Here is a 57,671-nt window from a genome sequence, read left to right as displayed (position 1 = left end):
TCAGCAAGCTGACATTTTCAAAGCCTGCTTTTGCCAGAAGGTTAGCACTCTCTTGTGCTGTCTGACCTGTTTTGCATACCACAATGATTGGGCTAGATTTGTGGTTTTCAAGGCTGCCAAAGTTACCAGCTTTGATATCAGAAGGTAAAATGTGAACTGCATCGGTAATATGACCTTTGCGAAACTCATCTTTACTACGAATATCAACCACAACACCATTTTCACGGTTCATAAGTTGTGTCGTTTGTGACGCAGTGATCTCTTTGTAGGCTGCTGTCGTTGATTTAACGATATTCATAATAACGGCAACCAGTAGACCAACCCATACTAGAGAGAGAATCATGTTCTCTTGAAAAAATGCGATGTATTCTTGCATGTCCTGTGTTCTTCAATAATAGAGCGGCTTAAGAATAAGCGGCTCTGGACTAAAATTCAGACTGGGAGTATAGCGAGGATAAGAACTTAAGGCGAGAACACCTTAATCAAGCTCGTTAACTAGTTAGTCATTCTCTCTACGAAATGCATAATGAACAAGAACAATAGCTACACCTAACATTCCTCCGAGCATTGTCGCGAGGATACATATCAATGCTCTTTTAGGACCAACTTTTTCTTCAGGTACCACTGGAGGATCGATAACTTTAAATGCATACTCATCTTTCACTTCCGCCAACATCAAAGTTTTGGTTTGCTCTTCAATAAGCTGATAAAATACGTTTTGCATATCAACTACTTTAGTTCTGTCCAATTGTTGCTCAAGATACTCTATATTACGGTTGGTATCAGTTAAAGATTCTTCTTTCATCCATAGGTTGAGCTCTTTCACTAGCCATTGCGTCCACTGCTGCGCTACATATGGGGATAAATGAGTAATGCTTACAGTTACAATACCAGTACCTGTGTCAGATACACTTAACATGCCTTTAAACGCTTTATAAGCCTGCCAAGCCGTTGGCTCTAGAGATTTTTCAGGATCTTCTGGATCATTTAGCCAGTGAACACCGTCATAAAGCTCTGAGTTAAGTACTAACTTATTGCTCTGGCTATCCCAAGATTTCGTTGCCATTAAAATAGGTAACAAAGCATATTTATCAATAAATGCATTGATAAATTTCCGAGATTCCAGCGTAGCAAGAGACAAAGATTTATCGTCTGTTTTTCCACCACTGACATTAATTCCAGCCAAAGAGGCTATTCCTCCAAATTTACTCGCCATAGCAGCAAGTCCACCACTTTTTTCATCACTCGCAGCGACCAAAGTTGCAGATGCTTGGTAAGTATTCGGTTGGGATTTAGCATAAAACACTCCGCCTATCGCAAACAAAAAGGTAGTAACAATTATCACCCATTTTCCTCTTCCAAGGGCAAAGAACACTCCCCTTAAATCGATTTCATCATTGGCAATTGGCAAGTCTTGAACTTGAGTAAAATTATCTTTATGAATAACTGGTTTGTTCATAATATCTTCTTGATTATCGAGCCCTCTTAATTTTAGAAGGCTCATAAGCTAGTTAGTCCTTTACGGCACTCCAAGCAACGCCAATTTGGTACAGGATTTGTGTGGCTGAAGTTAATGTACTCAAGCCATCTAGATAATCTGTATCTAAAGGAACGATAATGGTATCACCCGGTTCCAAAGGATTAGATCTGCGACTGAACCAAAATGAATTGTTTGGCAACATGACAGAACCATCAGCACGCACAACATAAATTCGGTCTGTATCTGCTTGTTTTTTAGTACCGCCGGCCGAAGAAATATAATCTTCGATAGTCATTCCTGGGGTAAAGGTATGATTGGAAGAAAATTGCACTTCTCCCATCACACTCACAATTGGCTGCCTAGCAGGGACATATAGTTTGTCACCCTTTTCTACGATAATGTCGGCATCAGAATTTCCAGCTAGTGCTTCAGGTAGATTAATAACTAGACGGCCAATGGCCTCAGTTGATGCGAGCTCATCTGCAATAGTCATAGCTTCAGTTGGGCTAGTGGTATAGGTAGCGCTTGAATTTTGCCGACGTAGTGCTAAGTTACCAATTTCTTGTTTCAATTGGAGATTGAGCAGCTTTAGCCTCTCTTCTTCTTGGCGGCGCAAGCTTTCACGACTAAATACAGCTCCTTGAGCATAAGCAAACTGAGTCAATCCACCCGCACGCTCTATAAGGTCTTGAATCGTTTCACCCCGCTGAAAGGTATACGTCCCCGGAAAAACGACTTCACCCTGTAATTCAACTGAATTACCACGCTGCCAATTAGGCTGAGTTTTAATTACAATGTGATCTTGAGCCTTGATATCTAGGACATCTTCACCACTTAGAATCTCATTTGGAGAAAAAGAGTAGTGTTGAACAACAAAGTCTTGCTTTACCTTTTCTGAACGACTCAACTCAGCACTATACAAAAACGCTTGTTCAGCAAAACCACCAGCTGCTGCAATTAACTTTTCAAAGTTTGTATTTTCAGTTAGAGGGTACACACCAGGATATTTTACCGCTCCGGTCACTTCGATTATTTTAGCCTGCTCGGCAAGGCTTGCTTGAGCTTTCAACCTTTCAATGATTGGTTTTAGTAATGACTCTCGACTAGATAGGCGAAAGTCATCCGCCACAGCAAACTTATCATCGTCAGCAATATCGAGTTTCTTCTGTTGTTCTTTCTCTACAAGGGCTCCTGTTGCCGAGTCCAGTACAACAACACTCTTGGAGTTGAACGAAGGTAATGTCTCATTTTGGATCTTTTTATCTATATCTTGAGATTGCTCATCAGCGTTATTATCAACACCCTCACTGAGCTTATGCATTCGTTTTAAATTTGTAGATTTTTGCTCCCTGTACCAATAATCGACATTGAGGCCATTGTCGAATACAAATAACTGGTCACCTTTTTGAAGAGAGAAATTGTCACTCGAATTGGGAGACTTTAACACTTCACCTAAATTAAATTGCCATACACTAATATCACGGCTGTCAGGCTTTTCTCTAACGAGTAATGCATAAGACAGATCGGCATTTTCCTTAAGATCAACTCTGCTGATCACATCACCGATCTTAAGTCCCTCTATAAATTGATAAGCACCTTGGCGGAATAATTCACCACGAAGTGCGATGGCATTCTCCAGTTTTTCTCCTACTGGTAACAAAGAGACTTCATCACCCGCTTGTAATTTAAAATTTTTCCCATGTGGGGATGACATATCTAATGTCAGCTGCTCAATACCCTTTGCGCTACGCCTTTTCACGCTGACTTTTGATAAATAAGCATTAGGTAAAGCACCACCAGCGATATTAATTAAACTATTTAGACGACTATCTGAATTGAGTTCGTAATGAGCGGGACGAAGTACTTCACCTTTAACAACAATATCAGCTTGCTTCGCAGGCACAAGAATAGTGTCTCCTGCTTGTAAGCGAATATCTCGACTAGAGTTACCATTGACTATCAAGTCATAAGCGTCGAACGTAACGATTGTTTTGCCAAGTCGTTTTACTTTAATGTTGCGTAAACTACCTGTTAACTTTATTCCCCCAGCAGCAATCAGAGCTTGAGACAAGGTAGTCAACCCATTGACATTATAAGCACCAGGCTGCTTAACATCACCAGTAACAAACACCTGCATTGTTCGCATAGCACTTAAAGAAACAATCGCTTCGACACCAATTGACTTACGCTGGATAAGCGATGCTACATAGCTTTTTAACTCACTAAAAGTTTGCCCAGCAACATACTCAGGGCCATAATCAGGGATATTTAATTTTCCCTCTCTATCGATTTTTAACGTTAAATCACTATAAGACTTTCCATACAATTGGATTCTGACTTCATCCCCAGGAGCAATGATATAGTCATAAGGAACAGGTAAATGTTCGACGGGTGTAAAGTCTAGAGAATGACCAGCGAAAACATCATACCCAAAAAAAGGTAGCTCCGTTGCCGTGAGTCTATTCTCTGGTTCACTATTAGATTGAGCACCTTTCTTTAAAGCTTCGGTCGCCCTTTCAGGTTTCTTTATTTCAGATGTCTCCGTGTCTGAACTCGACGAAGGGCTACTAAGAGAATTTATTGCGGAAAGGTCGATACCCATTTGCCGAGCAAGCTGCTCTTGTTGAGCTTTAGGAAGGGATTGAAACTGATTAATTTGCGCTTGAGTTGGCGTTGCAGCATTGACACTCGCACTGAGGAGCATTGGGGCAACCAACACATGTATATTAAACTTCAATGTTGTAGTATCCATTAAACTATATAATCTTCTGTTCTCTGATATTAGCGATACAATTAAAACCTAAACTCATACTTAGAGCCAAATATCATTTCACTGTCACTGGTGTCTTTACTGACATAATCTGCACTAAGCTTGATTCTTCCTTGAAGTGCAGGAAGCTGGTAAGACAGTTGGTATTGCTCCTGCTGATCATTTTTGCCGTTCAATAAATTTTTAGTTGATACAATCACAGAAATCTGATGGTCATTGGCAAGCTGAAGGTAACTACTGAAGGACCAACTATTTTTATTTAAATAACTCGACTGTAGGTAGTCGCTAATTCCATTATCAACAATCAACTGACTTTCCTTTTCAGCCAATGACTGATATTCAACAACTATACGTAATGAACTATTGAATACAGACTTATGCCCACTCCAGCCTATTAGATAAGCACCTAAGCCATTGTTCTTTTGAGCCGAAGCTGCTTCAGCATATAGCCCATGCTGCACATTATGCACTTTTGGCAAAGTAAGCTTTACGTCGACAGCGGATTGCTTTTGATTTTTTGTTACGTGATTTGTATTTGCTTCAAACCAATAATGTTGAGTCAAACCAAGCTCTAACCAAGAATTAAGTTTACTAGAATATCTCATAGAGGCCCTGTAATCATAATCGAGGTCCTCTAACTTTGACGTAACAATGTTTAGATTCCACAATCCTAGTGCCGTATTGTCTCCGATCCAGCTCAGACCCGCATCTAAATCCTTACCAGACGTTGCTAAACTGAGACTGTGATTCCAACCATGTCCCCACCACCTAGGTAACATACTCACATCAAGTAACAAACGGCCAGCGTTCAAGGCAATGTAACTATCTATGAAAGAAAGCTCAGGATCATCAGAGTATTCTAGGTAAGAAGAATTGAACCTAAACGCATAACTGTGAGCTAGATGCTCGTAACTCGCCTCTACAGCCCACTTATCGCGTTTTATATCACCAAACCAATCATTAGCTAGCGTCTTATTACCACCATACATTGCAAAGCGGCGGTTACCACGATTGAGCTTAGCGGTTTGTAGTGCGTAATTAAAGTGAGAAAATTCGGTATTTAAGCCATTAGAAGTATCGGCGAAGCTTTTATCTCCTTCTACTGACGACCAACGTAAAGGAAATGTACTGGTAACACCGTTAAGGATTTCTTCATCACTCAGAGCTACCATAGTCGACCTTAAGAAAGGATCATTTGCTTCGATCCATGGAGAAGAGTAGACATTATTACTAATTAACAAAATAGATGTAAGTGAAATGGATATCCTAAGTCTCTCAATCCTTGGCATGTGTCCTGCTTTATTTTTGTCTTCGTATATAAAACACAAATACTCTTTGTGAATTAGCCAAACTTTAACCCATTGTAAAGATAAAGGCCACTATGGATTAATTGCTCCACGATACTGTGATCACCTTGCATTAAAGATATTTAAATTTTTACAGATATAACAAAGTGAAATAGAATCAAAACTGGAGCAAGCTAATTTGCTCCAACATCGATGTTAATTTGTAAATTTACAAGGAACAATCAATGAAAAAACTTGCTCTAACCATGTTAGTTGCGCTATGTACTTCTGCAGGAGCTTTCGCTGAAGAAAGCACTACCGCGAGCACTGCTGGCAGTTCCGCTGGTGGCTCCGCTGCTGGAGGCACAGCTGCAGGTTCTACAGCCGCAGCATCTACTGCCGCCGCCGGTGTAGCAACAACAACCGCGGTAGCAGTTGGTGCAGCAGTCGCAGTTGCGGCAGTTGCAGTTGCAGCTTCGGATAACGATGGTACAACTGGCACTGATGGTACTAACTAATTAGTGCTTTTAGTTAAAAAACACCCTTAGCAGAGCTAAGGGTGTTTTTTTGCGATATTTATTAGTTCTGAGTTTTCACGATGACATATAAAGTACATACTCTATTTATAGCAACTTTCATCACCTTCTCAACGGGATGTACGCAACGCTTCGCTGATACTAACGCGACTCTAAAAGAAGCCTTTTGGGGCTTTGAGGATGTAAGCTTAAATAAAGAAACAATCGAAAAAATACCCTATGCTAGCAGCTATTTTAAGATTAATGATGGGCCACAAATTTTTATGGTGCTTGCATTCGTTGAAAAAAATCCACAATCTGGAAAAACTCAGCATAAATGGCTCTCCAGTGACAAAGCGATGATTGTTACCGAAGAAGGTCGTATCGTCAGGACTTATAACCTCCCAGAGGCAAACCTAGCTGGCAAAATATCGCCCAATAGCATCATACATTTTAACACTCCTCAGTATCACTGGACTTCCGTATACGATTGGCAACCTGAATACCAATATAATCACCAAGCAAAAATCACCACCGAATCCGTGGCAACAATTCAATTAAACTCTGTGATGTGGTCTCAAAAGGTCAAAATCTGGCAGGAATACATTTCATTTGAAAAACTGGATAAGACCATGCAAAACACTTTTTGGGTGGATAACAATGGAAATGTCCTGAAATCAGCCCAATGGGTCATTCCAAACCGACTTTTCATCGAGCAAGAAATACTCAAGCCATTTAAAGGGTAATCTAGATGACGCGTAGCTTTTTATTTCTTCTTTCTCTAGGTGTTTTCAGTAACGCTATCGCTAATACCGTAAAACTAGAACTTCCCAGTGAGCAATTAGTGATTGACTATACTGCACCTATACGCCTTGAGAGAGCTATTGCTGACACTGTATTACACAGTGAGAATCATGCACCATTTAGCTATCCACTGAATAACGCTCTATTCAACATAGATAAACAAAGAGTCGCCAATAACAAAAAACAGGCCGTACTGAACTTAATTGATAAACTCAAAAAGCAAGAACCGACACTTTATGAAAGTCTGGGGGTTCTGCGCGAACAAGTGAAAACTTGGCCCGTTGGTTATAGAGAAAACGTCTCATTAGATCTCGATTTCGTTCGCCTGACACCTTCAGCCAACCCTATGCTTAACGGTCATTACCAATTCGAATACCCAGATCGGCCAAACACCATTTACCTAGAAGGATTATTTGTCAGCGCTACCAAACCAGAAGCAAGGCCTGATTGGACGGCCAAAGATTACTTATCAACATCTAGGGGGCTTTCTAGCGCCAGTAATAGTTATGCTTGGGTTATCTACCCAGATGGCAATTCCAAACGAGTCGGTTTCGCTTACTGGAATGATGAAAATACACCACTTCCTCCAGGTTCTAGCATCTTTCTTGGGTTTAACAATCCATCCAAAGAACTTTCTCAACTTGAACAGGACATTGTCTCTCTAATTGCCTGGAGAAGAAATTACTAATGAAACTTAATGCAATTACCTCTTTGTTCCTCTCTCTTGGTTTCGTTTCAACAATTCAGGCAAGCGATAATCTCAAAGTCTCTCAAACTGACTTTGGTGGTGTGGGTCTCATGCAAATGCCTTCTGGACGCATGGCGGAAGAAGGGGAATTTAATATAGGTGTTAGCGTCAACGACGACTACCAACAATATACTGCCTCAATCCAGTTAATGAGTTGGTTGGAGTCCACAGTTCGCTATACACGAGTACCAGACTTATTATTTAGTAGCGACCCTTCCTATAGTGGCGATAATTTGTATACCGACAAAGGCATCGATTTCAAAGTCCGCCTTTGGCAAGAAGGTTACTGGCTACCTGAAACATCAATTGGTGTCCGTGATTTTGGTGGGACCGGCCTATTTGACGGTGAATTTGTTGCTGCGACAAAACGCTTTGGCAATTTAGATGTAACTTTAGGCCTTGGCTGGGGCTACTTAGGCCAGCGTGGTAATGTGACCAATCCTTTCTGTAAAGCAAGCGATGAATACTGTACTCGCGACAGTGATTTCAGAGGCACAGGCGGCAGTGTCGATTACGAGCGATGGTTTAAAGGCCCAGCAGCTATATTTGGCGGCCTTGAGTATCAAACTCCTTATGCACCACTTCGCTTGAAGCTTGAGTATGATGGTAATAACTATACACAGGACTACCCTGTACAGTCAGGTAAACCCATGCCTCAACATACTCCATGGAATGTAGGCGTTAACTATCGTTTAGGAGATTGGGGGGACGCAAAAGTCAGCTATCAACGTGGAGATACCATCACTTTTGGCATCAATATCTACACCAACTTTAACGAAATGAAAGCGACATGGCGTGATGAGCCAAAACTGGCTGTCACCAACGTGGATAACAATGATCCAGACTGGCAATCGGCAGCAAAGCAGATTGAATCAAACGCAGGCTTTGAGAAAAACTCCATTACCCTTGATGGCGATACCGTCATAGTCAAAGGCCAACAGAAAAAGTACCGCGACAGAGAAGAAGCTCTCGATCGAACCGCAGCAATTTTGTCTAACAATTCAAACGACCTAATTCGCGTATTTAAAGTCGTTGAACAGCAAGATGGTATGGACCTTAAAGAAACCACCATCGATAAACAGAAATACCTTACTGCGGCTAGTTACTTATCCAGTGAAGCAGAGGTCAAAGACAGCTTTAAGGAATCGGAGCCTAAAAGCATAGCTAAGGCCCCTATAGCAGAAAACAAAGAGCGCTGGGATTATGGCTTAGAACCTGTCCTAAAGCAGAGCATCGGTGGGCCTGAGTCATTCTATTTGTACAGTTTAGGCATCAGCGCAAATTCGAACTATTGGCTAACGGATAACCTTGAGTTTGGCGGTTCAATCATCTTCAACTTGGTAGACAACTACGACAAGTTTAACTATGTAGAAAACTCACCACATGTAAGAAATTACTCAACGCCTAGAGTCCGAACCATGTTCCGTGCCTATGTGCATGATAATCCAGTCAGACTCAACCATCTTCAGCTAACATGGTTTGAACAACCATTTGAAGAAGTTTACACCCAGATGTACGGCGGCTATCTCGAAATGATGTTCGCTGGTGTGGGTGGTGAAGTACTCTATAGGCCAATGAATAAAAACTGGGCGGTAGGCTTCGATGCGAACCTAGTCAGTCAACGCGACCCTGATTCATGGTTTGGTACATACAGTGAAGATTACTTCTTCTATGATGAAGCAACCTGTAATGACCCGACACCTTCTTGCCAAGCATATGTTTTAAGCCAAGGTACAACAGGGCATGTCACGGGTTATTATATGCCAAATTGGGATTTCCTAAGAGACACGCTGTTTAAGGTCAGTGCAGGTAAATTCTTAGGTGGAGACATGGGTGCTCGCTTCGATTTTTCTAAGCAGTTCAAGTCTGGCGTGATTGTCGGTGCTTACGCTACTTTTACCGATTTAACAGCAGAAGAGTACGGGGAAGGAAGCTACAACAAAGGCTTCTATATCTCGATTCCTCTGGACATCATGACAATCAAGCCAAGCACTGGTCGTGCGAAAATTTCATGGGAGCCAATCACCCGAGATGGCGGGCAAATGCTGAACAAGCAGTACAACCTGTTTGATAAAACAGACGTTCGCTCTCAATGGTATCAGAGACCAAGTACTGTTGAGTAGAATGAAAAATAAAAAGGCTGACAGCAATGTCAAGCCTTTTTACTATTACGCTCTAGGGAAAGGGAACGCCGTGACCTTATCAATATGCTCACTGCTAGTCGCTAGCATGATGAGGCGGTCGATACCTAATGCCACGCCCGCGCACTCGGGCAAGCCTGCTTCTAACGCTTTGATCAAATGGTTATCAATAGGCTGCGTATATAATCCCATTTCTTGTCGTTTAGCATTATCTGACTCAAAACGTTTAAGCTGCTCTGTTGCATTGTCTAGTTCATGGAAGCCATTTGCTAACTCTATTCCTTTAAAGTACACCTCAAAGCGGTCCGCAACGCGACTGTCTTGGCGGTTTATCTTTGCCAATGCGGCTTGTGACGCAGGAAAATCGTATACAAAGATAGGTACCTGTTGACCAATTTCAGGCTCAACACCAACACTAAATAATAGTTGCAGCAGGGTATCCCTGTCTTGCTCAGGTTGAGCAATATCACTGAGTCCGAGTTTATCAGCAGTCATCTTAAGCTCTTCCATCGACGCCTCTAAAGGACACACACTTAGCACTTGTAAAAAGGCCTGCTGATACGTTATACGCTCCGCTGCGCCAACGTTCAGAAGTCGCTGCAGTAGGTCATCCATTTCATCCATCAACTGGTGGTGATCAAATCCGACCCGATACCATTCAAGCATGGTGAATTCAGGGTTGTGATATCGACCATTTTCCTCATTTCGAAAAGACTTACAGATCTGGTAGATACAACCACTTCCCGCCGCAAGTAAGCGCTTCATATGGAATTCTGGGCTGGTCATCAGGTAGAGCTTCTTGCCTTTCGCATAGCCCGGGCCGACAAAATCAGTTTGAAATGTATGAAGGTGGATGTCCGTTACCGTCGCATGACTCATCGCTGGCGTATCAACTTCGAGGACATCTCTATCATCAAAAAACTGGCGTACCTGTCGAATTAAATTAGCTCGCTGCTTTAACTGTTCAATGCTTGCTGTGGGTTGCCAATCTGCCTGCATACCTAATCTCTCATGGTGCTTTATTGTGGCGAAAACTATCATCTTTCACTCAAAATGCAAATGAGTTGTACTTAGCCTGAAGCGCTTAAATCACGTCTCACAGCCAATAATTACTTCCATTAATCATTGGGGAAATTAATAACAAATCTCACTCGCAACATCCCCGTAACAGCTGGCACGGCAAAGGGTTAGTATCGATGTGGCTTTGCCGTGATAGCAATCACATAACCTATATTTTCTATGCTCTCATATGCATTACCGGAGCAAAAACCTAAATACATCAATTTTTCCATAATGATGCTCTTCTACACTAACCCTACCACTTTTGGGGAATTACCCATTTAACGATAACAAGCGGAATACTCCGCAAATTCACACTGGAGGATAACTGTGCAAACTATCACCACAGATATCGCAGTCATCGGCGCAGGCGGCGCTGGTCTTCGCACTGCTATTGCAGCAGCTGAAGCAAACCCTGATTTAGAAGTCGCACTAATTTCTAAAGTTTACCCAATGCGTTCTCACACGGTCGCAGCGGAGGGTGGCTCGGCAGCAGTTATCAAGGATGAAGATAGCCTAGACAACCACTTCAACGACACTGTTGGCGGTGGTGACTGGCTATGTGAACAGGACGTTGTTGAATATTTTGTAGAAAACGCGACTCGCGAAATGATCCAAATGGAGCAATGGGGCTGCCCATGGAGTCGTAAAGAAAACGGTGAAGTCAACGTACGCCGATTCGGTGGAATGAAAGTTGAGCGCACATGGTTCGCGGCTGATAAAACCGGCTTCCACATGCTTCACACCCTATTCCAGACATCAATGAAGTACGACAACATCAAACGCTTTGATGAGTACTTTGTGGTGGATCTGCTTGTCGATGAAGGCGAAGTGCAAGGTCTGATCGCCATTCACATGTCGGAAGGCGAACTGATCACTATCAAAGCCAAATCAGTAGTCCTAGCAACGGGTGGCGCAGGTCGAGTTTACCACTGCAACACCAATGGCGGCATCGTAACAGGTGATGGCATGGCAATGGCCTACCGTCATGGTGTACCTCTACGTGATATGGAGTTTGTTCAGTACCACCCAACAGGTCTTCCAGGCACAGGGATCCTGATGACTGAAGGCTGTCGTGGTGAAGGCGGTATCATCGTTAACAAGAATGGCTACCGTTACCTACAAGATTACGGCATGGGTCCTGAAACTCCAGTTGGCCAGCCAAAGAACAAATACATGGAACTTGGTCCTCGCGACAAGGTTTCACAGGCTTTCTGGCACGAGCAGCAGAAAGGCAACACCATTAAACATCCTCTAGGTGATGTGGTTCATCTAGACCTTCGCCACCTTGGTGAAGAGTACCTGCAAGAGCGTCTACCGTTTATCTGTGAGCTAGCGAAAGCTTACGTCAACGTTGATCCAGCAAAAGAGCCGATTCCAATCCGCCCTACCGTTCACTACACCATGGGTGGTATTGAAACTAACGGTGAATGTGAAACGCGGATTAAAGGCCTATTCGCAGTAGGCGAATGTGCTTCTGTTGGTCTGCACGGAGCAAACCGTCTAGGTTCTAACTCGCTGGCTGAGTTTGTGGTATTCGGCCGCGTTGCTGGTGAACAAGCGGTGAAACGTGCAGCGGAATTCAAAGGATGGAACGAAGAGTCTATTGCAGCTCAAGTCAAAGATGTTGAGCAGCGTATCGCAGCACTTATGAACCAAGAAGGCGATGAGAACTGGGCTAATATCCGCACTGAAATGGGTCACACCATGGAAGCAGGCTGTGGTATCTACCGCCAAGAAGATTTGATGCAAGCGACGATCGATAAGATTACTGAATTGAAAGCTCGCTACAAAAACATCAGCATCAAAGATAAAGGCAAAGTGTTCAACACTGACCTTCTTTACGCTATCGAAGTCGGTTACGGCCTAGAAGTCGCAGAAGCTATGGTTCACTCTGCCATCCTACGTAAAGAGTCTCGTGGCGCCCACCAGCGTCTAGACGATGGCTGTACTGAGCGTGATGACGTAGAGTTCCTCAAACACTCTCTGGCTTTCTTCCAACCAGATGCAGCGCCAAGTATCGACTACAGCAAGGTGACCATCACTAAGTCACAGCCTAAAGCTCGTCTATACGGTGAAGCCGCAGAGAAAGCAGCCGCTGAAGAAGCAGCAAAAGCGGCACAGAAGAACGCAGAGGAGCAAGCATAATGTCAGCAAATCGCATCCAAAAAGTAGAGATTCTGCGTTATGACCCTGAGAAAGACGCAGAACCGCATTTCCAGACCTTTGAAGTACCATTCGACGAAACTATGTCGACGCTTGATGCACTTGGCTACATCAAAGATAACCTAGATAAAGACCTGTCTTACCGTTGGTCTTGTCGTATGGCTATCTGTGGTTCATGCGGCATCATGGTTAACGGCGTGCCAAAGCTCGCTTGTAAAAGCTTCCTCCGCGATTACCCAAACGGTGTGAAGATCGAGCCATTAGCAAACTTCCCAATTGAGAAAGACTTGATTGTCGACATGACACCATTCATTGAGCGACTTGAAGCTATCAAGCCTTACATCATTGGTAACGATCGTAAACCTGAAGACGGCACTAACCTACAAACACCAGAGCAAATGGCCAAGTACAAGCAGTTCGCAGGTTGTATCAACTGTGGCCTGTGCTACGCAGCGTGTCCACAATTTGGTTTAAATCCTGAGTTTATCGGTCCTGCTGCACTGACTCTTGCCCATCGTTACAACCTCGATAGCCGCGATAACGGTAAAGATGAGCGTATGGCACTCATTAATGGCGAGAACGGTGCTTGGGGCTGTACCTTTGTGGGTTACTGTTCTGAAGTTTGTCCGAAGAATGTAGACCCTGCAGCAGCGGTAAACCAAGGTAAGGTCGAGTCTTCTATGGACTTCGTGATCTCAATGTTTAAGCCTGATGGCACACCAACAAAGACTGCACAGGAGGCGTAAGATGAGTAACCGTAAACCTTACGTTCGCGAGGTAAAACGAACTTGGTGGAAAGATCATCCGTTTTATCGCTTCTACATGCTGCGTGAAGCTACAGTATTACCGTTAGTCCTATTCACTTTGTTCCTGACTTTCGGCCTAGGGTCACTGGTGAAAGGCCCTGAAGCTTGGCAAGGCTGGTTAGAATTCATGGCGAACCCTATTGTCGTTGCGATCAATATCGTCGCTTTGCTGGGCAGCCTACTGCACGCACAGACCTTCTTCAGCATGATGCCGCAAGTTATGCCAATTCGTCTGAAAGGCAAACCTGTTGATAAGAAAATTATCGTTCTGACTCAATGGGCTGCTGTAGCATTTATTTCACTGGTTGTGCTAGTAATCGTATAAGGAGCTATGACTATGAAACCTAATTTTTCCGTAGATCGTGCTCCCAAGCGTTCTGATGAGCCTATCTGGTGGAGTCTATTTGGCGCAGGCGGTACTTGGTTTGCCATGATCACTCCGGTGACGGTATTGATACTTGGTATTCTTGTTCCCATAGGTGTAATTGATGCTGAAGCTATGAGCTACGAGCGTGTCACCGCATTTGCTACCAGCATTATCGGCGCTCTGTTTATCATTGGTACTCTCGCACTACCAATGTGGCATGCCATGCATCGTATTCATCACGGTATGCATGATCTCAAAATTCATGCGGGGCTAGCTGGGAAAATCGGCTGTTACGCCTTTGCTGGGCTTATCTCGGCCTTGAGCGTGATTTTTATCTTTATGCTCTGAGAATACTAGAATAAAAAAGCTGGCTTAATACCAGCTTTTTTATTGCGCTCAGTCCATCACTACTCAATGAAGGTTGCGATATCAGGCAAAGGTTTCTTGTGGGTCGCATGTTCAGGAATCGTTGCATCTTCAGCAGGATAACCCGTCACAATCAACATGTACGGCCTGTCTACATCGTTATCACGGCCACAAATCTTACTTAGAAAGCTCATTGGTTTAGGGGTATGCGTTAACGTTCCTAGGCCAGCGTTATGCAGTGCTTGCAGTAAAAAGCCCGTCGCGATACCGACCGACTCATGCACGTAATAATTGGTTTGCTCCCCATCATTGCTCATGCCACCTTTCTTCTGTGAAAAAACCGCAATTAGCCAAGGTGCTGTCTCAAGATAGGGTTTACTGGCGTGAGTCCCTAAGGGCTTTAAAGCATCCAGCCACTCCTGCCCTGCTCTACCCTCATAGAAAGAACGTTCTAACTCTTCTGCGGCTTGGCGGATTTGACCTTTCACTTCCGAACTGTTGATAGCGACAAAATGCCACGGCTGATGATTCGCTCCGCTCGGCGCCGTTCCGGCTGCACGGATGCAGTTCTCAATAATATCTTTCGCCACTGGGCGATCTGAAAAGCTGCGAATCGAATGGCGGCGTTTGAGCTGTTGATAATTCTGTTCAGCACGCGCGGACATTTCCTCGGCAGGAAATTCAATAAAATCGTTCAAAGGCGAGTGGGATTCTGTGGTCGACATGTTGCTTCCTTGCGCAGTTAGAGTCATTCCACTATAGCGTTCTTTGTCTATCTCGCGAGGTAGCAAATGGAGGGAAACCAAAGAGTGAGAGTGAACGCAAACTTCCTTCAACGATTAATAACAAAAAAACCGATCTTGCGATCGGCTTTTTCCTAGGGTACGGATTAAAGAATGAAACGACTTAGGTCTTCATCTTCTATTGTTTCACCTAACTTGGCTTTAACGTATTCGGCATCAATCTTCAGCTTAGAACCAGATTTATCCGTTGCTTCAAAAGAAATTTCATCCATCAAACGCTCCATCACCGTATGTAGTCGGCGAGCACCAATATTCTCAGTGGTTTCGTTCACTGTCCAAGCAGCTTCTGCAATTTGAGTGATACCCTCTTCCGTAAATTCGATATCCACGTCTTCCGTCTTCATTAGAGCAATATACTGCTCTGTCAGTGACGCTTTTGGCTCAGTCAGAATACGTTTGAAGTCATTACTTGAAAGCGCTTCTAGCTCGACACGAATTGGCAGACGACCTTGCAGCTCAGGGATGAGATCCGATGGCTTGGCCACCTGGAACGCGCCAGATGCCACAAATAGAATGTGGTCGGTTTTCACCATGCCGTGCTTAGTTGACACTGTGCTGCCTTCAATCAGAGGAAGCAGGTCACGCTGAACACCTTCGCGAGACACATCTGGGCCTGAGCTTTCGCCACGCTTACAAATTTTGTCAATCTCATCGATAAACACGATACCGTTGTTCTCAACGTTGAAGATAGCCTGTTCTTTCAGCTCTTCCTGATTAACCAGTTTCGCAGCTTCTTCTTCCGTCAGCGCCTTAAATGCATCTTTGATTTTCAGCTTACGTTTTTTCTTGGTATCGCCAGCTAAGTTTTGGAACATACCTTGAAGCTGATTAGTCATCTCCTCCATACCAGGAGGCGCCATGATTTCTACACCCATTTGCGGTGCAGCGACATCGACTTCGATCTCTTTGTCGTCTAGCTTGCCTTCGCGTAGTTTCTTACGGAAGATTTGACGCGTATTCGAAGAGCTTTCGTCTTGCTGCTCACTTTGACCCCAAGCATCTCGCGCTGGTGGTAAAAGCGCATCAAGAACACGTTCTTCTGCTTGCTCTTCGGCACGGAATTTAACTTTTTCCATCGCTTGCTGATGCGTCATCTTAATAGCGACATCCGTCAGATCGCGAATGATAGTCTCGACTTCTTTACCAACGTAACCCACTTCAGTAAATTTCGTTGCTTCTACTTTAATAAACGGTGCATTGGCCAGTTTAGCTAAACGACGGGCAATCTCCGTTTTACCAACACCAGTTGGACCAATCATCAGAATGTTCTTTGGTGTGACTTCAACGCGTAAGCTTTCTTCAAGCTGCATACGGCGCCAGCGGTTACGCAGTGCAATGGCCACTGAGCGTTTCGCGTTATCCTGACCAATGATATGGCGGTTAAGTTCATGAACAATTTCGCGGGGAGTCATTTCAGACATAATCAAATTCCTTAAATTCGGTAGCCACTATCTTGGGTTATTCAGCGTTAAGTTCAGCTGGGATTTCTAGTTCTTCGATAGTGTGGTGATGATTGGTAAACACACAGATATCACCAGCAATTTTTAGTGATTTCTCCGCGATGTCACGAGCATCTAGCTCTGTGTTCTCTAGTAAAGCGGTCGCCGCTGCTTGGGCGAAATTACCACCAGAGCCAATCGCAATCAGATCGTTCTCAGGCTGAACCACATCACCATTACCAGTGATGATAAGCGAGGCAGTTTCGTCAGCTACCGCAAGCAGAGCTTCAAGTTTGCGTAACGCACGGTCACTGCGCCAGTCTTTGGCCAACTCAACAGCAGCTTTAGTTAAGTGACCTTGGTGCATTTGCAGTTTGCTTTCAAACTTTTCAAACAGCGTAAATGCGTCTGCGGTACCACCAGCAAAGCCAGCAAGCACTTTGTTGTTGTACAAACGACGTACTTTACGTGCGTTGCCTTTCATCACAGTGTTACCCAGTGATACTTGTCCATCGCCGGCAATGACGACTTTGTTGTTTCGACGTACAGATACAATAGTAGTCACGAGTAGAGCCTCATAATTATTTTCATCTTGGTGTTAAGAGATATATGAGGCTGGCTTACGGGGAATTCAAGGGCAGCAGTGGCTGGGATTACGCTCCACGTTGAGAGCGTGTTCTATCTACAATCCAATGAACAAAAAACGAGCCTGATGGCTCGTTTTCTTTACTGACTGTCTTTCCAAATGGCACAAGGCTCAATCTTGGCCCTCTGAAGTTTGTGCTTATCTCGTTCAGCGTCACGTTTGAACTTATATGGCCCGAGCACAACGCGATACCACTTGCTGCCTTCTTTCTTACGGATCTTACTGTTGATACCTTGAAAGGCTATATCCAGCTTACGCGCTTCGGCTTGAGAAGCATTGGTGTACGCGCCACACTGCATGATATATGGGATCTCAGACACTACCTGCTTTTTCGCCGTGACTTCGATTTCACGACTCGGCAGAGAATCAACGTAGTCCCATTTCTCTTCCGGAGGAGGAGGAAGCACCTTTTCTGCCTTTGGTTTTGGCTTAGGCTTGCTTTGCTGCACAACTGGTTGTGGCGGCTCAGGATCATTACTCAACGTATAAAGCCCGTAACCAAAACCACCTACCAGTAGAATCGCTAACAATCCACTGCGCCAGGGTTTTCTTTTTGGTGCCGACTTTTTACGCGCTGGTTTACGTCCGCTGTTACCACGGCCGCGTTTCACATAATCTCTATTTGCCACTGCTGTACATCAATGTCTGTTACCTCTGCCGCTATGGTAATGCAGAATGCACCCTGATTACAGAGGGGAAATGGAAGCGGCGCATCAAAATGCGCCGCTGAGTGAAAGCAATCGTCAGATGACTCGCGGTGGAGCAGCGCTTTCCCTGACAACCAGCTGAGTTTCTAGCAATCGAGAGCCAGCACGAACGTCATGACCGCGCAACAACTCCAGCATCATCAACATCGCCTGTCGGCCAATTTCGTAACGCGGCTGAGAAATCGTCGTCAGTGGTGGATCGCAGTACTGAGCAAACTGAATATCATCAAAGCCAACGACTGACAGATCTTGCGGGACGCGCAAGCCCAGCTTCTTCGCTTCTTGAATCGCCCCGATGGCCATCGCATCATTGTGACAGAAAATAGCCGTTGGCGGCTCGGGTAAAGCCAACAATTGTCTGACGGCTTTCGCACCATCTTCAAACGAGAAGTCACCGTAGATACAGTAATTCGGGTTCATACTGATGCCGGCTCGGCGTAGCGCTTGCTGGTAACCTTGGTAGCGGAACTGGCATAGTACCGCAGAACTAGGACCCGAAATCTGAGCAATGCGCTTGTGACCCATCTGCGTAAGATAGTTCACCGCTTCAAATGCTGATGTCAGGTTATCAATGTGTACCGTTGGCAGCTCCAGTTCAGGTGCAAACTCACACGCCATCACCATAGGCGGCAGGTTTTTCTGCTCAGGTTTACTGACGTCAAACGGCAGGTCGGTACCAAGCAGCAACATTCCATCGGCCTGCTTAGTAAAGACAAGATTGACAAAAGAACTCTCACGCTTTTTCTGCTGACCACTGTCTCCCAGCAGCACGATGTAGCCATGTTCCATCGCAGCGTCTTCAATCCCACGGATGATCTCGGTGTAGTAGGGATCACAAATATCCGGGATGATTGCAATTATGGTTTTGGACTCATTTCGGCGCAGGTTACGCGCCAGAGAATTTGGTGAATATCCGGCTTCTAAAACTGCATCTTCGACCCGCTTCCTTGTGGCTGAAGATACTTTTTCCGGGTTCATTAGAGCACGCGATACTGTTGCAGTTGAAACGCCTGCCAGCTGAGCAACATCCTTCATTGTCGCCATATATTAATTACCCTCTTCATTTCCTAAACACGGTAGCGCCTAGTGCCACCTAAACCGATATTGATGAGCTAAAACCCATTCTTATGTTTATTGCCTATAGCAATCGTTTACCTGTCTTATATCACCCAACCTTTTCAATTGAGCTAATCCATAGTTTATTCATTTCGAAACAGAAAGTTACGGGAAGATTAACAAATTTAAATCCCGAGACGAGACGTGAATCACAATTAAATGAAAAAGGTGAGAAATTAGCTCAAATCCTGCGGCTCAATATCTAAAGACCAACGTACCTTTTTCGCATTCGGTAACATTTGGATCGCCGGTTTCGCACTAGAAAGTAACTTTTGCATGGTTGGCCGAGTTTGCGTCTGCAACATTAATTGCCAACGATGTTTACCGGCACGTTTTGCCAGTGGTGCCGGAGTGGGCCCCAAAACCTGACAATACCCATCAAAAAGCGGGTGGGCTTCTAAGGTATGACGAACCTGACGCAAAAATGCTTCCACGTGTTGGGAGTTATTCGCCTCAGCACGGAACAAGGTCAGATAAGAATAAGGAGGCAACATGGCAAATTTGCGTTCCTGCAATGCGGTCTCGGCAAAATGTCGATAGCTTTTGGTCAGCAGAGCCTGAAGCAAGCTGTGTTCAGGGTGATGCGTTTGTAGGATCACCTCTCCCGGCTTGCTGGCACGCCCTGCTCGCCCTGCCACCTGAATAAACAGCTGAGCCAAACGCTCCGATGCTCTGAAGTCACTACTGTATAGCGAACCATCGACATCCAACAGCGCCACCAAAGTCACATCGGGGAAGTGGTGGCCTTTCGCCAACATTTGGGTGCCAATCAATATCTGGTACTTGCCGCTGCGAATGTCTCCGAGAGCCGATTCCAGACTGCCTTTGCGCCGAGTGCTGTCACGGTCAATACGAATGGTTTTATACTCTGGAAAAAGCTCACCCAGCTGTGCTTCAAGCTGCTCTGTCCCTACTCCCACGGTGACCAGGTTTGACGAACCACACCCCTGACATTGATAAATAGTAGGCTGCTGGGAACCACAATGATGGCAACGAATCTCATTGCTGTATTGGTGATAGGTATAGTAAGCGTCGCATCGTTTACATTCTGCAATCCAACCGCAATCATGGCACATCAAAGCTGGCGAAAAACCGCGACGATTGAGGAACAACATTACCTGATTACCGGCACTGAGATGTTGACGCATTTCCGCAATCAGAGAGGCGGATAAACCACTTTCCAGATACTGGCCTTTCACATCCAGTACCTTGTTTGTCGTCGGAACAGCATTACCGGCGCGCTCGGTCAGTGTCAGATGGTGGTACTTGCCCGATAATGCATTATGCAGAGTTTCCAATGCCGGTGTCGCAGAGCCTAGTACAATTGGAATTTGTTCTTTGTTGGCTCGCATTACAGCAACATCGCGCGCATGATAGCGAAGGCTGTCTTGCTGTTTATAAGAAGCATCATGTTCTTCATCAACAATGATGATGCCGAGATCAGCAAAAGGCGTCAGTAGTGCTGAACGCGTGCCAATCACGATGCCAGCGGCTTTATCTCGGGCACTTAACCACGCGTTCAATCTTTCGCTGTCGTTGAGCCCTGAATGAATCACTTCGACTGGTACATCAAACCTGTGGCGAAAGCGGTTAATGGTTTGTGGCGTCAGGCCAATTTCCGGTACCAGCACGAGAGCTTGCCGCCCTTTCTCCAACACTGGCTTGATAAGGTTCAGATAAACTTCTGTCTTACCTGAACCGGTCACTCCTTCCAGTAAGAAACAACCAAAACCATCAAAGCTATTCACGGTCGCAATAGCGACAGCCTGCTCTTCGTTAAGCTTTGGCTTGTCCACATCTACTTCAACCTGCCGACTCCAATCGCGAATCTCCGGTTTGCACTCTATCGACTCAACCCAGCCTTTCTCTTGCAAGGTTTTGAGAACGCTGGAGCTGACTTCTTCATCAATGAAGTGCTGGTGTGGTACTGAACCACTTTCAAGCATATGCATGACCTTAGCTTGCTTGACGGCTCGGCCAAAACCTAACATCAGTTGGTTACGCCCAGCTGCGGTTAACTGCCACTCCACCAGCGTTGCAAAATCCGCCTCTTTACCCTTACGAAGTGCACTTGGCATCGCATTGAGCAAGGTATCTCCAAGAGGATACTGATAAAACTGACTGCACCATTGCAACAACTCGTAGAGGCTACCGGGCCACACAGGCTGAGAATCCAGCACTTGTTTTAACGGTTTGAGCTTGTCAAAACTGAACTCAGACTGATTCACCAACGCCGTGACCACACCAACCAGCGTCTGACGCCCAAAGGGGACAGACACGCGCCCACCGATAATAGGAAACAGGTGAGCAGGAATCTGATAGTCAAACTGTTTGTCGAGCGGTACAGGTAAGGCTACTCGGGCAATCGTCGGTCGCATATAGGCTTAAAACAAAATGAAAGGAACGTAATTAGTCTAAGGGAAAAGCGCTAAGCGGGGAAGCGACAGCATCGCTAACTCGATTTCTAGCATGGATAACCATCAGCGGCTAAAAAAGTAGCAACTTTATTGGTAAATCGGTTGATCCCTGAGGCCGTATTCATTACTATATCGCGCCTTAGTGATATGGCTTGTTTTTGAACAGCGATATCCCAAGTGAAATTTTATTAACTACGTGTGGTGTCCGGCTTAGAATCGGATAGCGACACGGCCTATTTTAGAGGTTTTCCCATGAAAGTTGGTATCCACCCAGAATACAAAGCAGTTAAAGCAACTTGTTCTTGCGGTAACTCTTTCGAGTTCAACTCAACTCTAACTAAAGAGTCAATCCACCTAGACGTATGTGACAAATGTCACCCATTCTACACTGGTAAGCAGCGTATCGTTGATACTGGCGGCCGTGTAGATCGCTTCAACAAGCGTTTCGGTGCTCTTTCTTCTAAGAAGTAATCTCTTTTTAGACGAAGAGAAAAGGACGCTACGGCGTCCTTTTTTGTTATCTGCTTCTTCAGCTATTCATTCAGAGTAATATCTTCCACTGTTTGATATTCGCTAGCCATATCTCTACCCATCTGGTCTTATCTCCAGTCATTTAGCACATTTTATTGGTTTAGCTCGCATTCTGACCTAGGCAGCTTGACTTAGTTACTCTAGAATGGATTTCCCCCTATCCTAATTATTATTAACGAGTACCTACACCTATGTCCGATGACAATAGCCAAGAACTATCCCCTGAAGAACAATTCCGTCAGCAAGCGCTGGATTACCATGCTTACCCAACAGCAGGTAAAATTTCGGTTGAGCTGACAACACCAGCCGAAACGGCAGGTGATCTGGCGTTAGCGTACAGCCCAGGCGTGGCTGAGCCTGTACGTGAAATTGCACAGAATGCAGATAATGTCTACAAGTACACCTCTAAAGGCAACATGGTAGCGGTTATCTCTAACGGAACAGCAATTCTTGGTCTTGGTAACTTAGGTCCGCTGGCATCAAAGCCAGTCATGGAAGGTAAATCTCTCTTGTTCAAACGCTTTGCTGGTTTGGACTCTATCGACATTGAAGTCAAACACCGCACAATCGAAGAATTCGTCGATACGGTAGCTAACATTGCCGATACATTTGGCGGCATCAACCTTGAAGACATCAAAGCGCCAGATTGTTTTGAAATTGAAAAGCAGTTGATTGAGCGCTGTGATGTGCCGGTTTTTCACGATGACCAACACGGCACAGCAATCGTAACCGCAGCAGGCATGCTTAACGCGATTGAACTGCAAGGCAAAAAGCTAGAAGACGCTACGATTGTATGTCTTGGCGCTGGTGCTGCCGCAGTGGCTTGTATGGAGCTACTGATCAAATGTGGTGCAATGCGTGAAAAGATCTACATGCTTGACCGCAAAGGCGTTATCCACACTCGCCGTGATGATCTCAACGAGTACAAACAGCTATTTGCGAATAACACTGACAAGCGTACGCTGGAAGATGTTATTGAAGGTGCAGACCTGTTCTTAGGCGTATCTGGCCCGAACTTGCTCGCTCCTGAAGCACTAAAACTGATGGCTGACAAACCTGTTGTCTTCGCGTGTTCAAACCCAGATCCGGAAATCAAACCAGAGCTGGCGCATGAAGTTCGTGATGATTTAATCATGGGTACAGGTCGCAGCGACTACCCGAACCAAGTAAACAACGTACTGTGTTTCCCATTCATCTTCCGTGGTGCTCTTGACGTTCGTGCTAGCGAAATCAACGATGAAATGAAACTCGCTGCAGTAGACGCCATTCGTGAACTGGCGAAAGAAGAAGTTCCAGAGGAAGTATTGAAAGCCGCTGGCGTGGATAAGCTGGAATTTGGTCCTGGTTACATCATTCCTAAACCGATGGACTCTCGCCTATTACCACGTGTTGCAAAAGCGGTGGCTCTAGCAGCAGTAGAGTCAGGTGTGGCTCGCATTGAAATGCCAGAGAACTACATGGAAGTGTAAGCGTTCCTCTCTGCAACAAAAAAACCGCTGAACATTCAGCGGTTTTTTAGTTTTCAGCAAAATAAAAACCAGGCGCGCTGCCAGTTGTTACTCTTCATCATACGCTTCGAATTCAATGCCCATCTCAGTCATGAGTTTTTTCACTTCCGCGGGAATATCATCTGGGCGATCTTTACGCAAATCTTCATCGGTAGGTAATGGCTGGCCTGTATAAGCATGTAAAAACGCTTCACAAAGCAGCTCACTGTTCGTCGCATGGCGCAGGTTATTAATCTGACGACGCGTTCGCTCATCAGTTAAAACCTTCAATACTTTCAATGGAATAGAAACCGTAATCTTCTTTACTTGTTCGCTTTTCTTTCCATGTTCAGCATACGGACTAATGTATTCGCCGTTCCAATCTGCCATTGCGCACCTTTATGATTCATTATGTATAAAATTAGAAAGCGTAATTTTAGCGGGATTTATGGCCACAAGCAAAGACATATAGACGTCTAGAAGTGTTGACGTCTTAAAAAATGAGAAGTAAAGTGAAGAGATATACGATTGGAATAACATATATCTAACATCCGGCAAACAGGTATAGTGTAATCTCCAGCCAAGTCACTACAGTTCGAAAGGAAACACTTATGAGCGCCCGTAAACCAGCCACAATCGCGGTACGTACTGGTATCGAGTCAGACACTCAGCATCATGCCGTTGTGCCACCTATTTACCTCTCGACTAACTACGGATTTCCCGCCTTCGGTGAAGTGCCAAAATATGACTACACTCGCTCGGGTAACCCAAACCGTGGCTTATTAGAAAAAACTCTGTATGAGCTGGAGTCTGGTAAAGGTGCGGTAGTGACCAACTGTGGAACCTCAGCGTTAAACTTATGGGTCTCTGCATTTCTTGGCCCAGATGACCTGATCATCGCGCCACACGATTGCTACGGCGGAACGTATCGTTTGTTTAACACCCGCGCTCAGAAAGGTGACTTCAAGGTTCAGTTTGTCGATCAGTCTGATCAAAAAGCCTTGGACGACGCTATAGCAAAGAAACCTAAACTGATTCTGTTGGAAACACCGTCTAATCCTCTGGTTCGCGTAGTCGACATTGCCGCAGTATGTGAAAAAGCCCGCCAGGTTGGTGCTCTGGTCGGCGTCGATAATACCTTTTTGACACCTGTGTTCCAAAAGCCTCTTGAACTCGGCGCTGACTTCGTCATTCACTCGACGACCAAGTACATTAACGGTCATTCTGACGTCATCGGTGGCGTGGTGATCACCAAAACTGAGCAGCATGCTGAAGATCTTGCTTGGTGGGGCAACTGTATCGGTGCTACCGGCACACCATTCGACAGCTACATGACATTACGCGGTATTCGAACTCTGGGTGCACGCATGAAAGTACATGAAGAGAGTTCAGCACACATTCTCAATTACCTACAGTCTCAGTCTCTGGTAGGTAACATCTATCACCCAAGCTTGCCGGAGCACCCGGGCCACGAGATTGCGAAAAAGCAGCAGTCTGGATTCGGCTCTATGCTCAGCTTTGAGTTTGCAGGCAGCTTTGAGCAGCTCAAACATTTTGTTGGTGAGCTAGAACTGTTCTCGCTCGCCGAATCACTTGGCGGTGTGGAGAGCCTGATTTGCCACCCTGCGTCAATGACACACCGAGCAATGGGTGAAACCGCATTAGCAGAAGCCGGAGTCTCACAGCAGCTGCTCCGCCTTTCTGTCGGCCTCGAAGACGCTGATGACCTGATTGCCGATCTAGAACAGGCATTCAGTAAAACTCAGGAGGCGTTGTCATGAGCCAGCAGCGTCAATTGCATAAATTTGGCGGCAGTAGCCTCGCGGATCCAGAGTGTTACCGCCGCGTAGTTAATATTCTCAAAGAGTATTCTAATCAAGAAGATTTAATTGTTGTCTCAGCGGCAGGCAAGACCACCAATCGTTTGATTGAGTTTTTAGACTTTCTTAACAAAGACGGTCGCCTCGCCCACGAAGCCTTGCAGTCATTACGTCAGTTTCAGGTACAGCTGGTCGAAGACCTGTTACAAGGTGAAAGCCAAGAGCAGCTTCTTGCCACACTCAACGACGAATTCAGCACACTGGGTGAGCTAACAGCTCCCTTAACGACTGCCGAGCGCGCAGCCGTATTAGGTCACGGAGAGGTTTGGTCTTCTCGATTGCTGGCGGCATTACTGAATCAAAATGACCTACAGGCCGTTGCTCAGGATGCAAGAGCCTTCCTACGTGCCGAAGCCGGCACACAACCAGAGGTTGACCGAGGCACGTCCTATCCGCTGATCAAGGAAGTACTCGCTCAACACGCCCATCACCGCGTTGTGATCACAGGCTTTATGGCACAGGATGACCAAAGCCATACAATTCTGCTTGGTCGTAATGGTTCAGATTACTCCGCCACTGTCATTGGTGCGCTAGCCGAAGTAAAACGCGTGACCATCTGGAGTGACGTCGCAGGTGTCTACAGCGCAGACCCACGTTTAGTCTCAGATGCATGCCTTCTGCCTCTACTGCGCCTTGATGAAGCCAGCGAATTAGCCCGACTTGCTGCGCCAGTCTTGCACAGCCGCACCCTTCAGCCGGTCGCGCAAAGTGCGATGGACTTGCACCTACGTTGCAGCTATGAGCCAGAAGATGGCTCCACACGCATTGAACGCGTGCTGGCCTCAGGTCGCGGCGCTAAAATCATTTCTTCATTGAAAGAAGTGCTGCTTATCCAACTCAACTTTGCCTCTGGCCACGATTTCAGTCGCCTTGAACAAGAAACACTTGCAGGGCTGAAACGCGCTCAACTTGAGCCACTGACCTATGAAACACAGGAAGACCAACAAACACTGCGCTTAGCGTATACCGCTGAGATTGCAGGCGGCGCACTCGAATACCTCCAAGACGCCGCGATAGAAGCAGAAATCAAGCTCAAAGAAGGCTATTCGTTGATTGCAGCAGTCGGTGCAGGCGTAACTAAAAATGCCAACCACTGCTACGGTTTCTACCAGAAGCTTAAGTCTTCTCCTGTGGAGTTTATTTCAGAATCTCAGTCCGGATTAAGCTTGGTCGCTGTACTGCGCAGTACGGATACTTCTGTTTTGGTCAAATCGATCCACAGCCAGTTATTTCAAGCTCAGAAACGTGTCGGCATTGCTCTGTGTGGCAAAGGCAATATTGGCTCGAGCTGGCTTGAACTTTTTGCTGAGCAAAAAGCAGAGCTAGAAAAACGCCGCGGCATGAACTTCGAACTGGTTGCTGTCGTTGGCAGTCAAAACTACTGGTTTAATCCTAAAGGTATTGATGCCAGTACCGTCAGCGCTCACTACGAAGAAGAAGCGATTGAGTATCAAGGCGATGAGTGGGTAAGAAAGCTTGGCGCGATTCAGGGTTACGATGACGTCGTTGTGCTCGATGTGACGGCTAGCCAACAACTAGCCAAGCGTTACCTAAATATTGCAGAGCAAGGTATGCACCTAATCTCTGCCAATAAAGTCGCTGGCTCCGCATCCAGTGATTATTATCACCAGGTGCAAGATGCCTTCGCTAAGATCAACCGCCACTGGCTTTACAATGCAACTGTCGGAGCTGGTTTACCGATCAACCACACGGTGAAAGATTTACGTGAAAGTGGCGATGACATCCATGCCTTATCAGGCATTTTCTCTGGCACGCTTTCTTGGTTGTTCCAACAGTATGACGGCAACGTGCCTTTTGCAGAGCTAGTGGATCTCGCTTGGCAGCAAGGCTTGACGGAACCGGACCCGCGCTGCGATCTGGATGGCTCTGATGTAATGCGTAAGCTAGTTATCTTAGCGCGTGAGGCCGGGCTCGATCTGGAACCAGAAGCGGTTAAAGTTGAAAGCTTGGTTCCTGCTGAGCTTGCCGATCTGTCGCTGGATGATTTCCTCGATAAAAGCCAACTATTAAGTGAACTGTTAGCCGAGCGTTTAGAGAAAGCTCAGCGCGAAGACAAGATACTGCGCTACGTCGCAAGACTGGAGAAGAACGGTTCCGCAACGGTCGGTGTTGAAGCGCTAAGTAAAGAACATGCTCTGGCTAACTTGCTGCCATGTGACAACATCTTCGCCATCGAAAGCAAATGGTACAAGGATAACCCACTGGTCATTCGCGGCCCCGGCGCAGGCCGAGAGGTAACCGCAGGTGCAATTCAGTCTGACCTCAACCTTCTTTCCAGCTTCTTATAATTGAATAAAGCGCAGCTAAGGGCTGCGTTTTTTCTTTCTCAGTCATACCATTACCTATCAAGTTGAAAACGTCTAATATTTAACTTGAAAAAAATTCATAATCGCACTGTTGACTTTAAATCGTATTCAATACATTCTGTGGACATATAGACGTCTAAACGTCGATTTGAGTTTTGTGGTCCAATTGCCACATGGAGAGAGTAAGATGGGATATACGCACGCCGGCCATATAGATGCCTTAAACCAGAATATTGCGGAACTTTCTGACAACATCAATGTGTCATTTGAGTTTTTTCCACCCAGCAGTGAAAAAATGGAAGAAACCCTATGGAACTCAGTCCATCGCCTCAAAACGCTAAAACCTAAATTCGTTTCTGTCACTTACGGTGCGAACTCAGGTGAACGTGATCGCACACACTCCATCATTAAAGAAATTAAAGCTGAAACAGGGCTAGTTGCCGCTCCCCACCTAACGTGTATTGACGCGTCACGTGAAGAGCTAGCACGTATTGCTGATGATTACTGGGCGAACGGTATTCAGAGCATCGTCGCGCTGCGTGGTGACATCCCACCGGGCGGCGGTAAGCCAGAAATGTACGCCTCCGATCTGGTGAAATTGCTTAAAGAGCGTCACGATTTTGATATCTCCGTTGCCGCTTTCCCAGAAGTGCACCCAGAAGCCAAAAGTGCGCAGGCGGATCTACTTAACCTCAAACGTAAAGTAGATGCAGGCGCAAACCGCGCTATTACTCAGTTCTTCTTTGACGTTGAAAGCTATCTTCGTTTCCGTGACCGCTGTGTCGCAGCAGGCATCGACGTTGAAATCGTACCGGGTATTTTACCTGTTTCGAACTTTAAGCAAGCGTCACGCTTTGCCGCTCAGAACAATGTTAAAGTACCAAGCTGGATGGCGAAACAGTTTGAGGGCTTGGATGATGACCCGACAACGCGCCAGCTGGTTGGAGCAAGCCAAGCCATCGACATGATTCGAGTGCTGAGCCGTGAAGGTGTGAAAGACTTCCACTTCTACACACTGAACCGTGCAGAAATGACCTACGCGCTGTGCCATACGTTAGGCGTGCGCCCTCAGGTGTAACCTGAACACTCACTATTCCTCTAAAAACGTAAAAAGGGTAGCCATGGCTACCCTTTTTGTCATTAGACGATGCTTACTCTACTTCGTCCATTTTACCTAGCAAGCTACGAATACGCTCCTGCCAAGCAGAATGCTCTTGTTGCATCTGCTGCGCTTTTTGTTCGATCTCTTCACGGCTAGAACGAAGCTCATTTGCTTCTACTGCCAGCTTCTCTTTTTCTTCTTTCAGCTCTTCCACTTCCATTTGTAGAAGTGCAATGGTGTCAACTGCAGTTTGGATTTTCGCTTCTAGTTTTTCTAGTACTTCAAAAGACATCTTAGCCTACCTTGTATTGTCCGGTTATTGTGAAGAGCTTTCTCCACCTAATGTCCTCATTCTACTCAGGCAGAGAGTGATAAACACGCCCTATATTCTATATTTCGCACCATTCGGTCAAAAAAACAGCATACATTGACAATGCACTGACGGAGAAGCGCTGAGGCCAAATTTTTTGTCGATTTTCACCTCATTTTGATCGAGTTCAATTCCGCTGAGCGAAAATGGCAAACGTTTACTTACAACTATGCTAAAATCCTGCGCGTTTAATTCATTCCCCCTATTCTCTATATTTGGAGTCATCATGAGACGCGATTTGGCAATGGCATTTTCCCGAGTAACAGAAGGCGCCGCATTGGCTGGTTATAAATGGCTAGGGCGTGGTGACAAAAATGCGGCCGACGGTGCTGCCGTTGAAGTGATGCGAATCCTGCTCAACAAGACCGATATCAGCGGTGAAATTGTGATTGGTGAAGGCGAGATTGATGATGCGCCTATGCTCTACATTGGTGAAAACGTCGGAATCGGCGGTGATGAAGTCGATATTGCAGTCGATCCCATTGAAGGCACACGTATGACGGCTATGGGGCAATCAAATGCGTTAGCAGTACTCGCAGCTGGCGAGAAAGGCAGCTTCCTAAAAGCACCTGACATGTACATGGAAAAGTTGGTCGTAGGTCCAGGAGCGAAAGGCTGTATCGACCTTAATAAGCCACTGAAAGACAATCTAGAGAATATCGCTCAAGCGTTGAATAAAACGCTAGATACGTTAGTCGTCATTACGCTTGCTAAGCCACGCCATGACCAAGTGATTGCGGAGATGCAGGCAATGGGAGTGCGTGTGTTTGCCGTACCAGATGGCGATGTAGCCGCTTCGATTCTGACATGTATGCCTGACAGCGAAGTTGATGCAATGTACTGTATTGGCGGCGCACCTGAAGGGGTGGTGTCTGCTGCAGTCATCCGCGCTCTGGATGGTGACATGCATGGCCGTTTACTGCCTCGTCATGAAGTCAAAGGCGATACAGAAGAAAACCGCATTTACGGCACAGCAGAGCTAACACGCTGTAAAGAAATGGGCGTAGAAGCAAATGTCGTACTCACTTTGGAAGACATGGCGAAGAGTGATAATGTGGTCTTCTCAGCAACGGGGATTACTAAAGGTGACCTGCTCGAAGGCATCACTCGCCAAGGTAACATTGCCACAACAGAAACGCTGCTTATCCGTGGTCGATGCCGCACCATTCGCCGTATTAAGTCCACTCATTATCTTGAGCGCAAAGATGCAGAAGTAAGAGAGATTATTCTCTAGGTTAGAAGGTATTGTCGGTGAGTAGATAAACTTCTTAACCTATAGCACAGAACTCAGATACGAAAACGGAGCCTAAAAGCTCCGTTTGAATAACTACTTTGACTAAGAGTCAGAGCCAAACAGATCTCTTGTATAAACTTTATCAGCAACATCAAGGAGCTCATCCGCCATCCTATTTGAAACGATCACATCAGATTTCAATTTAAAGGCGTCTATATCTCGTACAACTTCCGAATGGAAGAACTCATCCTCTTCTAGCACTGGCTCATACACAACCACAGTAATACCTTTGGCTTTCAAACGCTTCATAATGCCTTGTATCGATGAAGCGCGGAAGTTATCAGAACCTGCCTTCATTATTAACCGATAAATACCTACAACTTTTGGATTTCGTTTCAAAATCGAGTCAGCAATATAATCTTTACGTGTACGGTTAGCATCAACTATCGCTCCGATTATATTGTTAGGAACGTCTTCGTAGTTAGCTAAAAGTTGTTTCGTATCTTTAGGTAAACAATACCCACCATACCCAAATGAAGGATTATTGTAATGATTACCAATTCTAGGGTCTAATCCGACACCTTGTATTATCTGACGAGCATCTAAACCATGTGCTTCTGCATATGAATCTAACTCATTAAAATATGCCACACGCATTGCAAGGTAAGTGTTAGAGAATAACTTCACAGCTTCAGCTTCTGTCGAGTTGGTTAATAACACTTCAATATCTTGCTTTTTGGCTCCTTCGATAAGTAATTTTGCAAACTCTCGAGCACGATCACTCTGCTCGCCGACAATAATTCTCGAGGGATATAGGTTATCATGAAGCGCTTTACCTTCTCGTAGAAACTCTGGTGAAAAAATGAGATTATTACATTGCAGGTCTTGCTTAACTCTCTCTGTATACCCAACGGGTACAGTAGACTTGATAACCATAACTGCTTGAGGGTTTATTTCCATCACATCTTTAATAACAGATTCTACTGATGAAGTGTTAAAGTAATTGGTCTCTGGATCATAGTCTGTTGGTGTAGCTATAACTACAAATCTGGCACCGGCATAAGCGTATTCCCGATCTGTCGTTGCTTCGAAGTCTAATGACTTATTTGCCAAAAAGTCTTCTATTTCGGTATCAACAATCGGGGATACTTTGTTATTCAACAGCTCCACTTTTTGCTCAATCACATCTAAAGCAACAACTTCATGATTTTGAGCTAACAACATCGCATTTGATAGACCAACATAACCTGTACCAACAACCGCAACTTTCACAACGCACTCCGTTATATATTGATGGAAGAGTCAGCTCTCTTTCCATTTGCATTAGAAAACCTAGACATAATAACACCACATACAGGTAGGAGTTACTGTTAACACCGATGTCTAAGCTATTTTGTGGCAAAACAAAACGGAGACCAAAGTCTCCGTTTTTACTTATTAAGCTAAGTAGCTCACGGGTAATTACATCATACCGCCCATACCACCCATGCCGCCCATGCCACCCATATCAGGCATCGCAGGTGCATCTTTCTGAGGTAGATCCGTAACCATCGCTTCTGTTGTGATCATTAGGCCAGCAACTGATGCCGCAAACTGAAGTGCAGAACGAGTTACTTTTGTTGGGTCTAGGATACCCATCTCAAGCATGTCGCCGTACTCACCCGTTGCTGCGTTGTAGCCGTAAGAACCTTCTCCACCTTTCACGTTGTTCGCTACCACTGACTCTTCGTCACCAGCGTTTGTAGTGATTTGACGGATTGGTGCTTCCATTGCACGAAGTGCAACGCGGATACCAACGTTTTGCTCTTCGTTATCACCTTGAAGTTCAGTGATCTTAGAAGCTGCGCGGATCAGTGCTACACCACCACCAGCTACTACGCCTTCTTCAACGGCAGCGCGAGTTGCATGAAGCGCATCTTCTACGCGATCTTTCTTCTCTTTCATTTCAACTTCAGTCGCAGCGCCAACTTTGATAACTGCAACACCGCCGGCTAGTTTAGCAACGCGCTCTTGTAGCTTCTCTTTGTCGTAGTCTGAAGTTGCTTCTTCGATTTGCTGACGGATTTGAGCAACACGACCAGAGATCATTGCTTCTTCACCAATGCCATCGATGATAGTTGTGTTTTCTTTAGTGATCGCAACACGCTTCGCTTGACCTAGGTCTTCTAGAACTACTTTTTCCAGCTCTAGACCCACTTCTTCAGAAATTACTGTACCGCCCGTTAGGATAGCGATGTCTTGTAGCATAGCTTTACGACGGTCACCAAAACCAGGCGCCTTAACAGCCGCTACTTTCACGATGCCACGCATGTTGTTCACAACTAGAGTTGCTAGCGCTTCGCCTTCTACATCTTCAGCGATAATCAGAAGTGGACGAGATGCTTTTGCTACCGCTTCTAGAGTCGGAAGAAGTTCGCGAATGTTAGAAACTTTCTTGTCGATCAGAAGAATGAATGGGTTTTCAAGGTCAACAGAACCTGCTTCTTGGTTGTTGATGAAGTAAGGTGATAGATAACCGCGGTCGAACTGCATACCTTCAACAACATCTAACTCATCTTGTAGAGCTTGACCTTCTTCAACCGTGATAACACCATCACGACCTACTTTCTCCATCGCTTCAGCAATGATGTTACCTACGCTTGAATCGGAGTTTGCAGAGATAGTACCTACCTGAGCAATCGCCTTAGTGTCTTCACATGGGACTGAAAGCGCTTTTAGCTCTTCAACAGCAGCAACAACTGCTTTGTCGATGCCACGTTTGAGATCCATTGGGTTCATGCCAGCAGCAACCGCTTTCAGGCCTTCGTTAACGATAGCTTGAGCAAGTACTGTTGCAGTTGTTGTACCGTCACCCGCAGCGTCGTTTGCTTGAGACGCTACCTCTTTAACCATTTGCGCACCCATGTTTTGGAACTTGTCTTCAAGTTCAATTTCGCGCGCTACAGATACACCATCTTTAGTAATTGTTGGTGCACCGAAAGATTTGTCTAGAACAACATTACGGCCTTTAGGACCAAGTGTTACTTTTACCGCGTCAGCCAGAACGTTTACACCCTCTAGCATTTTTACGCGTGCGTCGTTACCAAATTTAACGTCTTTAGCAGCCATCTTTAGTTTCCTTTTCTAAATTCTTTGTTGTGATTTTCAGCTGAATCTGAGCAAAAAATTACTCAATGATTGCTATTATTCAACGATTGCCATGATGTCGTTTTCAGACATAACTAGCACTTCTTTACCATCGATTTTTTCAGTCTTAGTACCGTAACCTTCAGCGAAGATAACAGTGTCGCCAACTTTAACGTCCAACGGTAGCACAGTACCGTTTTCTAGAATGCGGCCTTTACCTACAGCTAGAATTACGCCGCGAGTTGATTTCTCTGCAGCAGAACCAGTCAGAACAATACCACCCGCTGATTTAGACTCAACTTCTTGGCGTTCTACGATAACTCGGTCGTGTAATGGACGAATGTTCATCGGTCGTCTCTCCTGAAAATTTCCATGTTGTTTGATAATTGCCTTGCGCGAAAGCACAAGGCTTCAAAGTCTTGTGCTAACTATATGAGGGACAAAGTAGGGAAACCCAAGGGGGAGGTGTGTGGATTTTTGTGATCTGGTTCAGAGAAGAATCGATAAATGATGATTGCACTAACTTTCAGAAGCACTGAGCTAAAACAATCTTTCTATCGCCATTCGTCCAAAGGAATGATCTGAGCAGTATTCCGAGATTCTTCTTCACTCACGTCACCATCAAGTATATCTCGAAACTTTACCATCTGGGAAACAAGCTCACGCATAAGCACTACGTTGGCATGGTTGGGGTTTTTGCAGCTTCTGACAACACGATCAATATGGCTCTGCTGTGCCCATAACCTACCTTGCATATCTTCAGAAGCAGACTGAATCATCTCTTCACACATATCTTTTTTAAAACGATTAAAGGCCTCAGGGTTATCTTGTGCCAAAGCCATTAGCTCATCAAAAGTGGGTAAGGTTTGATTGATTAATGTTGCGCTCATTATTGCTCCTTAGTGATGACAATTCTATCAACACCATAGAGAGAGCATAGATGAAGGATATGAGAAATGAAACACGTCGACCCTGACTTCTCAATTATGAGACTACATAATGTATAATCCTGGTTAAATATTTCGTGGACGATTCGTTCTACTAACGGTAGCGTTGTAAAACACTCTACTGAGATGGTTTGACATACTTCATCGCTACGAGTTGCTTCTTAAGGCTATAACGTTCAAACCGTCCTCTTAGCGAGCTAGGTAACTGACTCGCGTCAATCGTCTTGAAGTTATGTTGAGCATAAAATGTTTCTAGATTTGCGTAGGCAAAACAGAAGTCATGCTCCGATAAAACATACTGAGCGCAGTAACCCATCAACTGATGACCTAAGCCGCTTCCCCTGTGCTCTGGTATCACTAGCATTCCTGTTAGCAAACGGAATTGCTCAATATTTCTAAAACGAACCAGTGAGACGATTTGCTGCTCAATGGAGCCAACAATGGTCAACTCATCCTTTTTAGCCTTGCCTGAAGGATAGTGAACTTTATACAAGCGCGATACAAGGGGGAGCTTTATCGGATCGAGAGTTTCGATATTCATAATCCCTCACACGCCCAAAAATTGAAATACGGAGTATGAGAGGCCATAATTTTACTTCTCCAAAATATTACGGTATGAAATTCTTAATATTGAAATTAAGATCCCAACAAACATTCCGATAAATAAACCTAAAATAGCTAAGCGTCCTAAATGCTTATCGACCTTCTCGGTTTCTGGTGGAAGTAGGCCTTGAACCAATTCAGATTTCGAGTTTTCGAGAATATCCTTCTTATATAACTGCTGTATATACACAGTTTCGATATAATCCTGAACTTTTTCTCTTCCCGGCTTATCAACTAATGACTTGGTAGAATCAATAGCGATTTCTAAATCACGAATCTCTTTATTCTTGAGTGCAATATTTAGATTTTTATATAGCAATATAACTGGACTTAGCGCAGTATCTTTGGTGGCACCAAAATTTTCAATATAAATATCATCCAAAGAATAGGTAACAGAGGCATATTCAAACATATCCATATTAATAACTTCTTCTGAATTGCTTAGATAGTTTTCAATAAAACTTTGACTCAAAATATCGTTTGTAACGACAGGCAAACTGATACTTTCAGTGCCATAAAAGTTTCTATTAATCTCTAATTTTGCTGATGCGTGATAACTATCTGGTTGATTGTAAAAATATAATAATATTCCAGAAGTTATCAAGAAAACACTAATAAATACGGTTAACCTATCTTCCCATATAGCTAATATGCCAGCTTTAATATCGAGTTCGATTTCATCTTCATTAAAATCTGTTAGTTTCTCAGGAGTAGCTTTATGCTTGGTGGATACCTGAATCTCTTTCTCGCTCACAACATCTCCGATAAAGAATCAAAAAACATTAATGAGGCAGCTCACCGCTGCCTCTCTTTGTACAAAGTTAACGTCTAACGCTATCAAAACTTAATAGCCTTCGCCAACGTAATCTACACGAACTATATCATCCTCTTCTAGATAACCACCAGTCCTAACCTCTATGATCTCTAGAGGTACTTTTCCGGGATTCTCAAAACTGTGCAACACACCAACTGGAATATAGATAGACTCGTTTTCACTAACGATAGTGCTTTTATCTCCCTTATGAACTCTGGCAGTTCCAGAAACAACGACCCAGTGCTCCGAGCGATGATAATGAATTTGCTTTGCCGTTTTCTCTCCCGGCTTGACCAAAACTTTCTTGACATGATAGCGCTCACCCTCAGCTATTTGTTCGTGATGCCCCCACGGTCGGTAGACCTGTCGGTGACTAACATGCTCTGATCTATTCAGACTCTTGAGTTGGTTTACTACAGCTTTGTTTTTTTGCACTTCGTCCCTTTTTGCGACTAGAAGCGCGTCTTCTGTATCAACAATCACTAGATCACTCACGCCAATTGTCGCGACCAAACGCTTAGGAGCTAACACGTAGTTATTTTTACTATTAATAGAAATCACATCTGAAGATAAAACGTTACCCGATTCATCTTTTTCCGCCACCTCCCATAAGGAAGACCAAGCACCAACATCACTCCACCCAGCGTCCATTGGGACTACTTTAGCTCTTTGTGTTTTCTCCATAACAGCATAGTCAATCGAATCATCAGGACACTGACTGAACTCCTTTTCTGGAATACGAATAAAGTCAAGATCCACTGATGCTCCTGCTAGAGACCGCTCTGCTACCTTATAAATATCAGGTCGGAATAGTTTAAGCTCACTTAAAAATTTAGAAGCCTTAAACATAAACATTCCACTATTCCAATAATAGCTACCTTCCTTTAAATAATTTTTCGCCGTCTCTAGGTCAGGTTTTTCAACAAAAGAATTGACATCAAATGCTAGCGAACCAGCATGACCCTGTCCTCTTTTGATGTACCCATAACCTGTTTCTGCGGCCGTCGGTACGATTCCAAATGTCACTAGGTATCCCTCATTCGCGAGACTAGTAGCCTCTTCGACCGAGCGCTGGAATGCTTCTGTGTCCTTTATAAGGTGGTCCGCTGCCAGAACTAGCAAAAGAGGGTCATCGCCAGCTTGAATTGCTTTAAATGCAGCTAACGCCACAGCAGGGGCTGTGTTTCGCCCTACAGGTTCTAATATAATTCCACCATGCGGGATATTCATCTGATTCAACTGCTCTGCTACCAAGAATCTATGCTCTTGATTACAAATCAGACAAGAAGGTAAGTGCTCCAATCCTTTCAGTCTATTAATAGTCTCTTGAAGCATGCTAGCTTCGCCAGTCAACGAAAGAAACTGTTTGGGGAAATGTGTCCTGGACATTGGCCAAAGGCGAGAACCTGACCCTCCAGCCATTACCACAGGCAAAATTTTATCACTCATATTTAATCTTAAATTTTTCAAATAGATATCTTACTTTACTCATTGTGTTTTGACTGAAGTAAGAGTCAACAATTTCGAGCAAGATTTAAGAATCGAAGACTTAATAACCTACTAAACCACGCTAATCAATTAGAACTAAAAATACTATAGTACTTATTGACTATATCGCTATCTGCCAGTTTATTACTGATATAGTCTCTAACATTATTAGAACACTCATGAAAAGTTTCATTATCCATCATTGTAAGCCTGAATATTTCTCTTTTAAACTCTTCAGTATTGTTTAAATTTATAGCTCTACCTATACCAAGCTCTTCTATCTCATTCCAAGGTGTCTTATCACTAATCAAGGGTACCACTCCTGCCTGCATCGCTTCAACAATTGCATGACCGTAGTTCTCTCCCAAGGTCGGCAAGAAGAACGCATGATAGCTTTCGAGTGTCTTATGCACTTCAGAAGGCTGCACAGTCCCCTTGTAGTTCACTTTAATATGCTTGAATTTTTTCATTAGACTTTCGCAAACAGCCCAGTACGACATATCTTCTTGCGTACCAAAAATATCGAACCCTACTTCATCGTTATCAATGCTATCAAGCTTATTGAGGACTTCTAATGCAAAATTTAAGTTTTTCTTTTCAGATATCCTGGACAAAAAAACTATCTTTAGTTTTCCTTTCACTTTGTTCTTTTTATTTATCGGTAACAGTGATGAGGATATATTAGGAAGAACAAAAACTTCATTATCAAACCTTTGATTTATTTCTTTCCGTTCATTTTCTTCAGTCGCATGAAATATAACTCTTTCGTTGATTATTTTAATAAATCTAGCAAATACGATATAAGTATTTTTCTTTCTGCTTTTAATAGACAACGCCCCTTGAGACAACTCGCCTCTCGGAGCTAGTATGATCTTACAGTTAATTAAACCCAAGTAACTCAAAGTTAAAACCAATCTAGTAAACTTAGAGAAAAAGCTATTCAGATATATGGAATCAGGAGATATTTTTTCTATTTGTTTTTTTACCCTCAATAAAGTAACTTTAGACATATATGTTACATTATAACCATTTAGATAGACAGGTTCATCGAAACTAACATTTGAATAAGGCTTTGAATCATTAAAGTCATGATTAGTGGTCACAACATTAATATTCACTTTATCTTTCAACTCATCACATAAGTTAGAAATGGATTTAATCGGACCGCCAGCCTTATAACCGGGAAGGTAATGATTGGTAAAAAAAAGAACTTTCAATGTAATATATCCACCTTATTTGGCCAGGAAAAACATTAAAACCTAACCATTGTCAGATATTAAGTTATAATCAATTTAGTTTCTAATTTAAACATAAATATCGATTATTCTTCAGTAGAGTATAATTTTAGCAATCTACTAGTATAAGTATCTGGTCTCATCTGATACCCATCAAAAGTTCGTTTTGCATTGTCGCTCATAGTCTTCATTAATACTCTATCACCATTAAGCAGGTCGATTTTTTCACGAATCTGCTCTGAGTCACGAATATCTACAATAAATGACTCATAACCATCTGTAAGAAAGTCTCCCGCACCCACATTTTTTGTTACGATTACTGGTAACGAACAGGCCAGAGCTTCAAAGACCACCATGCCAAAACCTTCATCTATCGATGGAAGTACGAAAAGATCACATCGTTCATAAAAATCTTCCATGTCTTTTTGGTACCCGAGCACCTCTATAGTGTCGTCACCATCAATAAGAGACCAGATACACTCGACTTGCTTAAGGTCATTTATGGAAGCTTTTAACAGTAACTTCTTGTTGGGGATATCGAGTTCCTTCCATGCCTGAAGTAAATACAAGAAACCTTTTCTAATAACACTTCCACCAACCATTCCAACAACGAGACTGTCTTTATCAAAATCGCGATTATATGTACGTTTCGGGGTAAAATTCGCGTCTAGTGCCACGTTGTATAGCTTGTCCCTAGAAATACCTTCGGATAAAAATGATTCAAGAGTATAATTTGAACAAACCACTATTTTGTCAGCCAGCTCAAATTCTTGAATAGCTCGTTTATCAAACGACTTACTGTACTGCTTCCTCTCAACGCCAAGTTTTTTAGCTTCTTCATTGAGTAGTTTATTTTGAAAATTTGGGTGTGGACAAGATTTTTCCACAAAGACTATAGAACCATTTTTCTTTGCCTTTTTTATTGTATATAAGCCAAATGACGACCAGACATGAACGATATCTGCTTTTCTAATGATCAAACTCGTCATCAAATCAAAAAGCTTGACACTAGCTTCTCTAAATGAATTAGGTAATGAAATTTTAGTTATTGCAGTAAAAATATTCGCAACTAAAGGAACAAAATGTACGCGTTTAGCTTTCTCATCTTCAATATCCCATTTTTTTTCTGGAGAAGACGAATAAATGTGCACATCTTTTTGATATTTAAGAAGCGTTCTAGCCAACAGTGCAGCGTGGAATCGCGCACCAACTACAATATTCACTCGCATTAGACTCTACCCTTTGTTTTTTTATAAACATTAAAAAACGACTTAAACTCACCGTAGCTAAGTGCGATTTGCTCTAATGCATATACGTAGGACATTGTTCCAGTTTCCAGCCACTTATTTTTCTTAGAGTGTCTAGCTAATTTATACCCTTCATATACAAGAGGTAACACAGTAAGTATCACTGCAGCGCGCTTTGTAAGTTTCACAGTAGCGTATGCAAAAATCTTCGAAAATGACCAACGATCAATAAAACGTCTTACTTGAGGAGTTCCTTCCCCACGACCAACTCTGATATACCAAAACTCTTTGAACGTTGAAGGTGCGATATGGGGGATGACAATGCTTTCGTCATAAACTCCATTGCAGTTTTGTTCCCTCAGCTCGTCAATCAGCCTAACATCTTCGCCGGCTACAATAGGTACTATTTCATTTGAAGGGAATAAAGATGTCTTAAGAAGCATATCTCTTTTGACAGAAAACCCTTCGGTCCAAAAATACTTTATTGTTTCTTTACGCTTCTGATAAACACCTCGATAAACTCTATCTAACGCTCTTAACTCCAAAAAGCGTGAGTACGATTCATCGATATTCTTGATTTGATTGTAGCAAGCAACAGCATCATAACCATTCTTATAATGTTCGTCGATGCGTTTTAAATAATCTATAGGTAAGTGTACATCAGCATTAAGAATGACCAAAACATCACCTGAAGATGCTTTTATACCAATATTCCTTGCTTCACTTCTTCCCTTGCGCTCTTCAGGTTTAATTAGGGTAAGCTTATCACTAACATACTTACGGACTATATCTGGTGTACTATCATTTGAATCGTCAACAACTAAGACTTCGTAATTCTCGTAATCAAGATCAACAAGATGGTTAAGTGTTTCCTCAATATCATTTTCTTCATTGTAAGTAGGCACAACAATACTATATTTCAATGTGTTAACCATTGATAAACTCCGACACATCATATACGTAAACAGATCTAACACCATCATTCATTGTATCAATAGATACCTTTTTGCCATCGTAGGACCACTTTGGGTGTAGATCACATCTGTTTATCGTATTATCAAACTTTTTAATTGACTTTAAACAACCCAGCTCAATAACTTGGTTGCTGCTTTGGTTAAATAAGATTAGCTTTGCTAAACCCTCTGCATCTGGATAGGTATCAGTTATAATCCAATCGCAATCTACAGGGCAGTATGATGGATGACCATCTTTATTGAGTAATTCTACAGGTACTTTAGAGCGTTTTTTGCTCTTATCTTCGAACAATATATAACTGTCACCCGTAACCAAACTACTAATTTTTGAAGCACCGTCAATAGCATTACCTTTTACCAACTTTTTATATAGTGGCAATAGCGGCTTAATAAACAGCTTTACTATATTCTTATGTTTTCTCAATTTATTAATGTGGTTGGGAACACCACCCCAGCCAAATAACTCATAACCATTTTTCCAACAGTAATGACTCATTCTGCCACTGTCATTAAGAAGATAAATATCACTACCATTGACATTGGCCGTATATAATCGAGCGTAGATCCCACCATCATCCAACTTCCATCGATGAAAAAAAGCGAAACGAGTATTTCCTGGCGCTATCATTAAGTGCTCTACATAATGTGTAGCTCCTTGCATATTTTCAAGTGGCGAGATTTCAAGCAACTGCTCTATATCTATGATTTGTTTAACTTTACCACTCTGAGTGTCAAGATGATAAACCCCATCACCTTTTACTAACTTTTTATTCTTTTCGTTGTTGCTAACCCCATCGTAACTGTAAGCTCTTCTCACCCAATGATGCCTTTCATTATCAATACACAATGCGAAGGAGCTATCACTACTAAGGGTATATATTGATAGAGGTAAGGTCGTCTTATCCAAAGTATTTATGTCCAAGACGACGGAAGAAAACTGGCCATCGATTAAGTCGTTGTAAATGACTTTAGTATTTTTGTCACCATACCACTGCAACATACAGCCTTGTTGCCAATTAAAGGTTTTTGTCTGAGCCAAAACATGGAAATGTTCACTATTCAAAGACAAATCAAAATAACCTATTTCAGCCGCCATATGCTTATCAGGCAAATCATCAAACGAGTCAACTCTTAAGGCTAAATGTTTTGTTCCGTCAGCACTGATAGGCGACTTGTCATAATAGCCAAAAAAGTAGTTTCCACCAGATTTAAATACTGGCGTTAGTTCCAGTGATTCATTTTTTTGAAGCATAGTCAATTGCGTCCAATATCCCAATAACATTTGATTTGTAGTTCCATTCGGAAATAATCTCCAAAGATCGTTGACCCATTCTTTCAATAAGCTCTCTATCTTTCTGAAATCCATCAATTTTCTTAGATAATGTATCAATATCGCCAACAGATATTACGTGTCCATTATCTTCTTCAAAAACTAGGTCTCTCGCGGTACCTACAACCTCTGTTACAATAACAGGCAAAGCGAAGTTCATCGCCTCATTCATCGCTTTCGGAGAAGGGTCATAATCTGAGATAACAATGTTAAGATCGGCAATAGAATAGTAGGCAGATATCTCGCTTTGGTTTCTAAAACCTACGAAAACAGCATTTATTTTGTGTTCTGCAGAAAACGATTCCATATTGGCTCTTTCCGGACCGTCTCCAACAAAAAGCACAGTGATTTTGGAGTGATCAATTTTGGTAAGAGATTGCAAAAGATCTAGAGGCCTTTTCCGCTGTGTAAACCTTGCTGAAAAGAGTACCACCATATTATCCTTATCAATCCCTAGCTCATCTTTTAAGCTCGCTTGACTATTTAGGGTGAGTTGCTTTTGTTCCTGAAAATATTCATTATTTACAGCACAAGGAATAGAAAAAAGCTTCTCTTCATCAACACCATAAAATCTCAAATACTCTTTATTTCCAGAACAACTATACAGAATAGAATCACAATAACCAAAAAATCTCTTAAGAACCGCTCTCTTTACTCGTTGTTTGATATTTGAAGCATTTTCGATACCTCTTAAAACTGACTCACCACGCCAAATAACTTTCTTTTTATTCATTTTTGCCGCAATTAATGTCATCCAAGCAGTCAGGCTTTCGTAACCATGAATCAAAACGGCGTCATAATTTTCACTTTTTATCTCTTGGAAAACGCTAAAATTTACTCTTGATAAAAATCCAGCCCTAGAATCTCGTGCATAGTTTTTGAGAAACTTATACTTATACCCTTCCAACAAAAAAGGAACATCAGGCTTAAAAGTTACGTTAGTTTCTTTGAAGTACACATCTCTGAGAGATAAATCATCACCATATAATACAGTTAGGTCCATATCTAATTTATTATCAACAATATAGGACTCCATTTCTCTGAATATCGGAGTTTGATACATGATAGGATGTATTGCATATACAGCCAATTTATACTTCTTCATCGACAAACCTATTTTTTACTTTCTTTGCTGGGCTGCCAGCAGCGTAGCTGTTCTCTTCAACGCTTTTCAAAACAACGGAATTGGTCGAAACAAAACTATTTCTACCAACAAGTCCACCAAATATGATTACATTCAACCCAATCCACACCCCTTCTTCTAAAATAAGTGGTGATTCAATACAGGATATATTCTCGCTTTTCACCATTGAATTTGCGTAAGTGATCGTAGTCGGATTTTGAGGGTCATTGGGATAATGAGAAAATGAGTAAAGGCTAACACGCGCAGACGTCGTAACTCTATCTTTTATGGTAATACCACCATAACCTTGAATAATATTGTAGGCACCAATTGAAACTTGATTACCAATCTTAATGGTACCTATTTCAATATCTTGGTGGGGTTTTTCTTTTTTAATAAGAATTCTGTTGTCTATTTTTTCATTAATGGGTCTGGAGGTAACAATAGAATAAGGAAGGAACCATACATCATTTCCTACCTCTATATTCTCGGGGTTCTGAATAATTACACCAATATCAATTCTTACATTTTTACCACATTTTTTGAAACGACGCTTGTAGTACTGATAACGAATCCGCTGTCCTAAACCGCCAGGAATATTAATAATCAAGTACTCTATAATTGAAAAAAATATATTCTTAATCATTTTCAATAATCACCCACTTTGATTTTCCTGAAACAGTTTTCTCAATTCCCTCGACTTGAAAAAAATTAAATTGTTTCCTCTCTATCTTTCCAAATACTCGCTCTATTTCGGTAAAAAAGCTTTCTCTAATAGATAGATTAGTTGTCAGACTGACATAATTAATGACAATAGATAAGTCTTTCTTCTGTATAATTTGAAAGTTGATCACACCATTAAGAGATTTCATTAGATGAGTAAATAACTCACTGTGCACTTGTACAGTGTTCCCATCATTTATGATTTTCAACAAGTCATTAGAACGCCCTAGGATCTTGACCATCGAGAGCACTGATTCATTGTATACACCTTTGACTTCGATAATGTCGTCAGTTTTATAGTTGATGAGCGGAAAAGCTCGATCGTAGAGCGTGGAAATACTTAGTATGCCATCTTTATCTTGTGTGGCGATGAAGCTATCCCAAAATACAGTCAGGTTGTTTGTTTGCTCTTTTGAGTAAGCAATAACCCCGCACTCTGCCATGCCATATTCTATTATCACATTGTTTTTAAAGGCACGTGACACAATCTCTATATCATAGTCACTAACTGTTTCTGAAGTGCAAATTATTCCTTTTAGCTTGGATTTTTTTCCGACTGGAAGCTTATTCGCAACAATAAGTTTAGATAACTTAGAAATAATAGAAGTATAACCAATAATTGCAGTCGGATTAATATTTTTTATATCGCTAATATTTTTTTCAAGTGTAGATTCAGTCATATTGTAAGCACTGAATCTTGTTGTATTAATTAAAAAATCAAACAACAATCTCTTGTAGCAATTAATTTTGCCTTTCAGCCCATTACCAAATAGATGCGAGTGTCCCCAAAACATTAATATCCCGTCTAAGGGTTTAATTCCCCACCAGTGCTTACCAAGATAAGTATTAGCATACTCTATCTCTTTTTGTAGTTTATTGGTTGGATATTTCGTGGGTTCTCCAGTACTACCCCCAGTAGATATGGTTTGAATTTTTTCCAAGTCTTTAAATACTAAGTCCTTATGTATCTGAATATCTCGCTTGGTTAAATTCGGAAAAATTTTAATATCTTCAACGCTATTTACGGAGTTTGGAAGTTGATGCTCTTCTTTCCAATATTTATAAAAATCGAAGTTTTCATAACAGTACTTCCAAACACCATTAAATTTTTCCACCTGATGATTATAAATATCAGCATCTTTTCTAATGCTTTCATAAAGATCTATCTTATTTTTTAGTAGATGGATTCTTTTTTTGAAAACAGTCAAATTCAAGATAGCTTTCTTAAGCATTGCTTTTATCCAGAATACGTGAAATTTCCTTGCAGTAGTTAAGCCAAGTATACTTTTTGAGATATTTTTTAAGTTCAGACTTACTTATTGTAGGTTTTTCTTTAAGTGCTAATGATAGGGTAGGAAGCGTACTCAATTTGTCTGGTTTAGTAGTATATAAATACTTAGAGTCACATAAAAATGGATCTGCATCTGTTTCGTCACTCAAAACAACTTTAGTATTCATTACTAATGCTTCATACATGGTAATTCTATAGTCAGCCCAGTCTATAGAAACAAACAAGTCTGCCATTGAATACCAGTCAAATAATTCTTCTTCCGGAATAAACCCTAAAAAATCAACATTTTTTTCTATTCCTAAATCTTGAGTCTGCTTTTGCAAGTTTTCTAACTCAGGACCTCTACCACCAATCAATAAAATTGACTCTGGTTCAATTTTAATAAAGTCAGAAAAAGCAGCGAGTAACTCATCAAGTCGCTTGTTTTCATCTAGCCTAGCGATGGAGAGTAACTTGTGCTTGTAACAAGAATACTCAGAAAAGTCTTTTTTAGGTTCATAATCAAAAGTAGATTCGTTTAATGCACCACATAAAACGTTAGAATCAATGCCAAACAAAATATTTTTTTCATTTTTAGCATAATTTGATAACACAAAATTGTGTTCTGATTTCTTAATGCTAAGAATGGAAAAGAAGGCCCTAGCATTGATATATATTTTCTCAATGAGAGACATCTCTTGATATATTTTTTTAAACCTTGAAGCGCCAAAGTTACTTTTGAGCATTGATTCGAAGTGTTTAATTTGAAATATAGAGTATTTGTCTGTTTCATTAAACGACATAAAGGAGGGGTGGTGTATATGCAAACTATATTTGTAGCTTACGAATAAATTAGCTAGATACATCTCAATAAATCCAGAGGCACAGAGATAAATAGCATTTTTATTACGCTTGATATAGCGAATATAGTTTCGCATCGCGGTATACCACTGCTGCCCCAATATAACCTTATCATTGGGGTCAATGGCCTCTCCAAATAGTGCCTCATCTTTAATATCAAAGGATACGATATCAACATCGTATCCTAGTTTTTTGAAGCTCAAGTATTCGTTTATTAATAAGCGTTCAGCACCACCAGGCTCCACTAATCGCTTGTAAAACAAAACAATTTTCTTCACTTCTTCAGTACCTTATGTAAAACTTCGGATACTTCTAGAATATCTTGTTCAGTCAATGCAAGACCACTTGGAATGTAAAACCCACGATTGTAAAGGTCGACACTATTCTCTAGATCCTCATCCAGAAATAGGCCCATATTATTCAATACTGGCTGTTTGTGCATTGGATAGAAAAATGGTCTTGTTCCAATTTTATGCTTGGCAAGTTCGTTCATAACTTCTTTTGCCGTTTTGCCGTATTCTTCTTTCAAAGTAATCGCATAAACCCAGTAGATATTTTCACAATAGCTGGTTTTTGGGATTGGAAGATTTATCGTATCTAAATCAGCCAGTAACTCATTATATCGACGGCCAATCCAACGTTTCTTTTCAACTATCGTGTCAATCTGCTCCAACTGTGCAACCCCTAAGGCCGCTTGCATATTGGTCATACGATAGTTCCAACCAAACTCTTCATGAATAAACCTATCTTCAGTAAAACATAAGTTTCTCAAAAGTTTAGATCTTTCATAAATGCGCTCATCATCAGTAACAACCATCCCACCTTCACCTGTGGTTATATGCTTGTTGGGATAGAAGCTAAAAATACTGACATCACCAAAGCTTCCACATGGTTTGCCCTTGTATTCTTGACCATGCATCTCAGCAGCGTCTTCTATCACTTTTAGGCTGTATTGGTTTGCTAACTCTAAAATAGGATCTACATCAACCGTCAGTCCATAGATATGCGCAATCATGATGGCTTTGGTTTTGGGAGTGATTTTTTCTTCTACTTTCTCTGTAAGCATATTGAAAGTATGAGGATCACAATCAACAAGAACAGGTGTCAAGCCTTGCTGTACAATAGGCTGAATACAAGAGATGATAGTAAACGTGGGTAAGATCACTTCATCGCCGGGTTTTAGGTCAAGAGCCTTTATCGCGATATCTAAAGCAGCCGAACCATTAGAACAAGCGACTGCATGTTTCCTACCCACATAAGTGGCCATGTTATCTTCAAATTTAGATATAAATGGGCCTTCACTGCTTATCCAGCCAGTTTCTACACACTCTGCTAAGTATTTTTTTTCATTGCCATTAAGTAACGGCGTGTTCACTGGTACCATTATTTAAATTCCACATCTGAGTCGTTTACGGATTCAAAACGCACTTTGTCATGCTCACCAGCATAGGGCCCTTGTTTCACTTCAATAATTTCACTGTCTTCCAACATTTTGAAACCATGACCACCATAAGCCAACAAAACGACATCTCCAGCCTCAACCACTTTACTAAGCAAATAAGACTTTTCGTCATCGTAATAATCAACTCGTACTTTACCACTTTTAATGACAAGTACTTCCTGAGTAAAGTGCACATCTCTGTGCACTTTGTTGTGAACATGAGGAAGGATCTCGTGGCCTTGTCCGCGATTCATATACGCTAATTGCTGAGAATAATCATCTGGGGTAAAAAACTCTATCCCTTCAGACTTATAGTCCGCACGTATTATAACCGACAACAGAGTTCCATCATGGTAAATGTTTTCGATCATTCCGCTTACCTATTCGAAGTGGTGTGGAGCGTGGTACCCACCATCTAGCAAGTACTGATTCTTGACCATCAGCTTAAGATCACTCTCCATCATGTCATCAACCAAGTCTTGAAGGTTAAACTCACGCTTCCATCCAAGTTTCTGTTCAGCTTTTGTAGGGTCACCCAGTAGTAAGTCCACTTCTGTTGGACGGAAGTATGCCTTATCAACACAAACAACCACTTGGTCAAGTTTCAAATGAGAAGTATCAATATTTCTTTTTTCAGCAGTATCGGCGTCAATTGAGTCGATGATACCAACTTCGTCAACACCTTCCTTTTCAAATCTCAGACCAATACCGGCATAAGCAAAGGAAAACTTAACGAAGTCTCTTACAGTTGTTGTTTGACCGGTAGCGATAACCCAATCTTCAGGAGTGTCAGACTGAAGAATCATCCACATCATACGTACGTAATCTTTGGCATGTCCCCAATCACGCTTAGCATCGAGGTTACCTAGATAAAGCTTATCTTGTAGTCCAAGTGCAATCTTTGACGCTGCGCGCGTAATTTTACGAGTAACAAAAGTTTCGCCACGTACCGGGCTTTCATGGTTAAACAAGATGCCATTACAAGCAAAAATATCATAAGCTTCACGATAGTTTACCGTAATCCAATATGCATACATCTTGGCTACAGCATAGGGGCTGCGAGGATAAAAAGGCGTGGTCTCACTTTGAGGTATTTCTTGAACCTTACCATAAAGCTCAGAAGTAGACGCCTGATAGACTTTAGTTTTTTTCTCTAATCCAAGAAGCCTTATCGCTTCTAGGATTCTGAGAGTACCTGTTCCATCTGCATTGGATACATATTCAGGAGTTTCGAAAGAAACAGCAACATGCGACATGGCAGCAAGGTTATATATTTCATCGGGCTGTGTCTCTGCGATAATGCGGGTCAAGTTCATTGAGTCCGTCATATCACCATAATGCAGAACTAGTCTCTCATTGTCAGCATGTGCACCTTTATATAGATGGTCAATGCGATCAGTATTGAATAGAGAGCTTCTACGTTTTATACCGTGTACCATATAACCTTTTTCTAGGAGAAACTCAGCTAAATATGAGCCATCTTGTCCCGTGATACCAGTAATCAAAGCAACTTTTCTATTTACCACAATTCTTCTCTCTATTTTTTAACTCTAGATTTATCATCTCTTTAATTGTTTCATCAAGAGGTTTCTTAGGATACCAACCTAACTCGCGTCTAATCTTACGATTATCACCACACAGATCTATTTTTTCAGGCTCTCGGTAAAACTTAGGGTCAGTTTTCACGTAATCTCTATAGTCGAGCCCCAGTTCTGAAAACGCAGCTTCAACAAATTGTCTTACGCTGTGGAGTTTCCCTGTAGATATGATGTAATCCGTTGCCGTTTCATTTTGAAGCATTAGATACATAGCGTCTACGTAATCTGGAGCATAACCCCAGTCCCTTTTTGAATCCAAATTGCCCAATTTTAATTCCTTTTCAAGCCCTTGAGCAATATTAATAGCTGAACGTATTATTTTTCGGGTCACAAAACGAGTATTTCTTCTCGCACTTTCATGATTATACAAGATACCTGTACAAGCGAAAATACTCTCTCTCTCTCGGTAGTTTCTCATTAAGTGGTATGCTGAAAGTTTGGATATTCCATACATTGTTTTGGGGTTAAACACCGATGTCTCTGATTGTGGGCATTCAAGTGCATCACCAAACATTTCAGCACTTCCTGCAAAAAAGAATTTACAACTTTTTTTGTAATTCTTAATCGAGTTAAGTAAATGGTAGGTAGGATTAAAATTACTTTCCATAACCGACAGTTCTCCTTCAAAGGAGTAACTAACGAAACTAGAAGCAGATAGATGATAGCATTCATCTGGCAAAACAGTTTTAAATATTTCGACTAAACAATTACTTTCATCAAGATTTGCCTCGTAGAGGCATACTTGATCAAGTATTGACGCTATATTCGCCAATTTAATGTCGTCACCCTTCACACCTCTACGAACAACTCCATGAACCTCGTATCCTTTGCGCAAGAGAAGTTCAGCTAAAAAGCTTCCATCTTGGCCATTTATGCCTGTTATTAGCGCAACTTTATGTTTTTCCATCTAACTGAAGTCTCTAATTTAAATCTAGAAAACACATCACATATTCATTATTTATCTAAATCACACTATATTAGCACCTTCAGTTATCTTCTTCACCACATAGTCCCTTTAAACAACCTAATCTAAAGTCCAAGCTTTTCAAGTGGCTCCACAAAATCTAAGATTCTGTTACTTAAAGCCACAATAACCGACATTACATCCAATAGAGTAAAGGCGTATACTTCTCGATAAACGAAAATACCAACAGAACAAGAGTATTACCGGCTTGTACGGAATTTCACTAAGGTTAAGTGTATCAGAAAAATCATAACAAAGTTTTTGACTAGTAATGCCAATACACTAGATACTTGGCTTTCCACCCCATGTATTAACGATACCCAAATTACAGGATAGATTAAAACGAAAAACATATTACAGTTAGATAAATATGTATAGAGTATTCGGTAGAGTAAGCCAAGTATAAACAAACCGATTGCAATACCAATAAAACCAAAGTTTAAGTAAAGCTCACCTGGGTTGGTGATAGCCACTCCGGTCACATAATCATTCGGACCAATGATTCTATACTTACGACCAAATTCATTACCATTAATAGTTGGCTCGTTCTGCAAACTGTTAGGCTTTAACTCTTCAAAGAATTGTCTAAATGTCGTTCCAAGCAAGTATTGCTCATCTTTTTCTACGATTTGTGTAACAGTCTGTACCTGAGAGACTCTTACAATAAATGGAGATAGTTTGTATATAAATGGTTGTTCTGCCTCAGCCTTATACGAACCATGTGCAATATTATCTTTGATTCCATCTACTGCAAAAATTAAACAAGCTAAAAATACTAACTTAATTCCAGATTTAATTATTCCACTTAGTCTCTCAGGGAAATAACAAAGTTTAACAATAAATATACATACAATCGGAGAAAGCATTTTCATCTTAGAGCCCAGGTCCATAACACCTAAGTAATAGAAAAGTGCCATTGCTATACCAGTATAAAGAAATAATGCTCTATCTCGTGCTCTACCTTCATATTTGGAACTAAAATAACCGATAATACACAATAATAATGCCAATGTGTGTAAAGTATTTGGCGTAATAAAAAATGTTAGAGTTGGATTTCCACTAATAGTCCCGGAAGCATACATTTGATAATTAACACCGTTAGTTACATATCTTAGTACCTTTATTGCATATCCAAGTAAGAACACAATAATAGATACTTTATATAACCTATCTGCGGACCATCTCGCTCTTAGTAAAGTACTTGGTTTAATAGCTAACTTACGCGCTAACATCTCTCCAGTCCAAAATGATAATAACCCTAATGTCAGATAAGCTAATACTTCATAGGTGTAAATTTTTTCAACCAAAAAGAACATCGAAAAAAACTTTGCTTTAAATCCTGGCTCTACGAATAAGTCATAAAACTCAATAGCGAGAGGGACTGATAAGAACATGAGAAAATAGTAAGCTTTATAGGAAGCACAAAGTTCAAATATAGATAATTTACTGAACCTATCATTAGAATAACTATATTTCAGTTTCATTATATTTACGATACCCAGTTATAAAAGAATAAACGCTAACATTTCAAGTGAAATCACCGCAATTCAGATGTAATGACTTTGGGCTGACGTACAACCCAAATGAGAATAAAAACATTTAAAGAAAGATATGCAATAAATGTCGAAAAAGCAGCAGCTATTATTCCATAGGTTGGAATGAAAAAATTCAGAGCGAAGTTGAAAATTGAAGCGACAGCAAACATTTTTGCATGTACGTTCAGTTTTTTCAAAAGAACAAAATACATTGACAACGCTGTTTGAAAAACAGTCAATATCACACCAACCATTACAACAATTAAGCTATAATAGTACGTTTTATCAGAAATTACACTCTCTTCAATGATTAGAGTATAAAGTTGTGTCGGTATAAAAAATATTAATATCGAAACACCAAATAACACGAGGAAAAATTTAAATAGATATTCATTTAACAATTTAAACCCAATCTCATTATTTTTTTCATGTTCTCGTAAAATTATAGGATTAACATATATTCCATATATCATTCCCAAAACTTGTGCAAACCCTCCTAACTGAACAAGTATAGAGTATATTGCAACATCATTAGTAGTCAAATAGTAATCTATAAAATATCGATCACTAAAGGATATACTCCAACTAAAAATCGATGATATTAGTATAGGATAGGAATATAATAGGTATTTCTTTTGATTTTCTCTATTAAACTCTATTTTGAATGGATAGTTTTTCATAGAAAAAATAAGATAAACTAAAGCAATAGCATATCCGAGCAAGATACCCAATATAAATGAATTTAAAGTCCCATAATAATAGTAAGTAATCAGAGGAAAGATAAACTTAGCCAATGATTCCAAAACTTTCAATATGAAGTATTTCTTTCTTTCCAGAGAAAATAAAAATATTTTTTGATTAAATGTGTAATTATTAAAAAAAACAAACAACACATAAACATATAAATAAGTATCTAACTGAAATCTATCTCTATAAAAAAGATAAAATACCAAAACCATCAATATGGTAAAGGCATTTACAAATATAAGATATGTCCTAAACTCATTTACAAAATAGATTTTATCTTTAACTGTATTATAAAATCGAGAGAACGCCTGCCCCGGTATAGAGAGGAAGATTTGAGACAAACCATAAATAAGAGAACTTAGTATTACAAAGTCCCCAAATATATTTGAGTCCACACTGTACGAGACTGTGCGGACATACAGAAGTTGAAATATAATTGGAACAACAACTGTAAATAGAGATATTATGAAACTTTTATTACTTTTCATAAATAATAGTAATACCCGAAACAATCAGATTCTCTTCTCGATGTTTTTTAGCTAGGTTTTCAAATTTTTCATTATGGTTTAGTTTAAATTTGACCGCATTTTCATCTATTATGCATGAAACGTATTTTCTATTAAGTTTACTCCCGATAATATCTAGGTACTCATTGGGTTTAAGGTAAGAAAATAAATTATTTCTAATCCAAGTTCGCCCATCGTTTTCACTGTGAGTAAACTCACCAAATCCATCTAGATAACTTTCATATGCATCTTTATCAAGCGAGATATGATTGTACCCATTTACAAATTCATCTGATCCGGAAATGTGGTCACCACCCCAAGAGTACCATAACGGACCAAAGTTAGAGTATAAAATGCCTCCAACCTTTAGAACTCTTTTGAGTTCATCTATGGCTTGATGAAACTTATTAATATGCTCGAATACTGCGTCTGAACCAATAATATCAATACTGTTATCTTCGATTTTTTTCATCTCAATGATATCAGACTGGACGAACTCGATTTTTGTATTGTATTTTTCTTTATATTGCTCTTTTCTCTTATTCCATGCTTTCTCATAGTTAAAGTAGTCAACTGCGATGATTTTCTTAGGATTGAATCTAAGCCAGCTTTCTAGATCCCTTCCTGTGCCGATACCCAGAATCAGAACGGTTGAGCCTTCAATGGACTTAATTTTATTTACACGCCTTCTATGGGCATCGTAATCGTTTCCACGTTGACCCAAAAAGAGTTCATCAAAACCAATGTTCTTTACGTGTGCGTAATTTTTTTCCAACGCATTTTTTCGGGATTTAAGATAAATTGGGTAAACCGTACGCCTGATTAATTTCTTAACTTTCTCCCCTAGTGAATCCTCTGTGATTACAAAATTTTCGGGGGTCATATCATCAGTATGTAAAGCCATTAAATTTTCCTTATATGTCGCTTCTTAATGAAGATACTATCTTTATAGAAGCCATTTCTACAGAGAACTCTTTATCGATTAATTTTCGAGAATTATTGCCTAACTCTGTGCGTAATTCTATATTGTTATATAAATTGACTGCGGATGATAATAATGCATCATCTTCACCATTAATATGAATGTAACCCGCTTCGTTATTATTTATCATTGGCATTAAATCATTATTACTATTTACGCTTCCCAAGATTGGTAAAGCTTCATTCATATAACCCAATATTTTTCCTGGAAAATTATGCGTCGTATGTAATTTGGATAATGAAAAAAGTCCAACATCGACCTCAGATAAAATCTGCTTAAATTCATTTTGATTAACGGAAGGTAAGTAAGTGAAATTTTTCAGTTTCCATTCTTCCGCAAGGTTGTTGATCAACTCTACCTCATCTCCTTGACCTACAAAAAGGAAATGGGCATCTGGTAATGTTGACATGTTTTTTGCCAAACGCATCAAATTGGCCATATCCTGCGCATGACCAATGTTTCCGCCATAGAAGTATATGAGCTTGCCTGCTAGACCTAAGCGTTGTCGATATGACTCAGCTCCTGTGCGGCTAATATTTACATTGGTAACACTGGTCCAATTGCGAAGTAGCTCAACATCAAATTTATGGTTGCCATTAGCTTGTTGAAAACACTCGATATTCCGTTCAGACATCAACCCGATCAAATCGGCTTGCTCATAGGATGTACTTTCGAAATGCCTGAAATATTTCTCAATTATCGAGCCAGGCTTGATCATTCCAGCATCAATTACCCATTGTGGAAATAAGTCACGAAGAACTAGATAAGAGCGACACTGGCAACGTTTTTTAATTTTTTTGACAATTCCTCCCCAAAAAATCGAGGGAGAATAATATACAACGCCGTCAAAGCTATCGCTTTTAATCAGTTTCTTTATCGAAGACCACGCCCTGTATGACAAGAAAGACTCATTGATGGCCCTGAAAATTTTATTGGTATCTTTAATCGCCCCAGATTTAAACCTCCAGATGCGAATACCATCTAGATCATCAATAACTACAGATGCCGTCTGATTCTCGTCTGGTGTGATGACTGTTACTGCATGGCCTTTGTTTTTAAGCTCAACTGCAAGTTCATGAAACATCTTGGCGCCAATACGTGTACTGTTTGGCAAGTAGTCATCAATAATTAGAGCCAGATGCATCAATACTGTTTCCAAACCACACGGTTAACGTAATCTGTATAAGATACAATTATACGTACAACCTTATCGGAGACGTTAGGCATGCTATAGTCAGCGACAGGCCTCAATAGTCGCTCACTACCAACAGGTTGGCTTTCCAAAATACTCAGCCCCTGAAGGACACGCTCATAACCAAGCCCTACCATCATGACCGAAGCTTCTTCCATCGCTTCTGGTCTCTCATGAGCCTCTCTAATGTTTAGAGCAGGGAAGTTTTGGATTGAGGATTCTTCGTTGATTGTGCCACTATCTGAAATCACCACCTTTGCATTCTTTTGTAGGCAGTTATAGTCATGGAACCCAAGGGGCGCCATAAGAGAAACGTTTTCGTGGAAAAGTAAGTTATTTGCCTCTATTTGTTTCTTTGTTCTTGGGTGAGTAGAGACAATAACTGGTAAATCATACTTTTTCGCTATCTTATTCAGGGTTTCATGTAATCTTTTCAGCTGTTTTGGCGAATCAACATTCTCTTCTCTGTGTGCACTTACTAAAAAATACTGTTGCTTTTTCAGGTTCAACCTTTCTAGAACATCTGACGCATCAATGTCATCTTTGTAGTGCTCAAGCACTTCAAACATAGGGCTGCCCGTTTTAACAACTCTGTCAGCAGGTAGCCCTTCAGCCAGCAAATAGTCACGAGCAATGGTACTATAAGTCATATTTATATCGGCCGTATGATCGACAATTCGGCGGTTTGTTTCTTCAGGCACTCTCTGGTCAAAGCAACGATTGCCGGCTTCCATATGAAAGATTGGAATTTTTCTTCGTTTGGCAGGAAGCACCGCAATGCATGAGTTCGTATCCCCTAAAACCAACATCGCTTCTGGGTTTACTTCATCAAGAACCTTATCAACCTCTATGATAATCTGCCCTATGGTTTGAGCCGCATTTTGACCTGCTGCCCCTAGAAAGTAATCCGGTTTTCTTACTTTCAGATCATTAAAGAAAACTTCATTAAGTTCATAGTCATAGTTCTGGCCTGTATGCACAAGAGTATGATCACAGTGTTCATCTAATTTCGCCAATACTCTAGATAGGCGAATAATTTCAGGTCTCGTCCCGACGACAGATATTACTTTTAACTTTTGCATTGTTTGTACTTGAAACTCACAGTTTGTCCATTATCGTATCAGGATTATCCCGATCAAAAATTTCATTCGCCCACAGCATCACTATGAGCTCTTCCTCATCAAGGTTCACAACATCATGGGACCAACCAGGAACCGTTTCTACCACTTGCCCTTGCCTTGCATCCACTGCGAGCTCGTAATATTCACCAGTTAAACGGTGTTTAAATCTAAACAAAGCTTTGCCCTTCACCACCAAAAACTTTTCGTTTTTTGTATGGTGATAGTGTCCTCCCCTTACCACACCCTTATGAGCGGTAAAGAAGGATATTTGTCCAGATTCTTTCGTCTTTAAAAATTCACAAAAGAGCCCCCTTTCATCTTCATAGTGTTTTATATCGTATGAAAAATTTTGGGGTTCCAAAAAGCTTAAATAAGTGGCATAAAGTGCTCTGGGTAACCCTTGACCAACATGCTCAACAACCAGTGTTTCACGACTTCTCTTAAAGTTTTTCAGCAACTCTGCCACTTCACCCACTGTGGTTGGATATTCCGGATGAACAGCTTGAAAACCAGAATCACATTCAGATCCAATTAGAGAGGCCATTTCTTGACAAACATCATCGATGTAGACAAGAGTTAAAGGTGCTGAGGGATCATTAACAACAATATCTAGATTGTTGGCAATATTGTAACAAAAAGTCGCAACGGCCGAATTATAATTTGGTCGGCTCCACTTTCCAAAAACATTGGTTAAACGATAAATAAAATAGGAAGCACCTGTCTTTTCACCATACTCTGTAACATGCTTTTCAGCAGCTAATTTACTTCGGCCATACGCATTGTCTCTCTCTACATGGGTAGAAGATGACAGGACAATAGGGGTGCGCTTTCCATTTTTAGCTAGTTCATGGGTAATAAACTGGGTAAACGTTGAGTTACCTTCTTCAAACTCTGAATCCTGTTGGGGTCTATTCACACCAGCTAAGTGGTAAACAAAATCCGCATGTTCAAGATAGGTTTGAATCTCTTGTTTGGATGTATCTCTTGTGATTTTTGCTATATTGCTAAAGCCTAATTCGCTTAACTTTAAACACAAGTTCTTGCCAACAAAACCGTCGGCACCAGTGACTACCACATTCATGACATTTCCCACTAACTATAGAGTTACTGCTTTTCGCACAGTTCTCGTATAAAAGATAATTTCAACAAAAGTTTTTGCATTCCATCAACATCCAAACGTTCAGTGTTGTGGGAGTTATAATCTTCAACCGTTGAAATCCGTGTATCACCTTCTTCTACATATTTGCCATAATTGAGATCTCTAAGATCAGGTGGTA

General features: G+C 41.8%; 53 protein-coding genes (2 of these 53 cut by a window edge). 14 read left to right on the top strand and 39 right to left on the bottom strand.

Annotation, left to right across the window (positions count from 1 at the left end; all coding sequences use genetic code 11):
• The 4 genes from IX95_RS22780 to IX95_RS22765 form a co-directional block, all read right to left on the bottom strand.
• Positions 1–376, bottom strand: the 5' portion of a protein-coding gene (locus IX95_RS22780) for a rhodanese-like domain-containing protein (RefSeq protein ID WP_038164260.1). The gene continues 59 nt to the left of window position 1, outside the view; the window shows 376 of its 435 coding nt (coding positions 1–376); it begins with the start codon at positions 374–376; the stop codon falls past the left edge of the window.
• Between the two features lie 123 nt (positions 377–499).
• Positions 500–1,459 (bottom strand): Wzz/FepE/Etk N-terminal domain-containing protein, encoded by a 960-nt coding sequence (locus tag IX95_RS22775; RefSeq protein ID WP_029236224.1) that lies wholly within the window; start codon positions 1,457–1,459, stop codon positions 500–502.
• A gap of 52 nt (positions 1,460–1,511) precedes the next feature.
• Entirely contained in the window at positions 1,512–4,232 is a 2,721-nt protein-coding gene (locus IX95_RS22770; protein ID WP_050946455.1) for a polysaccharide biosynthesis/export family protein, read from the bottom strand.
• Between the two features lie 41 nt (positions 4,233–4,273).
• Positions 4,274–5,422 carry a capsule assembly Wzi family protein gene (locus IX95_RS22765; protein ID WP_081885470.1) on the bottom strand — a complete coding sequence of 383 codons (1,149 nt, stop codon included), beginning with the start codon at positions 5,420–5,422 and terminating at the stop codon, positions 4,274–4,276.
• A 359-nt stretch (positions 5,423–5,781) separates the two neighbouring features.
• On the opposite strand from IX95_RS22765, the gene IX95_RS22760 reads away from it, so the two are divergent.
• The 4 genes from IX95_RS22760 (at position 5,782) to IX95_RS22745 (ending at position 9,726) form a co-directional block, all read left to right on the top strand.
• Positions 5,782–6,054: a hypothetical protein gene (locus IX95_RS22760; protein ID WP_019276832.1), complete on the top strand. Its 273-nt coding sequence runs from the start codon at positions 5,782–5,784 to the stop codon at positions 6,052–6,054.
• A gap of 80 nt (positions 6,055–6,134) precedes the next feature.
• On the top strand, positions 6,135–6,797 hold the full coding sequence (locus IX95_RS22755; protein WP_019276833.1) for a YjbF family lipoprotein: 663 nt from the start codon (positions 6,135–6,137) through the stop codon (positions 6,795–6,797).
• A gap of 5 nt (positions 6,798–6,802) precedes the next feature.
• A complete protein-coding gene (locus IX95_RS22750; RefSeq protein ID WP_019276834.1) occupies positions 6,803–7,543 on the top strand; it encodes a capsule biosynthesis GfcC family protein in 741 nt (246 codons plus the stop codon).
• On the top strand, positions 7,543–9,726 hold the full coding sequence (locus IX95_RS22745) for a YjbH domain-containing protein (protein WP_038164258.1): 2,184 nt from the start codon (positions 7,543–7,545) through the stop codon (positions 9,724–9,726). Before IX95_RS22750 ends, IX95_RS22745 begins: the two co-directional genes overlap by 1 nt.
• Positions 9,727–9,771: 45 nt before the next feature.
• Here the strand turns inward: IX95_RS22745 and epmA are convergent, their stop codons facing one another.
• Positions 9,772–10,743, bottom strand: a complete 972-nt coding sequence (gene epmA / locus IX95_RS22740; RefSeq protein ID WP_021457303.1) for an elongation factor P--(R)-beta-lysine ligase — start codon at positions 10,741–10,743, stop codon at positions 9,772–9,774.
• A gap of 390 nt (positions 10,744–11,133) precedes the next feature.
• Between epmA and frdA the strand changes: the two genes are divergently transcribed.
• The 4 genes from frdA to frdD are packed head-to-tail and all read left to right on the top strand — an operon-like array spanning position 11,134 to position 14,490.
• Positions 11,134–12,951 (top strand): fumarate reductase (quinol) flavoprotein subunit, encoded by a 1,818-nt coding sequence (gene frdA, locus IX95_RS22735; RefSeq protein WP_038164256.1) that lies wholly within the window; start codon positions 11,134–11,136, stop codon positions 12,949–12,951.
• The gene (locus IX95_RS22730; RefSeq protein ID WP_019276838.1) at positions 12,951–13,715 is read left to right on the top strand and encodes a succinate dehydrogenase/fumarate reductase iron-sulfur subunit; all 765 of its coding nucleotides are present in this window, start codon (positions 12,951–12,953) and stop codon (positions 13,713–13,715) included. Before frdA ends, IX95_RS22730 begins: the two co-directional genes overlap by 1 nt.
• Position 13,716: 1 nt before the next feature.
• Positions 13,717–14,100 (top strand): fumarate reductase subunit FrdC, encoded by a 384-nt coding sequence (frdC, locus tag IX95_RS22725; protein ID WP_038164253.1) that lies wholly within the window; start codon positions 13,717–13,719, stop codon positions 14,098–14,100.
• A 12-nt stretch (positions 14,101–14,112) separates the two neighbouring features.
• Positions 14,113–14,490: a fumarate reductase subunit FrdD gene (gene frdD, locus IX95_RS22720; RefSeq protein ID WP_019276840.1), complete on the top strand. Its 378-nt coding sequence runs from the start codon at positions 14,113–14,115 to the stop codon at positions 14,488–14,490.
• 59 nt (positions 14,491–14,549) lie between these two features.
• Here frdD and IX95_RS22715 read toward each other — a convergent pair whose 3' ends face one another.
• From IX95_RS22715 to priA, 6 genes are all read right to left on the bottom strand, one after another.
• Positions 14,550–15,233: a nitroreductase family protein gene (locus IX95_RS22715; RefSeq protein WP_038164251.1), complete on the bottom strand. Its 684-nt coding sequence runs from the start codon at positions 15,231–15,233 to the stop codon at positions 14,550–14,552.
• Between the two features lie 164 nt (positions 15,234–15,397).
• Complete coding sequence (gene hslU / locus IX95_RS22710; RefSeq protein WP_038164249.1) at positions 15,398–16,732, bottom strand: HslU--HslV peptidase ATPase subunit; 1,335 nt, start codon at positions 16,730–16,732, stop codon at positions 15,398–15,400.
• A gap of 37 nt (positions 16,733–16,769) precedes the next feature.
• Complete coding sequence (hslV, locus tag IX95_RS22705) at positions 16,770–17,315, bottom strand: ATP-dependent protease subunit HslV (protein ID WP_006963336.1); 546 nt, start codon at positions 17,313–17,315, stop codon at positions 16,770–16,772.
• A gap of 161 nt (positions 17,316–17,476) precedes the next feature.
• Complete coding sequence (locus tag IX95_RS22700; protein ID WP_029236296.1) at positions 17,477–18,025, bottom strand: SPOR domain-containing protein; 549 nt, start codon at positions 18,023–18,025, stop codon at positions 17,477–17,479.
• Between the two features lie 114 nt (positions 18,026–18,139).
• Entirely contained in the window at positions 18,140–19,147 is a 1,008-nt protein-coding gene (cytR, locus tag IX95_RS22695) for a DNA-binding transcriptional regulator CytR (protein ID WP_006963339.1), read from the bottom strand.
• Between the two features lie 248 nt (positions 19,148–19,395).
• The gene (gene priA, locus IX95_RS22690) at positions 19,396–21,597 is read right to left on the bottom strand and encodes a primosomal protein N' (RefSeq protein WP_038164247.1); all 2,202 of its coding nucleotides are present in this window, start codon (positions 21,595–21,597) and stop codon (positions 19,396–19,398) included.
• 291 nt (positions 21,598–21,888) lie between these two features.
• Between priA and rpmE the strand changes: the two genes are divergently transcribed.
• Together rpmE and IX95_RS22680 are read left to right on the top strand one after the other, a co-directional pair.
• A complete protein-coding gene (rpmE, locus tag IX95_RS22685) occupies positions 21,889–22,107 on the top strand; it encodes a 50S ribosomal protein L31 (RefSeq protein ID WP_019277580.1) in 219 nt (72 codons plus the stop codon).
• Between the two features lie 251 nt (positions 22,108–22,358).
• On the top strand, positions 22,359–23,636 hold the full coding sequence (locus IX95_RS22680) for a malic enzyme-like NAD(P)-binding protein (RefSeq protein WP_038164244.1): 1,278 nt from the start codon (positions 22,359–22,361) through the stop codon (positions 23,634–23,636).
• Positions 23,637–23,723: 87 nt separating this feature from the next.
• On the opposite strand, the gene metJ is transcribed toward IX95_RS22680, so the two are convergent.
• Entirely contained in the window at positions 23,724–24,044 is a 321-nt protein-coding gene (gene metJ, locus IX95_RS22675) for a met regulon transcriptional regulator MetJ (RefSeq protein WP_006963343.1), read from the bottom strand.
• Between the two features lie 221 nt (positions 24,045–24,265).
• Between metJ and IX95_RS22670 the strand changes: the two genes are divergently transcribed.
• From IX95_RS22670 to metF, 3 genes are all read left to right on the top strand, one after another.
• Complete coding sequence (locus IX95_RS22670; RefSeq protein WP_038164242.1) at positions 24,266–25,435, top strand: O-succinylhomoserine (thiol)-lyase; 1,170 nt, start codon at positions 24,266–24,268, stop codon at positions 25,433–25,435.
• On the top strand, positions 25,432–27,843 hold the full coding sequence (locus IX95_RS22665; RefSeq protein ID WP_038164240.1) for a bifunctional aspartate kinase/homoserine dehydrogenase II: 2,412 nt from the start codon (positions 25,432–25,434) through the stop codon (positions 27,841–27,843). The genes IX95_RS22670 and IX95_RS22665 overlap by 4 nt, the downstream gene beginning before the upstream one ends.
• A 205-nt stretch (positions 27,844–28,048) precedes the next feature.
• On the top strand, positions 28,049–28,939 hold the full coding sequence (gene metF / locus IX95_RS22660) for a methylenetetrahydrofolate reductase (RefSeq protein ID WP_019277576.1): 891 nt from the start codon (positions 28,049–28,051) through the stop codon (positions 28,937–28,939).
• Positions 28,940–29,012: 73 nt separating this feature from the next.
• Here metF and zapB read toward each other — a convergent pair whose 3' ends face one another.
• A complete protein-coding gene (gene zapB / locus IX95_RS22655) occupies positions 29,013–29,255 on the bottom strand; it encodes a cell division protein ZapB (protein ID WP_021457293.1) in 243 nt (80 codons plus the stop codon).
• A gap of 304 nt (positions 29,256–29,559) precedes the next feature.
• Between zapB and glpX the strand changes: the two genes are divergently transcribed.
• Positions 29,560–30,567, top strand: coding sequence for a class II fructose-bisphosphatase (gene glpX / locus IX95_RS22645; protein WP_038164235.1), 1,008 nt, complete (start codon positions 29,560–29,562; stop codon positions 30,565–30,567).
• A 102-nt stretch (positions 30,568–30,669) separates the two neighbouring features.
• Here the strand turns inward: glpX and IX95_RS22640 are convergent, their stop codons facing one another.
• The 26 genes from IX95_RS22640 to IX95_RS22515 form a co-directional block, all read right to left on the bottom strand.
• Positions 30,670–31,839 carry a nucleotide sugar dehydrogenase gene (locus IX95_RS22640; protein WP_019277574.1) on the bottom strand — a complete coding sequence of 390 codons (1,170 nt, stop codon included), beginning with the start codon at positions 31,837–31,839 and terminating at the stop codon, positions 30,670–30,672.
• A gap of 189 nt (positions 31,840–32,028) precedes the next feature.
• Positions 32,029–33,675, bottom strand: coding sequence for a chaperonin GroEL (gene groL, locus IX95_RS22635; RefSeq protein WP_038164233.1), 1,647 nt, complete (start codon positions 33,673–33,675; stop codon positions 32,029–32,031).
• A gap of 75 nt (positions 33,676–33,750) precedes the next feature.
• Positions 33,751–34,041: a co-chaperone GroES gene (locus tag IX95_RS22630; RefSeq protein WP_019277572.1), complete on the bottom strand. Its 291-nt coding sequence runs from the start codon at positions 34,039–34,041 to the stop codon at positions 33,751–33,753.
• 206 nt (positions 34,042–34,247) lie between these two features.
• Positions 34,248–34,583 (bottom strand): DUF3135 domain-containing protein, encoded by a 336-nt coding sequence (locus tag IX95_RS22625; RefSeq protein WP_038164231.1) that lies wholly within the window; start codon positions 34,581–34,583, stop codon positions 34,248–34,250.
• A 175-nt stretch (positions 34,584–34,758) separates the two neighbouring features.
• Positions 34,759–35,181, bottom strand: coding sequence for a GNAT family N-acetyltransferase (locus tag IX95_RS22620; RefSeq protein WP_038164229.1), 423 nt, complete (start codon positions 35,179–35,181; stop codon positions 34,759–34,761).
• 51 nt (positions 35,182–35,232) lie between these two features.
• Positions 35,233–35,997: a hypothetical protein gene (locus IX95_RS22615; protein WP_038164227.1), complete on the bottom strand. Its 765-nt coding sequence runs from the start codon at positions 35,995–35,997 to the stop codon at positions 35,233–35,235.
• Positions 35,998–36,087: 90 nt separating this feature from the next.
• Positions 36,088–37,506 carry a mannose-1-phosphate guanylyltransferase/mannose-6-phosphate isomerase gene (locus IX95_RS22610; protein WP_038164226.1) on the bottom strand — a complete coding sequence of 473 codons (1,419 nt, stop codon included), beginning with the start codon at positions 37,504–37,506 and terminating at the stop codon, positions 36,088–36,090.
• A gap of 125 nt (positions 37,507–37,631) precedes the next feature.
• Complete coding sequence (locus tag IX95_RS22605; protein WP_051912639.1) at positions 37,632–38,762, bottom strand: glycosyltransferase family 4 protein; 1,131 nt, start codon at positions 38,760–38,762, stop codon at positions 37,632–37,634.
• A 104-nt stretch (positions 38,763–38,866) separates the two neighbouring features.
• Positions 38,867–40,009, bottom strand: a complete 1,143-nt coding sequence (locus IX95_RS25720; RefSeq protein WP_051912636.1) for a glycosyltransferase family 4 protein — start codon at positions 40,007–40,009, stop codon at positions 38,867–38,869.
• Positions 40,009–40,962, bottom strand: coding sequence for a glycosyltransferase (locus IX95_RS22595; protein ID WP_038164225.1), 954 nt, complete (start codon positions 40,960–40,962; stop codon positions 40,009–40,011). Before IX95_RS22595 ends, IX95_RS25720 begins: the two co-directional genes overlap by 1 nt.
• Positions 40,955–42,340: a hypothetical protein gene (locus tag IX95_RS22590; RefSeq protein WP_152562062.1), complete on the bottom strand. Its 1,386-nt coding sequence runs from the start codon at positions 42,338–42,340 to the stop codon at positions 40,955–40,957. The genes IX95_RS22595 and IX95_RS22590 overlap by 8 nt, the downstream gene beginning before the upstream one ends.
• Positions 42,237–43,436 carry a glycosyltransferase family 4 protein gene (locus IX95_RS22585; RefSeq protein ID WP_038164221.1) on the bottom strand — a complete coding sequence of 400 codons (1,200 nt, stop codon included), beginning with the start codon at positions 43,434–43,436 and terminating at the stop codon, positions 42,237–42,239. The genes IX95_RS22590 and IX95_RS22585 overlap by 104 nt, the downstream gene beginning before the upstream one ends.
• Positions 43,423–44,100, bottom strand: a complete 678-nt coding sequence (locus IX95_RS22580; RefSeq protein WP_038164220.1) for an acyltransferase — start codon at positions 44,098–44,100, stop codon at positions 43,423–43,425. Before IX95_RS22580 ends, IX95_RS22585 begins: the two co-directional genes overlap by 14 nt.
• Complete coding sequence (locus tag IX95_RS22575; RefSeq protein ID WP_038164218.1) at positions 44,093–45,409, bottom strand: hypothetical protein; 1,317 nt, start codon at positions 45,407–45,409, stop codon at positions 44,093–44,095. The genes IX95_RS22580 and IX95_RS22575 overlap by 8 nt, the downstream gene beginning before the upstream one ends.
• Positions 45,402–46,586 carry a glycosyltransferase gene (locus IX95_RS22570; protein WP_038164216.1) on the bottom strand — a complete coding sequence of 395 codons (1,185 nt, stop codon included), beginning with the start codon at positions 46,584–46,586 and terminating at the stop codon, positions 45,402–45,404. The genes IX95_RS22575 and IX95_RS22570 overlap by 8 nt, the downstream gene beginning before the upstream one ends.
• Positions 46,583–47,692, bottom strand: a complete 1,110-nt coding sequence (locus IX95_RS22565; RefSeq protein WP_038164214.1) for a DegT/DnrJ/EryC1/StrS family aminotransferase — start codon at positions 47,690–47,692, stop codon at positions 46,583–46,585. Before IX95_RS22565 ends, IX95_RS22570 begins: the two co-directional genes overlap by 4 nt.
• Positions 47,692–48,120: a hypothetical protein gene (locus IX95_RS22560; RefSeq protein ID WP_038164212.1), complete on the bottom strand. Its 429-nt coding sequence runs from the start codon at positions 48,118–48,120 to the stop codon at positions 47,692–47,694. Before IX95_RS22560 ends, IX95_RS22565 begins: the two co-directional genes overlap by 1 nt.
• A 9-nt stretch (positions 48,121–48,129) precedes the next feature.
• A complete protein-coding gene (gene gmd / locus IX95_RS22555) occupies positions 48,130–49,275 on the bottom strand; it encodes a GDP-mannose 4,6-dehydratase (RefSeq protein ID WP_038164210.1) in 1,146 nt (381 codons plus the stop codon).
• Positions 49,265–50,254, bottom strand: a complete 990-nt coding sequence (locus IX95_RS22550) for a GDP-mannose 4,6-dehydratase (RefSeq protein WP_038164209.1) — start codon at positions 50,252–50,254, stop codon at positions 49,265–49,267. The genes gmd and IX95_RS22550 overlap by 11 nt, the downstream gene beginning before the upstream one ends.
• A 257-nt stretch (positions 50,255–50,511) precedes the next feature.
• Positions 50,512–51,795 carry a hypothetical protein gene (locus IX95_RS22545; RefSeq protein ID WP_038164207.1) on the bottom strand — a complete coding sequence of 428 codons (1,284 nt, stop codon included), beginning with the start codon at positions 51,793–51,795 and terminating at the stop codon, positions 50,512–50,514.
• 53 nt (positions 51,796–51,848) lie between these two features.
• Positions 51,849–53,081, bottom strand: a complete 1,233-nt coding sequence (locus IX95_RS22540) for an oligosaccharide flippase family protein (protein WP_038164205.1) — start codon at positions 53,079–53,081, stop codon at positions 51,849–51,851.
• The gene (locus IX95_RS22535; RefSeq protein ID WP_038164204.1) at positions 53,071–54,003 is read right to left on the bottom strand and encodes a class I SAM-dependent methyltransferase; all 933 of its coding nucleotides are present in this window, start codon (positions 54,001–54,003) and stop codon (positions 53,071–53,073) included. The genes IX95_RS22540 and IX95_RS22535 overlap by 11 nt, the downstream gene beginning before the upstream one ends.
• Positions 54,004–54,013: 10 nt before the next feature.
• Positions 54,014–55,225, bottom strand: a complete 1,212-nt coding sequence (locus IX95_RS22530) for a glycosyltransferase family 4 protein (protein WP_038164203.1) — start codon at positions 55,223–55,225, stop codon at positions 54,014–54,016.
• Positions 55,225–56,355 (bottom strand): non-hydrolyzing UDP-N-acetylglucosamine 2-epimerase, encoded by a 1,131-nt coding sequence (gene wecB, locus IX95_RS22525; protein ID WP_019276553.1) that lies wholly within the window; start codon positions 56,353–56,355, stop codon positions 55,225–55,227. Before wecB ends, IX95_RS22530 begins: the two co-directional genes overlap by 1 nt.
• 16 nt (positions 56,356–56,371) lie before the next feature.
• The gene (gene wbjC / locus IX95_RS22520; protein ID WP_021457879.1) at positions 56,372–57,475 is read right to left on the bottom strand and encodes a UDP-2-acetamido-2,6-beta-L-arabino-hexul-4-ose reductase; all 1,104 of its coding nucleotides are present in this window, start codon (positions 57,473–57,475) and stop codon (positions 56,372–56,374) included.
• A gap of 23 nt (positions 57,476–57,498) precedes the next feature.
• Positions 57,499–57,671: the 3' portion of a polysaccharide biosynthesis protein gene (locus IX95_RS22515; protein ID WP_019276555.1), read on the bottom strand. It continues 844 nt past the right edge of the window; 173 of the gene's 1,017 nt are visible here — the last part of the coding sequence; the start codon falls outside the window, past its right edge; the stop codon is at positions 57,499–57,501.

Origin of the sequence: Vibrio sp. B183 (genome assembly GCF_000740665.1) — a bacterium.
GTDB classification, from domain to species: domain Bacteria; phylum Pseudomonadota; class Gammaproteobacteria; order Enterobacterales; family Vibrionaceae; genus Vibrio; species Vibrio coralliilyticus.
The sequence above is the reverse complement of the archived record's forward strand: the minus strand, read 5'-3'. Positions and strand labels throughout refer to the sequence as shown.

Bases quoted from the DNA above. Each gene is read 5' to 3' on its own strand.
- rpmE (WP_019277580.1), top strand. From the start codon at position 21,889: ATGAAAGTTGGTATCCACCCAGAATACAAAGCAGTTAAAGCAACTTGT.
- IX95_RS22565 (WP_038164214.1), bottom strand. From the start codon at position 47,692: ATGGTACCAGTGAACACGCCGTTACTTAATGGCAATGAAAAAAAATAC.
- IX95_RS22595 (WP_038164225.1), bottom strand. From the start codon at position 40,962: ATGGTTAACACATTGAAATATAGTATTGTTGTGCCTACTTACAATGAA.
- IX95_RS22670 (WP_038164242.1), top strand. From the start codon at position 24,266: ATGAGCGCCCGTAAACCAGCCACAATCGCGGTACGTACTGGTATCGAG.
- IX95_RS22545 (WP_038164207.1), bottom strand. From the start codon at position 51,795: ATGAAACTGAAATATAGTTATTCTAATGATAGGTTCAGTAAATTATCT.
- IX95_RS22580 (WP_038164220.1), bottom strand. From the start codon at position 44,100: ATGATTAAGAATATATTTTTTTCAATTATAGAGTACTTGATTATTAAT.
- epmA (WP_021457303.1), bottom strand. From the start codon at position 10,743: ATGCAGGCAGATTGGCAACCCACAGCAAGCATTGAACAGTTAAAGCAG.
- IX95_RS22730 (WP_019276838.1), top strand. From the start codon at position 12,951: ATGTCAGCAAATCGCATCCAAAAAGTAGAGATTCTGCGTTATGACCCT.
- IX95_RS22630 (WP_019277572.1), bottom strand. From the start codon at position 34,041: ATGAACATTCGTCCATTACACGACCGAGTTATCGTAGAACGCCAAGAA.
- IX95_RS22765 (WP_081885470.1), bottom strand. From the start codon at position 5,422: ATGGTAGCTCTGAGTGATGAAGAAATCCTTAACGGTGTTACCAGTACA.
- priA (WP_038164247.1), bottom strand. From the start codon at position 21,597: ATGCGACCGACGATTGCCCGAGTAGCCTTACCTGTACCGCTCGACAAA.
- IX95_RS22620 (WP_038164229.1), bottom strand. From the start codon at position 35,181: ATGAATATCGAAACTCTCGATCCGATAAAGCTCCCCCTTGTATCGCGC.
- IX95_RS22770 (WP_050946455.1), bottom strand. From the start codon at position 4,232: ATGGATACTACAACATTGAAGTTTAATATACATGTGTTGGTTGCCCCA.
- glpX (WP_038164235.1), top strand. From the start codon at position 29,560: ATGAGACGCGATTTGGCAATGGCATTTTCCCGAGTAACAGAAGGCGCC.
- IX95_RS22775 (WP_029236224.1), bottom strand. From the start codon at position 1,459: ATGAACAAACCAGTTATTCATAAAGATAATTTTACTCAAGTTCAAGAC.
- IX95_RS22745 (WP_038164258.1), top strand. From the start codon at position 7,543: ATGAAACTTAATGCAATTACCTCTTTGTTCCTCTCTCTTGGTTTCGTT.
- IX95_RS22750 (WP_019276834.1), top strand. From the start codon at position 6,803: ATGACGCGTAGCTTTTTATTTCTTCTTTCTCTAGGTGTTTTCAGTAAC.
- metJ (WP_006963343.1), bottom strand. From the start codon at position 24,044: ATGGCAGATTGGAACGGCGAATACATTAGTCCGTATGCTGAACATGGA.
- IX95_RS22535 (WP_038164204.1), bottom strand. From the start codon at position 54,003: ATGGCTTTACATACTGATGATATGACCCCCGAAAATTTTGTAATCACA.
- IX95_RS22625 (WP_038164231.1), bottom strand. From the start codon at position 34,583: ATGAGCGCAACATTAATCAATCAAACCTTACCCACTTTTGATGAGCTA.
- wbjC (WP_021457879.1), bottom strand. From the start codon at position 57,475: ATGAATGTGGTAGTCACTGGTGCCGACGGTTTTGTTGGCAAGAACTTG.
- IX95_RS22760 (WP_019276832.1), top strand. From the start codon at position 5,782: ATGAAAAAACTTGCTCTAACCATGTTAGTTGCGCTATGTACTTCTGCA.
- hslU (WP_038164249.1), bottom strand. From the start codon at position 16,732: ATGTCTGAAATGACTCCCCGCGAAATTGTTCATGAACTTAACCGCCAT.
- IX95_RS25720 (WP_051912636.1), bottom strand. From the start codon at position 40,009: ATGCGAGTGAATATTGTAGTTGGTGCGCGATTCCACGCTGCACTGTTG.
- IX95_RS22550 (WP_038164209.1), bottom strand. From the start codon at position 50,254: ATGGAAAAACATAAAGTTGCGCTAATAACAGGCATAAATGGCCAAGAT.
- IX95_RS22575 (WP_038164218.1), bottom strand. From the start codon at position 45,409: ATGCTTAAGAAAGCTATCTTGAATTTGACTGTTTTCAAAAAAAGAATC.
- IX95_RS22585 (WP_038164221.1), bottom strand. From the start codon at position 43,436: ATGAAGAAGTATAAATTGGCTGTATATGCAATACATCCTATCATGTAT.
- wecB (WP_019276553.1), bottom strand. From the start codon at position 56,355: ATGCAAAAGTTAAAAGTAATATCTGTCGTCGGGACGAGACCTGAAATT.
- IX95_RS22715 (WP_038164251.1), bottom strand. From the start codon at position 15,233: ATGTCGACCACAGAATCCCACTCGCCTTTGAACGATTTTATTGAATTT.
- metF (WP_019277576.1), top strand. From the start codon at position 28,049: ATGGGATATACGCACGCCGGCCATATAGATGCCTTAAACCAGAATATT.
- IX95_RS22560 (WP_038164212.1), bottom strand. From the start codon at position 48,120: ATGATCGAAAACATTTACCATGATGGAACTCTGTTGTCGGTTATAATA.
- IX95_RS22755 (WP_019276833.1), top strand. From the start codon at position 6,135: ATGACATATAAAGTACATACTCTATTTATAGCAACTTTCATCACCTTC.
- frdC (WP_038164253.1), top strand. From the start codon at position 13,717: ATGAGTAACCGTAAACCTTACGTTCGCGAGGTAAAACGAACTTGGTGG.
- cytR (WP_006963339.1), bottom strand. From the start codon at position 19,147: ATGGCGACAATGAAGGATGTTGCTCAGCTGGCAGGCGTTTCAACTGCA.
- IX95_RS22680 (WP_038164244.1), top strand. From the start codon at position 22,359: ATGTCCGATGACAATAGCCAAGAACTATCCCCTGAAGAACAATTCCGT.
- IX95_RS22665 (WP_038164240.1), top strand. From the start codon at position 25,432: ATGAGCCAGCAGCGTCAATTGCATAAATTTGGCGGCAGTAGCCTCGCG.
- IX95_RS22610 (WP_038164226.1), bottom strand. From the start codon at position 37,506: ATGAGTGATAAAATTTTGCCTGTGGTAATGGCTGGAGGGTCAGGTTCT.
- groL (WP_038164233.1), bottom strand. From the start codon at position 33,675: ATGGCTGCTAAAGACGTTAAATTTGGTAACGACGCACGCGTAAAAATG.
- IX95_RS22540 (WP_038164205.1), bottom strand. From the start codon at position 53,081: ATGAAAAGTAATAAAAGTTTCATAATATCTCTATTTACAGTTGTTGTT.
- zapB (WP_021457293.1), bottom strand. From the start codon at position 29,255: ATGTCTTTTGAAGTACTAGAAAAACTAGAAGCGAAAATCCAAACTGCA.
- frdD (WP_019276840.1), top strand. From the start codon at position 14,113: ATGAAACCTAATTTTTCCGTAGATCGTGCTCCCAAGCGTTCTGATGAG.
- IX95_RS22530 (WP_038164203.1), bottom strand. From the start codon at position 55,225: ATGCATCTGGCTCTAATTATTGATGACTACTTGCCAAACAGTACACGT.